The following is a 57,671-nucleotide window of genomic DNA, read 5'->3' as shown; positions in this document are numbered from 1 at the left end:
CCTGGCCATCCGGGCGGGGTGGACCCCGGACGGGGTCGAGGGTGAGCTGCCCCGCGTACCGGGCAACGAGTTCGCCGGGGTGGTGGACCAGGTGGGGGCGGGGGTGGGCGAGATCTCCGTGGGGGCCGAGGTCCTGGGCTTCAACCTGCTGAACTCCTACGCCGAGTACGTGGTCGTGCCCGCGGAGAACGTCACGCCCAAGCCCGCGAACATGCCCTGGGAGGTGGCGGGCGGGTTCACCGCCGGGACCCAGACCGCCCACATCGCGCTGCGGCAGCTCGGGGTGGGGGAGGGCGACACGGTCCTGGTCCACGCCGCCGCGGGCGGGGTCGGCACCGCGGCGGTCCAGCTCGCCCGGCTCTGGGGGGCGGCTACGGTGATCGGCACCGCCCGAGAGGAGAACCACGACTACCTGCGCGAGCTCGGCGCGATCCCCGTCACGTACGGCGAGGGCCTGCTGGAGCGGGTACGCGCGCTCGCGCCCGGCGGGGTGGACCTGGTCCTGGACGGCGCGGGCGGCGAGGCGCTGGAGGTCTCCCTGGAGCTGGTGAAGGGCGAGCGCGTCGTCACGCTCGTCGAGCACGGCAGGGCCGCCGAGCTGGGGGTGCAGGTGACCAGGGGGGTGCGGCTGGCGTCCCGTCTCGCCGAGCTCGCCGCCCTGTACGCCGAGGGCAGGCTCGTCTTCCCGGTGCGCCGGACCTACCCCCTGGAGCGGGCCGCGGACGCCCACCGGGAGGTCGCCACCGGGCACGGGCGGGGCAAGGTCGTGCTGGTCACGGACTGATATCGCGGTTTCGCTGGCCTTATGGCGAAGACTCTTAGTAAGGTTTCTTGTTAATAACGTGCTATCCGTCGGCTCGTTGGACAGTCCTGCCTCCCATTTATCGCTCCAGGAGGAGTCCACGTGCATCTGCGACACAAGCTGGCCGCCGGTACCGCCGCCGCGATCAGCGTAGGATCCCTGCTCGCCCTGCTGCCGTCCACCGCGGCGGTGGCCCACGGGTCCATGTCGAACCCGCCCAGCCGTGCCTACGTCTGCAAGAACGAAGGCCCGGAGACCCCCAAGTCGGAAGCGTGCAAGGCGGCCGTCGCGGCCGGGGGCACCCAGGCGTTCTACGACTGGCACGAGGTGTCCCGGCTCGAGGCCGGCGGCAACCACCGCCAGATCATCCCCGACGGCCAGCTGTGCGGCGCCGGGCGGGACAAGTACCGCGGCCTCAACCTGACCAGGAACGACTGGCCCGCCACCTCGGTCTCCCCGGGGCCGCTCACGGTCACCTACCACGCGACCGCGCCGCACGCGAACAGCAACTTCGAGTTCTACATCACCAAGCAGAGCTGGAACCCCGGCCAGCCGCTGCGCTGGTCGGATCTGGAGCACATCAGGACCTTCAACAACCAGAACCCCACCCAGTTCACCAACTGGACGATCAACCTCCCGCAGCGGAGCGGCCGCCAGCTCATCTTCTCGATCTGGCAGCGCATCGTGGGCAGCACCGAGGCCTTCTACACCTGCTCGGACGTGAACTTCGGCGGCGGCAACCCCAACCCCCAGCCGACCCCGACCCCGACGGTGACTCCCACGCGGACCCCCACCCCGACCCCGACGCCCACTCCGACGAGCCAGCCGGGCGGCACCTGGAAGGCGGGCACCGCCTACGCGGTGGGCGCCACGGTGACGTACGGCGGCGCGACCTACCAGTGCCTGCAGGCGCACACCGCGCTGGCCGGCTGGGAGCCGCCGAACGTCGCGGCCCTGTGGCGACGCGTCTGACCCGGTGAGATCCGGCCGGGGTGGCCACCGCCACCCCGGCCGGGCTCGTCGCTCTCCCGAGAGTCTCCCGAACATCGAGGAGTTCGTCATGAAGCGTGCGGTTTCGGTGGTCCCGATGGTCGCTCTGGGGATCATGCTGCTCTCCGGCTGCGGTGCCGACAGCATCCAGGAACTCCGCGGGGGCCCGGCCGGGCACGGGGCGCACGGTGCCGCCGGTGCCGCCGGCGCCGCCGGGGTCTCCGGTGTTCCCGCCCAGCCGACGCCCTCCGCCCAGGGCGATGATCACGGCGCGCACACTGGCTCGGAACAGGGCTCGGGTCAGGGCGGCCACGGGTCCGACCACCCGGCGCACGGTGCCGGGGCGGGACTGCCCAGCCCCTCGCCCGCCCCGCCGATGGGGACCGCGGCGGGAGTCGCCTTCAATTCCCCCGACGTGATGTTCCTGCAGATGATGGTGCCCCACAACACCCAGGGGGTACGGCTGGTGCGGCTGGTACGCGAGCGGCCGGTCCGCCCCGAGGTCAAGGAGCTCGCCGAGGCGATCGGCGTCACCCAGGAACGCGAGTCCGCCTCGATGTCCGGCCTGCTGAGAGCCTGGGGGCAGCCCGCGACCGCGAAGGACGACGAGCACGCCGCCCACGGCGGGATGCCGGGGGTGAGCGAGGAGGAGATGGCGGCGCTGGTCGCCGCCCCGCCGGCCGAGTTCGAGCGGAGGTTCCTCGACATGCTGATCGCCCAGCAGGACGACGCGACCCAGATGGCCAAGGTGGCGGTCGCGACCGGGCTGCACTCCGAGGTGACGGAGATGGCCAAGCGCGTCGACGTCTCGCGTACGGCGCAGATCGCGCAGATGCTGGCCCTGCGAGGCCAGTAAGCAGATGCTCGCCCTGCGGGCCAGTAAGAGGAGATCAGATACGGATTTGTCCAGACACTCCCTTTTGTGAGATATATTTCCTACTTACTATAAGGGGAATTAAGGGAGAGTCATGCGCAAGATCTTTGGGGTCGTGGCCGGATTGATCCTGGCCGGGACCCTGGCCGCGTGCGGGGGGACGTCCACCGACACGGCCCAGCCCGCCGCCGGCGAGACGCCGAAGGCCGACGCCCCGCTCAGGGTCGGGGTCAACCCCGTGCCCCACGGCGAGGTGCTCAAGTACGTCAAGGACAACCTCGCCGCCAAGGCCGGGCTGAACCTGGAGATCGTCGAGTTCACCGACTACGTCCAGCCCAACACCCAGCTCGACGAGGGCAACCTGGACGCGAACTACTTTCAGCACATCCCGTACCTGGAGGAGTTCTCCAAGGGCAAGGACATCAAGCTGAGCTGGGTCGCGCCGGTGCACATCGAGCCGCTCGGCCTGTACTCCAAGAAGATCAAGAACGTCTCCGAGCTCGCCCAGGGCGCCCAGGTGGCCCTCCCCAACGACGCGAGCAACCTCGGCCGCTCGCTCAAGCTCCTGGCCGACAACGGCGTGATCACCCTCAAGGAGGGCGTCGGCGTCAAGGCCACCGAGCGCGACGTCGCGGACAACCCCAAGGCGCTGGAGTTCAAGCCCCTTGAGGCGGCCCAGCTGCCCCGCTCCCTGGAGGACGTGGACGCCGCGATCGTCAACGGCAACTACGCCCTGGAGGCCGGGCTGCAGCCCGCCACCGACTCCCTGATCCTGGAGAAGGGCGAGGGCAACCCGTACGCCAACGGCCTGGTCACCGTCCCGGCCAAGGTGGAGGACCCCCGCGTGAAGAAGCTCGCCGAGATCCTTCGCGGCCCCGAGGTCAAGAAGTTCATCGAGGACAAGTACAAGGGCGCGGTCCTGCCCGCCGAGTAGACCGTCCGGTGAACCACTCCGGGAAAGGATCACCGCTTTCCGCGCGACGCCCACGGCCGCGTCCCACCCGTCTCACGGGGGGCGCGGCCGTCGGTTTTTCCGGGGCCGGCAGGCCTGTGACGACGAACGGGAGGCCGCGGCCCGCATCTACGTCCGCCGGGTGACGTTTGAGATCCGCAGGGGGGATAGATGGTGATGCGTTGGCTCGAAGGAGGAGATCCCATGACCATCGCAGGCGGCATCGTTCTCATTATGCTCGGCGCCATTCTCACGTGGGCGGTCGAATTCGACATCGCCGGATTCGACATCAACATCGTCGGTGTCATCCTGATGATCGGCGGTCTCGCGTGGCTCCTGTTCGCCGTGTACCGGCTGAGCCTCGCCCGCCGGGCCGTGGCGCCGGACTCCACGGCCACCACGGTGATCGAGGACCCGGTCGTCACCCAGCGCCGCACCTACCAGGAGCGCCACTACAACGACCCCCCGGTGGTGTGACCCGCGGATCTCTCCTTCAGGGGAGCCGCGACCTCAGGAGGGTCACCGCCCGCCTCCCGGGGACCGTTAGGAACCGGTCCCCGCGGGTAGGCGTGCCGGTTCAGTGAACGCGAACGGAGGACATGACGTGAGCAGAGTCGTATCCCGCGGCGCGAGCGCCGTGAGCGGAATGCTCGGTGGCGCGATCGCCGGGGTCATCTTCAAGCAGGTCTGGAAGCTCGCGTCGGGCAAGGACGACGCCCCCCAGGCGACGTCGGACGAGTACGGCTGGGGAGAGATCCTCGTGGCGTCGGCCATCCAGGGCGCCATCTTCGGCGTGGTCAAGGCCGCGATCGACCGTTCGGCGTCCCGGAGCATCCACAGAGCCACCGGCAAGTGAACCGATAGGGCCGCCAGCGGCCCGTCACCGGCCTGCCGGTGGTCCGTCACCGGCGACGGACCTCGTGCGGAGGCCCCCGATCCCGTCCGCGGGACCCGGGGGCCTCCGCGCGTCCGGGGCCGGGGCCGTTTCCAAGGCCCTCCCGTCCCGGCCGGTGGCCGGGACGGGAGGGCCGGTCCGTCAGGCGGCTCCGGGGCAGGCATGGGCTTCGAGGGCTCCGTCAGCCCGTCGCGCCGGGACGCGGGAGGAGAGCACCTCCGCGTACACGGCGGACGTCTGGGCGGCGATCCGGTGCCAGTCGTAGCGTGAGCGCGCCCGGGCGGCGGCCGCGGCCCCGTAGGCCGCCAGCAGGGACGGTGCCGCGAGCAGCCGGCGCAGCGCGCCGCCCAGCGCGTGCGGCTCACGCGGCGGGACCAGCAGGCCGGTGACCTCGGGGACGACGGTGTCCAGGTGCCCGCCCACCGCGGACGCGACCACCGGCACCCCGCAGGCCATGGCCTCCAGGGGCACGATGCCGAACGGTTCGTACCAGGGCATGCTGACCACGACGTCCGCCGAGCGCATCAGGGTGGGGACGCTCTCCCTGCCCACCTTGCCGAGGAACCTGACGCGGTCCGCCACGCCGCACTCGGCGGCCACGAGCGAGAGCCGCTCGACCTCCGGGTCGTCCAGGTCGCCTCCCGCGACGACCAGGGTGGCACCGGGGATGCGGGCGAGGGCGCGGATCGTGGTGTCCACGCCCTTGCGGGGGACGGGACGGCCGAGGGCGAGCAGGACCGGGCCCGGACCGAGGTCCCTCCTCGGGCCGGAAGGGGTGAAGGAGCCCACGTCGACGCCGCAGGGCACGACCCTCGTCAGGTGCCGGGGAATCCGCATCCTGCGCAACTCCAGCACCTCGTCGGCGCAGGTCGCGACGACCGCGTCCACCTGGGAGGCGACCATCGCCTCGATCTTGAGGCGCTCGCGCGGGCTGGAGTCGGCCGGGCCCTGGTGGCGGCGCTTGACCGTACCGAGGGCGTGGAAGGTGTGCACGATGGGGACCGCGGCGTCCCTCGCGGCGGCCAGGGCGGCCAGGCCGCTCATCCAGAAGTGGCTGTGGACCATGTCGGGTGGCGCGGCGCTCCACCGCCTGGCGAGCCACCGGCCGAAGTCCGGGATCCAGGGGAGCAGATCGTCCTTGGCCAGGGTCATCGCGGGTCCGGCGGGGACGTGGACCACGGTGACCCCGGGGGTGAGGGAGATCTCCTCAGGCTGGGAGGGGCACTCCCTGCGGGTGTAGACGGTCACCTCGTGCCCGCGCGCGGCGAGCGCGCGGGAGAGGGCGGCGACGTGGACGTTCTGTCCCCCCGCGTCGGCTCCGCCGACGGTCGCGAGGGGGCTCGCATGCTCTGACACCATCGCGATCTTCATGGACACGTCTCCACCGGGTGTACGGGGCAGGCGTGCCTGCGTCCTGGGCATACCGTTCTGCCCTGCCCTGGCGGGGGACTTTAAACGTGTTTGACCTTGGGATTCACGGGAAGGCGAGCAGTTTTGGGACGGAAAGGAGTTCGACGATGGAGGCTCCCCAGTACGTCGCGGCGCGCGTGCAACGCGCGCTCGCCGAGGACGAGAGAACCACGGAACTCGGCATCCGGGTGGACATACGGGGTGATCAGCTTTACCTGCGCGGCCAGGTCGTCAGCGCCGACCGCAGCGAGCTGATCGCCGAAGTGGCCGGTGAGGCGGCCCCCGGGCTGGACGTCCGCAACGAGATAGACGTCGTGGACATGCGGGACCCGGTGGGGGAGGAGAGACTGTGAGAGACGTGCGGATCGCGGCGGTCGGGGACGTACACCTGGACGAGAGCCGCAGGGGAAGCTACCGCGAGCACCTCCACGACATCGGGGAGAAGGCCGACGTCCTGCTGCTCGCCGGGGACCTGACCCGGCACGGCACCATGGAGGAGGCGCGGGTGGTGGCGGACGAGTTCCGCGACCTGCCGATCCCGGTGGTGGCGGTGCTCGGCAACCACGATCACCACTCCGACCGGCCCGCCGAGATCGCCGCCCTGCTGCGCGACACCGGGATCGAGGTCCTGCACGACGACGCGACGGTGCTCGACGTCGACGGGATGCGGCTCGGGGTGGTCGGCGGCAAGGGCTTCGGCGGTGGGTACGCGGGCAAGTGCGCCAGCGACTTCGGCGAGCCCGAGATCAAGGCGTTCGTCGGGCACACCAAGCGGATCGCCGAACGCTGGCGGGTGGCCCTGAAGGAGCTGCAGGCCGACCGCAGGGTCGTGCTGTCCCACTACTCGCCGGTCAAGGACACCCTGGCCGGGGAGCCGCTGGAGATCTACCCCTTTCTCGGCAGCTATCTGCTGGCCGAGGCGGTCGACGCCGAGGGCGCCGACCTGATCGTCCACGGTCACGCCCACGCCGGTACGGAGAAGGGCGTGACGCCCGGAGGCATCAGGGTGCGCAACGTGGCGCTGCCGGTGCTGGGCCGGGCGTACGGCGTCTATCTCCTCTGAGGGCGTGTATCTCCTCTGAGGTCGGGGTCGCCCGAGGCCCCGAGGCGCCGAGGCCGCCGAGAGGCCGAGGCGCCGGGCGACGCGCCGGCGAACAGGCCCCGGACATGAAGAAGCGGGCCGGGGGATACCCGGCCCGCGAGGCTTCTGTGGGAGTTCGGGGCGCTTACGTGCTTCTTACAGGATTACGAGATGCTCCCGACGTTCTCGCGAGCGTGGGGCTCGCGTCGAGAGGTGTGCCGGCCTCGGGCCCGCACCGGACGGCGTACGGTCATCGGGCCGTACGGAACGACGTGCGGGTCGGACGGCCCGCACCTGGGCGGTGTGCGAGCGCTGGGCTCGCACCGGTCGTGTGCTGTCGCGAGCGCCGGGCCCGCGTCAGACATTGAAGATGCTCACGCCCCCGGGGCCGACGAGGAAGCCGAGGACGATCAGGACGATCCCCCAGAGGAGGTCGCGACGGGCCAGGATGACGTAGATCCCGGAGATGACGAGAACAACTGCGATGATCCAAAGCAAGGTAGCCATAACCGGCCTCTGCCCTCACAATTCACGACTTAACATCTTCATCATCCTTGGTTCTGTACAGATCAACGATGGGCTGGATGAACCACAACCAGGCGCTCAGCAGGGCCACGACCCCGGCGAACAACGCCGCCGGCCAGGCGTTGAGCACCGTCTCCGCGACGAGCGCGATCGAACTCGTCATCGCGACCGCGAGCCCGGCGGCCCCCGCGATCCCGAGGGCGTTGGCGCGGTGCAGCATCCTCTCCTTCAGCCCGGTCCTGAACAGCAGGCGGTGCTGGGCGGCGGGGGTGATGAAGCAGACGGACGCGACGGCCGCGCTCAGCAGGGCGATGAAGAACAGCCAGTGCCCCAGGGCGTCCACTTTGTTGAAGCCCGCCGCGAACGGCAGCGTCAACAGGAAGGCGAACAGCACCTGCACGCCGGTGACGGCGACGCGCAGGCCCTGTAACAACTCGCCGAGTTCGCGGTCAACGCGTTCCTTGCGTGTCTCTCCGGGTTCGGGATGCTCTCTTTGCACATCTTCGGGAAGAATCATGCGCTCCGTTTACCCAAGGAAAGGTTTGGCATGCCTACCTGGGGAGCTACGGGGTACGCGTGGGCTATGGGAAGCCACAGTCACGAGGTCACCGATGCGATTCTGGAAACGCTGAAGCGAGCGAGCAGCGGTCTGAAGGACGCGGACGTCAGGTTCGCACTCGCCGGGGGCTGTGCGGCCTACGCGCGCGGAGCCGCCCCCTCACTCCACGACGTCGACTTCGTCCTCCCCCAGGAGGACGTGCCGCTCGCGCTCGAGGCGCTGGGCAAGCTGGGGTTCGAGACGTCCAGGCAGCCGCCGGAGGACTGGCTGGTCAAGGCCTTCGACGAGGGCAGGCTGGTGGATCTGATCTTCTCGATCTGCGACCACCCGGTCACCCCCGAGCTGCTGAAGCGGGCCGAGCCGATGAAGGCCTCGGCGGTGATCCTGCCCGTCCTGGAGGCCACCGACCTGGTCATCTCGTGGCTGCTGCCGCTCTCCGAGCACAGCTGCGACTACGGCTCCCTGCTGCCCCAGATCCGCGCCCTGCGCGAGCAGGTCGACTGGGACCGCGTCGCCGCCGTCGTCCAGGACTCGCCCTACGCCTCGACCTTTCTCATCCTCCTCCAGCGCCTGGACGTCATCCACGGCCCCATCGACGCCTCGGGTGACCCGACCTGGCCCTGAGGCACGACCGCCCCGCGCACGCGAAGGGCCCCGCCGTTCCCGGCGGGGCCTTTCCGTCGCTCGTCTCTCCTTGCCGCGTACAGGGGCCGAAGCTCGCGGGTCAGAGGGTCCCGGGGCCGCCGAAGGGGAAGCGGCCGTAGTACTCGCCGACCCGGTCGCGGTACGCGGGCTCCCTGAAGCTCGACTCGTCGAACTCGGGGGCGTCCTTGATCTCCTGCTTGGTGCGCGCGACGTAGACCTTCTTCTCCTGCGGGTCGATGTGCGTCACCGTGCTCGCGGGCAGCAGGACCTTCTTGCCGAAGATCCACGGGCCCGTGTCGACGACGAGGTAGCTCTCGCCGACCTCGTACGTCGCCTCGTCGATGGAGCCGATCTTCCCGTCGGTGGCCTCGACGTGGTAGCCGGCGACGTCGAGCGTCCTGTCCTGGCCGTACACGTCGTCCCGATAGTTCCAGAGCTCAGGTTGCATGATCGAACATCTCCCTTGACTTGATACTCCGGGCTCCGGCCATCTACCCGAGCGAGGAGCCCTAAACGGCATTTCCCCAAGTCAGCGGGTACGGAACACCGTTCGTACGCCTGCGTTTCCCCCCGGATTCCCAGGTCGTCGCGGAGTCTCGCCCACCGCCCGATGCTCTTTGGCGGCATATATCCGCTCATGTACGGACCACCGTGCCGGGTCCGGTAAGCTTGTCGAAGTCAAGCGCCGCTAGCTCAGTTGGTTAGAGCAGCTGACTCTTAATCAGCGGGTCCGGGGTTCGAGTCCCTGGCGGCGCACCAGAACCGCAGGTCGACGACCTGCGGTTTTTTGGTTTCCACCCGCCTTCGGCGCATCACCGGCGGGCCGCGCCGCCGTTCGCCGCGGTGTCATCCCCTCGCGAGCCTCCGGTCGACGCGGGCGAGCAGGTCGTCGATCGGCTCGCACGCGGTGCAGCGCCACAGGCGCACGGTGCCGTCCCCGTGCGCGGTGGCCAGCAGCCTCCCGTCATGGGAGAACTCGACGCTCTCCGCGGTGGCGGCGAAGCCGCCCACCGTCATGGGGGGCGCGGCCACGTCGGTGCGCCAGATCCGGACCGTCCCGTCGTGTCCCGTACCCGCCACCCACCGCCCGTCGGGGCTGAAGGCGACGGACCACACCATGCTCTGGTGGCCGCGTAACACCAGGGGAGCCCCCCTGCCGGAGGCGGGCCAGATCCTGACGGTGCCGTCGGTGCCCGCGCTGGCCAGGAGCCGCCCGTCGGCACTGTGGGCGACCGCCCAGACGAGACCCCGGTGACCGCGCAGGACCAGCGGGGGAAGGTCGCGGTGGGGGTCCCATATCCGTACGGTGCCGTCCGCTCCTCCGGTCACCACACGACGCCCGTCGGGGCTGAAGTCGACGTAGCGGATCTGGACGGTGTCCGCCCGCCGTACCAGCGGCGCTCTCGCGCCGGTCAGGTCCCAGACCCGCAGCGTGGCGTCATGGCCGGCGCTGGCCAGCCACCGGCCGTCCGGGCTGAACGCGGCCTTCCACGCCGCGCTCGTGTGGCCGCGCAGCACCACGGGCCTCGCGTCGCCGTCCGCGTCCGTGACCCGTATCGTGCCGTCCGTTCCGGCGCCGGCCACGCGCCGCCCGTCGCGGCTCAGGGTCACGCCCGCCACCTCGCCGTCGTGCCGGTCGAGCACCCGGTGCGTGCCGGTCCGCAGGTCCCAGCTGCGCACGGTGCCGTCCACGCCGCCGCTGAACACCCGCCGGTCGCCGGGGCCGAACGCCACCTCCCACGCCTCCTTCTCGTGGCCGCGCAGCACCGAGACGAGACCCATGCCCCTGGGGTCCCAGACGCGTACCGTCCCGTCGTCGCCCGCGGAGACCAGCCTGGTCCCGTCGGCGCTGAACGCCGCGCCCCACACGACCCTGTCGTGGCCGCGCAGCACGAGCGGATCCCCGTCGCCGCTCGGGGACCACAGGCGGATCGTGGCGTCGTCGCTGGTGGTGGCGAGGCGGTGCCCGTCACGGCTGAAGGCCAATCCCTCCACCGCGCCCTCGTGCCCGTGCAGCACGACGGGCGGCAGGTCGCCCTCGGCCTGCCAGACGCGCGCCGTGCCGTCGATGCTCACGCTGGCGAGCAGACGCCCGTCCGGGCTGAACGCCACGGTCTTTATCGCCGCCGTGTGCCCTCGCAGCACCCGGGGCTCGCCGCGCCCCCTCAGGTCCCACAGGCGTACGGTCGCGTCGTGGCCGGCGCTGGCCAGCACGCGCCCGTCCGGGCTGAACGCCACCGTCGTGCTCTGCCCCTCGTGCCCGCGGAGGACCCGCGAGGCGCCCGCGCCGCCGGAGTCCCAGAGGCGGATCGTGCCGTCCTCCCCGGCGCTGGCCACGCGCCGCCCGTCGGGGCTGAACGCGGCGTTCCACACCGGCCCGTCGTGCCCGGAGAGCACGACGGGCGCCGCGCCGCCGGACAGGTCCCAGATCCGGATCGTCTCATCGGTCCCCGGGACCGCGAGCCGTCGCCCGTCCGGGCTGAACTTCGGGCTCAACGCCTCGCCGCGATGCCCGCGAAGCACGGCCGGCGGCCCGGCGGACAGGCCGCCCGCGACCCACGGCCACACCCGTACCAGACCGTCGGCCGAACTGGCGGCCAGGCGGTCGCCGTCCGGGCTGAACGCCACGCCCATCGCCCGCCCCAGCCCGGGTGACGTCGCCAGGAGGTGGTCCTCGACGACGCCCTGCCGCAGGACCGACTCCGCCTCGGCCGTCGGCCACAGCCCGTACGCCCGTCGCGCGAGACCCAGCCCGCGCTCGGGGTTCAGCTCCAGCTCGGCGCGCGCCTCGGCCGCGAGCTGGCGGGAGAGTGCCACGTCCCGTTGCTCCCGGGCCTGGCGACCCTGGAACACGGCGACACCGGCCAGCACGCTGACCACGGCGGTCGTCGCGGCGAGCACGGTCAGGGCCAGGCGCGCGCGCCGCCGCCGGCCGGCCGACTCGGCCGCCTCCCGGCGCGTGCCCGCGTCGAGGAAATCGCGTTCGAGGGTGCTGAGCGCGTCCACCGGGTGCTCGTGCCGGTTCGCCAGGCGCGTCCCGCGATACAGGAACGCCTCGTCCCGGCCGTTCCGGTCCCATTCGGCGGCGGCCTCGGCCAGCCGCCGGTGGGCGTGCAGCCGCTCGCGGTCCTCCTCCAGCCAGGCCCGTAACCGGGGCCAGCCCCTGATCAACGCCTCGTGCGCGATGGTCACGCCGTTCTCCTCGGCGGTGACCAGCCGCGCGGTGATCAACGTGTCGAGCACCCTGGCCGCCCGCCCTCCCCGGTGGCTCGCCTCCAGTTCGGCGCGGGGCGCGCGCCTGCGGGTGTCCTCGGTCCCGTCCCCCGGCATGGTCAGCCGCAGGAACACGCCTTTGGCCACGTCCCGCTCGTCCGGGTCGAGCTCGCCGTAGACGCGCTCGGCGGTCTGTGAGATCGCGCCGCGCAGGCCGCCCGTCGCCCGGAACGCGGCCACGGTGAGCGACTCGCCCGTACGGCGGCGCCAGGTCTCCAGGAGGGCGTGCGAGACCAGCGACAGCGCGCCCACCTGTCCGCTCGCCCCGTCCACGACCAGGCCCACCAGCTCCGGGTCGACCTTCACCCCCGCGTGCCTGGCGGGGCCGGTGACGACGGCACGCAGCTCGTCGTCGTCCATCGGCCCGATCAGCACCTGGTTGTCCTGCAGCGCGGACACGAGCGCGGGGTAGTGGCTGCAGTGTCCGTAGAAGTCGGCGCGCACCCCGAGCACGACATGCACCCGGGGTTCGCGGGCGGCGGCCAGGAGCGCCGCGACGAAGCCGCGGCGCTCACGCTCGTCGTGGCAGAGGGTGAACGTCTCCTCGAACTGGTCGACGACGATCGCCAGGCGGGTTCCGTCCGCCCGGCCGCTCAGGGTCTGGGCGCACAGCGTGCGGACGGCGTCGGGTGAGGCGGCGAGCGCCTCGTGGACCGGCCCGGCCACGAGGCCCCGCGCGTCGGCCAGGCGGATGGACAGGTGCCGGAGCGGCCGCTCGCCGGGGGTGAACGGGACGACCAGCCATTCGCCGCCGTCCTCCTCCGCCCCGGCTCCCGTGAGGGCCGGTGTCAGGCCCGCCCGCAGGACCGACGACTTCCCGGCTCCCGAGGGGCCGAACAACGCCAGGAAGGAGGAGCCGGCCAGCCGTTCGCGCAGTTGGCGCACCAGACGTTCGCGTCCGAAGAACAGGGGCGCGTCCTCCGGCCCGAACGGCGCCAGCCCCAGATAGGGAGCCGTGCCCTCCTCGGGGGCGGGATCGGCCGGGGCGAGCGCGTCCATCAGCGCGTGCCAACGGCTCTCCCACTCGTCGCGATCGCCGTCGCACGCCTCGACATACGCGAGCGTGACCGCGAGGCTCGGGACGACCATTCCACCGGCCGCCTCCGACAGGGCCGTCACGGAGAAATGCGCACGCTTGGAAAGCTGCCGATAACTGGGTCTACCCGCCTTCGTTCTCAGTTTCCTGAGCTCTGACGCGAACCGGTGAAGCGGATCGTTCTCCGGGTCCAGCGCACGCTCGGGACGTCCCATCGCCTCATCCTCAATGACAGTCGAGGTCGACCGTCGTCACAAAGCGTCATCGGCAGATCATGTGTCGCGAGACAAGCTTGACCCGCAATGTTGACGCCTGTCTTCCTGCTGGTCAATCGGGCCGGTCGCGAGATTCCGGACAACGCTTCAAAGGTGTTCCCGCCGCAGGTCATCCGCCTTGCCGAACCGCGCGTTGTTTGTCCGGTCGATTCATCTCCCCTGGACAACCAATGGGGCCACTACAACTGGGGAGGTCGCCGGCCGTGACGCGGACGGCGGCGTCCGAACCGGGAATCGGTTCCCCGTCTCTCAGAAAGGAAGCGCCAATGTCCCTGACCGTCGACGCGAAACACCGGAGGCCGCGAATGTTGTTGAAGGGCTTCGCGGCCGCGGCCGCCCTCGCCACCGTGACCGCCAGTGCCGTGACGACTCCCGTGTCGGCCGATTCCACCTCGGCCCTCGGCTGCCAGAGCACCTACGCGGTTCTGCACACCTACGGGGGCGATCTGAAGTGGAACTGCCACGGGCAGAAACTCGTCCCCTCCGTCATATCCAACTCGTTCTCGGCGGGTGGCTGGTCCGGCGCCGTCTACAGCATCGAATACGCGCCTCGCTACTTCTGTGACGGGGACTCCTTCGGGCTGGGGAACCGCCGCGTGTACGAGGTCTATCTCAACGAGAAGAGGCCCGCGCGGTGTAACAAGCGGTAGGACCTGTGCCTCCACCCGGGCGTGTCAGGCACGCCGGCCCATGGCCGTCCTGGCGCCGCGGCGGCGCAGCAGCAGTCCGGAGGCGGCGCCGAGGGTGACCAGGGAGCCGGTGAGCACGAGCACCCGCCCGTCGGGGCCGCTCTCGCCGCCGCCCCCGGTGTCGGCCGCCCCGGCCGGGGTCTCGTCGATCGCGCCGTCCGCGTCGTCCGGGTCCGGGGCGGTCTCGTCAGTCCCGGTGTCATCGGCTGCCGGGGGCGGGCTGACGGGATCCGTGGCGGTGTCCGTCGGATCGGGGTCGGTCTCCTGGCCGCCCCCGGAGACGGTGAGGGAGTAGGTCATCAGGGCGTCCCTGTTCAGGGACTCGCACTCGATCAGCGGGTTGGTGGGCAGGGTCCCGAAGTTGATGGCGGCCGGCCGTATCGTCGCGGTGCCCGGACTGGACGAGGTCGCCGCGAGGGAGACGGCGGTCGTCGGCAGCGTGATGGGCTGACCCGCGTCGACCGCGGCGAGGGTGCCCGTCCCGGTGGCGGAGGTGAGCCCGGGAAGGTCGCTGATGGAGGCGTACGCGTACAGCTTGGTGCCCTCGGGCAGTCCCGCGGCGGGCGCCGTCAGCCCGGTGCCGGAGTAGGTGCCGCGCCAGCCGATCGTGAACTGCTGTCCCGTGGTGGCGGTGGCCGGCATCGTCATCTCGACGTTGATCTCGATGGTCTGCTTCTCGGTGACGCCGTCGGTGGTGCACTCGTACTCCACGATGTCGGCCGCGGCCACCACGTCCCGCTCCGCCGAGGAGGGGAGGGGGTGCCAGAGGAGCACCAGGCCCCCGGCCAGGGCGGCGACTGAGAGAACCGAACGGACGCGCACGTCGCCTCCTGCTTACGACAGATGGGGCACAAGGGGGACGGTGGGGGAGGTGGTTTGGTTGACAGTAAAAGCCCGATCTGTGCGTCGGTTCCGTCTTGTGAGAGTGGCGGTTGTTTGTCAGCTGAGACGAGAAAGGCACCGGATGGAGGGTGTTTGCCCCATCCGGTGCCCGAGTCGTCTACGAGCCTACGAGGCGTAGACCTCGAACTCGGAGAGCTGGCCGGCGGGCCAGCCGCTGTTGGCGGTTAAGGTCAGGCGCAGGTGGCGCCTGCTGGTGGCCGGGAAGGTGATGGTGGCCGTGTTCCCGGTGGCGGGGTTGAAGGTGTAGGTCGCGGAGCCGACGACGTTGGTGAAGTTCGTCCCGTCGGTGCTGCCCAGGACGGCGACCGCCTGGGTGCGGGTGGCCCAGGCCGTGGCCGGGGGCAGCTTGAGGACGACGCGGCCGACACTCTGCGTGGAGCCGAGGTCGACCGTGACCGACTGCGGGAAGGCGTTGCTGTTCGACTCCCAGTAGCTGTTCGCGTTGCCGTCCACGACGTTGCCCGAGCCGTACACGTCGGCGTGGCTGGTCTCCGTGGTCGGCCTGCCCTGCGCCAGGTTGGTGACGGGCGCCGAGCCGCCGGTCCCGGTCAGGGCCACGGTCAGCGGCCCGTTCGGGTCGTTGCTCGCCACGCTCAGGGTGCCCGTACGGGTGCCCGTCGCGGTGGGGGTGAAGGTGACGTTGACGGTGCAGGAGGCTCCGGCGGCGAGGGTGGTGCCGCAGGTCCTGGTCTGGGCGTAGTCGCCGGTGGTGGCGACCGTGCCGAGCGTCGCCGACCCGGTGCCGGTGTTGGTGACCGTCACCGCCTGCGCCGGGCTGGTGCTGCCGACCGTCCTGGCGGCGAACGTCAGGCTGACCGGGGAGGCGGCCAGCGACACGGTCGGCGTGGGGTTGCCGCCACCCGGGAAGATCTGGAACTCCGAGATCTGGGCCGCGGGCCAGCCGGTGTTGGCGGTGACGTTGATCCGGACGTAGCGCACGGACGAGCTGGTCAGCGGGATCGTGACGCTGTTGCCGGTGCCCGGGTTGAAGGTGTATCCGGCGGAGGGCTTCAGCGTGGTCCAGGTGGTGCCGTTGGTGCTGCCCTGGACCGAGAGGGTCTGCGTCCTGGTCGCCCACGCGGCCGGCGGCGGCAGCTTCAGGGTGACGGAGCCGACGTTCTGCGCGCTGCCGAGGTCGGCCTGCAGCCACTGCGGGAAGGCGTTGCTGTTCGACTCCCAGTAGGTGGAGGCGTTGTCGTCGTTGGCGCTGCCCGGCGGGAAGCCGCCGTTGGAGCTGCTCGCCGTCAGCGTCGCGCCGAGCGCGAGGTTGGTGGTCGAGCCGATGCCGCTGCCGCTCAGGCCGACCGTGAGCGGGCTGTTCGGGTCGTTGCTCGCGACGGTCAGGGTGCCCGTACGGGTGCCCGAGGCGGTGGGGACGAAGGTGACGTTGATCGTGCAGGAGGCTCCGGCGGCGAGGGTGGTGCCGCAGGTCCTGGTCTGGGCGTAGTCGCCGGTGGTGGCGACCGTGCCGAGCGTCGCGGCGGCGGTGCCGGTGTTGGTGACCGTGACGGCCTGCGCCGGGCCGGTGGCGCCGACCTGGCGTGCCCCGAAGGAAAGGCTGCCCGGGGAGGCGGTCAGGGCGACGCCGTTGGTGCCGCTGCCGGACAGGCTCACGGTCACCGGGCCGCCCTGGGCGCTGCTGGCGACGGTGAGCGTGCCGGTACGGGTGCCCGTCGCGGTCGGCCTGAAGGTGACGTTCACCGTGCAGGTCGCGCCCGCGGCCAGGGAGCTGCCGCAGTTGTTGGTCTGGGCGTAGTCGCCGGTGGCGGTCACCGAGCCGATCGGGGCCGCGGTGGCGGCTCCGTTCGTGATGGTGACGGCCTGCGCGGGGCTGGTGGTGTTGACCTGGCGCGCGGCGAAGGACAGGCTGCCCGGGGAGCCGGACAGGCCGCCGGTGTTGCCGCCGCCACCGGGGTAGATGTAGTTCGGCGTGGGCCAGGTGCCGGTGCAGGTCGTGCTGCTGGGGCTCCAACCGGTGTTGCCGGTGCCGAAGACGGGCGTGAAGGCCGCGCCGACACAGTTGTGGATGGCCACGCCCGCGCCGATGTGGTCGGCACTGACGTTGTTGAACGTCATGTTCGCGCCCGACTGCGCCTGGATCATGTACGTGCCGGTGCCGTCGATGTTGACGTTGTTGAAGTTCACCGTGCTCGTGGTGCCCTCGATCATGTGGATCGCGGCGTACGAGCTGTCCAGGATGTCGGTGTCGGTGACGTTGATGGTGGCGTTGACCGGCTCGTTGAGGCCGCTGAACCAGAGGGCTCCGACGCCGAAGTGCCAGTTGAAGTCGTTGTTGCCCGCCCGGAGCAGGGTGTTGCGGGCGACGGTGTGGGTTCCGGCGACCGCGGTGCCCTGGCCGGAGTTGACGCCCGGGTAGCGGTTGGCGATGTGGATGCCGCCGCCGTTGCTGACCGTGTCGGCCACCACGTTGTCGGTGATCTGGATGTCCCTGCCGCCGTACGTCACGATGTTGTTGGCCAGCAGCGTGACGCCCACGGTGTTGAACGTGAACTTGTTGCCGACGTTCGGGATCCGCTCCGGCCACATGGCCAGCGCGTCGTCACCGGTGTTGCGCAGGAACGTGTTGGTGACCGTCGAGTTGGTGACGCCGGTGTGGAAGTTCACGCCGTCGGCGGTCTGGTCGAGGATGCGGCTGTTCTTGATGGTGAAGTTGTTCATCGGGCCGTCCATCCAGGCGCCGACCTTGGTGTGCTGCATCCACACGTTGTCCACGACAGAGTCGGTCATCGCGCCGCCCATGGCGTTTACCTGGTCGTTGTCCTCGCGCTCCATGATCTCGCCGATGATGGCGAAGTCCTTGAGCGTGACGTTGCGGCTCGGGCCGCCCGCCTCGTGGGCGCGGATCTCACCGCCGTAGCCGCCGCCCTGGACGTACTTGCCGTAGACGCCGACGGCCCGGTTGCGCTGCGTGGGGTGGCGCCCGCCGAGCACGCTGTACCAGGGGCCCGCTCCGCGCAGGGTGACCCCGTCGACGACCACGTGGTCGTAGAGGTTGTACGTCCCCTCGGGGATGTAGACCTCCTTGCCCTGGGCCTTGCCCGCGTTGACCGCGGCCTGGAAGGCGGCCGTGTTGTCGACGCCCGTGTTGTTCTTGATCGCGCCGAAGTCGTCGACCGACAGCGAACCGGACGGGCGCCCGATCGGGGCGCCGACGACCTCGAAGTCGGCGAGGTCCACGGTGACCGGGATGCCGCCGGTGTGCTGGACGCGGACCTTGGCGCCCGCGGCGAGCGTGGACCCGAACATGGTCCGCGTCTCGTCGTAGAAGTGGTGCGGGTTGGTGTCACCCGGGTTGTTGTTGAACGGGTAGCCGCCGTAGTACCAGCCGTACTTGGAGGTGAGGGTCAGGTCCTTCAGGTGCGTGCCGTTGATCCGCAGGCTGGAGGTGGTGTTCTGGCCGGTTCCCGAGGCGTTGTCCGGAACGCTGTAGCGCAGCGACATCGCGTTGGCCGGGCGGGTGAGCGTGAACTCCACGTACTCACCCGAGGAGTCGAGCGTCACCGCCCTGCGGCCAGAGGCCTCCGAGGGGAGGCGGCCGTAGATCCGGTCGGGGCCGATCACCTGGCCCGAGTGGGCGGTGTCCTCGGCCTCTATCTCGAAGAAGGGCACGGTGGCGCCCCGCCCCGGGAAGTCGAACGGTGAGTCGGCCCTCACGGCGGCCGTGGCGGGGGTGACGGGTAAGGAGACCAGCCCTCCCGCCGTCAGCGCCGCGATCGTGGCGATGGTCCAGGCCTTTAGCCTGCCGGACTTCTTCATCGGCTGACCCTTCACTTTCGAAGAGCCGGACGCTTCGCGGCCGGAACGTCGGGGACGCCGGCCGGTGGTGCCCGGGGGGTACCCACACCTTAAAATGACGAACAGATTGCTGCAAGATTTCAGCGAATACATGAAACGTAACGACCGTGTTGCGCTGGTTCTTGTACGGAAAGTTTCACGCAAGTGCTTGCGCGGAAGCGGAAGCCGCTTGCGCGCCGCTGGAAGCGGCCCTCGGCGGCGGGCCGGTTCCCCGGGGTGGCCCGGCGGGTCCGGGCGGCCCGGCTTCCAGGAGCGTCCGTCCTGATCACAGGTGAAATATCCCGGATGTGAAACAGGAGGCGTTTGGCCGGTTTTTCGGCAAAGGTCGATGTGCTGCCCTACGATGCCTTGTCGTGGTGGACCGGCACGGAACGGCGCCGCGGGACGAGAACGACCCGGAGTACGGCGCCCCGGTGCGGGAGAACGGCGGCGGTTCCATGGGCCTGTTGGGGAACGAACGAAAGACAGCGCTGTCAATGACTGATCTCGGACTGCGGTTCTCGATACTGGGGCCGGTACGCGTCTGGCGGGACGGCGCCGAGGTGGAGATCGGCTCTCCCCAGCAGCGGCTGGTCCTCGCCGTCCTCCTCCTGGCCGAGGGCAGGGCCGTCGGCCACGACCACCTGCTCGACGCCATCTGGGGCGAGGAGCGTCCCCGCACCGCGATGAGCACCCTGCGCACGTACATCTCGCGCCTGCGCTCCGCCCTCGGCGGCGAGACGATCACCTCGATCGGCAGCGGGTACGCCCTCGCCGGGGGGATCTGCGACCTGGTCACGATGGAGGAGCTGTCCCGCGAGGGGCGCTACGGCGAGGCCCTGGAGCTCTGGCGGGGCGAGCCCCTCGCCGGGCTGGAGGGCGGCTACGCCCAAGGGCAGCGGGTCCGGCTCACCGAGCGGCGGCTCGCCGTGCTGGAGCGCAGGATCGCCCGGGAGGTCGAGGAGGGCAGGCACACCGAGGTCATCGCCGAGCTGACCACGCTCTGCGGGGAGCACCCGGCCAGGGAGCGGCTCTGCGGCCTGCTGATGCTCGCGCTGTACCGCTCGGGGCGGCAGGCCGAGGCGATCGGCGTGTTCACCGACACCCGGAAGCTGCTCGCCGAGAGCCTCGGCATCGACCCCTCGCCCGAGCTGGCGGACCTCTACCAGCGGATCATCACGGCGGACCCCGCCCTCGGCCAGGCGAAGGTGGCGGGCCCGGCCGTCAGGCAGGTGCCCCGGCAGCTGCCCGCCGACACCGCGGACTTCACCGGCAGGGAGTCCGAGGTCGACGAGATGGTCGACGCCCTCAGGACGGGGAACGCCTCGGCGCTGGTGATCTCGGCCGTGTCGGGCGCGGGCGGCATGGGCAAGACCACGCTCGCCGTCCACGTGGCGCACCGGCTCGCGCCGGACTACCCCGACGGCCAGCTCTTCGTGAACCTCAGGGGCTCGGGGGCGCAGCCGCTCGCGCCGGAGACCGTGCTCGGCAGGTTCCTGCGCTCCCTCGGGGCGGAGGTCCCCGCCGACTCCGAGGAGCTGGGCGAGCGGGCGGCCATGTACCGCTCCACGCTGGCCGACCGGCGGGTGCTCGTCGTCCTGGACAACGCCGCGAACTCGGCGCAGGTGCGGCCGCTGCTGCCGGGCGCCGCCGGGTGCGCGGTGATGGTGACGAGCCGGGCGAAGATGGTCGGCCTGTCCGGCGTACGCCAGGTCGACCTGGGCGTGCTGCCGCACGACGAGGCGATGACGCTGCTGGCCAAGGTGGTCGGGGAGGCGCGGGTGGCCGTCGAGCCCGAGGCGGCGGCCGACCTGATCGGGGCGTGCGGGTACCTGCCCCTGGCGATCAGGATCGTGGCCTCGCGGCTGGCGGCCCGGCCCGCCTGGAGCGTGGCCAGGATGCGAGACCGGATGGCCGACGAGCGCAGGCGCCTGGCGGAGCTGCGGGTGGACGACCTGGCCGTCGAGGCGACGTTCGCCCTCGGCTACGACCAGCTCGACGCCGCGCACGCCTCGGCGTTCCGGCTGCTCGCCGTCCCCGACGCGGCCGACTTCTCGCTGGGCGCGGCGGCGGCCGTCCTCGGCATGGAGGAGCCGGACGCCGAGGAGGTGTGCGAGGCGCTGGTGGACGTGAGCATGCTGGAGTCGCCCTCTCCCGGCCACTACCGCTACCACGACCTCCTCAAGATCTTCGCGCGGTCGCGGCCGGACGACGAGGACGTCCGGCGAGCCGCGCTGGCCGGGCTGCTCGGCTACTACCTCGCCGGCATGACGGCGGCCCACCACCTGACCTACCCGGGCCACCTGACCTACCCGGGCGCCCCGGTGTCCGGCGCGGGGCCGTCCTTCCCCGGCCTCTCCTTCGCGGACAAGGAGGCCGCGGTGAGCTGGGCGGAGGACGAGGAGCAGGGGGTGATCAGCTGCGTGCACCAGGTCGCCCGGACCCCGGGAAGCGTCCTGTCCGACGCGACACGGCTGCTCGACATGGCGTCCGACGTACTGGAGACCGACGTGACCCCCGAGCGCTACGAGCGGGCGGCCGGGGCCCTCGTCGAGGCGGCGGCGGCGCGCGGGGAGCGCCGCGCCGAGGCACACGCCCGGTGCGTGCGCGGCGCGTTCTGGACGAGCCGCTGGTTCCTCGACGCGGCGACCGAGGACGGCCTCGCCGCGCGGGACCTCAGCCTCGCCGAGGACGACCTGGCGCGGTACGCGGAGAGCCTCAACCTGCTGGCCATGGCCGCCTCCAACCGCGGCTCCAAGAGCGAGGCGATCGCACTGTACGCCGAGGCGGTCGAGGTCTGGCGCGGGCTCGGCGACCGCAGCAGCGAGACCGTCGGCCTGGGCAACATGGCGCTCGCGCTCGCGTCGGCCGACAGGACCGCCGAGGCGGTGGAGGCCGTGGAACTGGCCGACCGCACCATCCGCGAGCTGGGCGGCGGGGCCGATCCCGACATCATGTACCAGTCGGCCGTCGTGCTGCGCGACGCCGGGCGCCCCGAGGAGGCGCTCTCCCGGCTCCTGGAGACGCGGAAGGCGTACCGCAGGATCAAGCAGCGCGTCCGGGAGGGGGCGACGCTGCTGCGGATGGCCGAGACCCACCTCGCCCTGGGGCAGCTGGAGCGCGCCGTCGACTGCGCCGAGGACTCGCTGGGCCTGATGGCGGAGGCGGGCGACGAGTGGATCCAGGGCAAGGCGCTCGTCGCGCTCGGCCAGGCGTTCTCCTACCTCGGCCAGCCGGGCCGGGCCGGGGCGTGCCTGACCGAGGCGCTTGAGATCTTCGTACGGCGTGACATGCCCGAGGCCGACGAGGTACGGGCCCTGCTGGACCGGCACACCGCCTCACGGTGGACCGCCGAGCCCAAGGTGGACGCCCTGACCGGCTGATCACCCGCTTCCCGGACGCACCCGGGAGGCGGCGCGCCGAACCGTGCCCCCTGACCGGTTGAGCGCCCGCTTTCAGGGCGCCCCCGGCTCGCGGGCGCCGAACCGTGTGTCCTGACCGGCTGAGCGCCCGCCCCGGTGCCTCGCCTGTTGTTTCCGGACCCGGAACTGTCGGTGCCGGCTGGCATCATCAGGAGTGTGGGTCCGCACCACTACGACGCGCCTCCTCGCTCCGGCCGTCATGACGGCCAGGTCGGCGGGGTCGTGGTGTCCTCCTCGAAGGGGAGCTAGGAGGGCGGTGGCGGTGCGGTTCCCCGGTCGCCGCCAACCCGGGGTGGCCTGCCACGAGTCCTACGGGCAGGGATGTCGAGAACGCATCCGTGACTCCGATTCTCCGCGATCGACGGAACGAGACGGACGACGATTTTCGAGGAGGAACGACCATGCAGCCCCCGAAGACGAACACCCTGAAGGTGCCCGGCGCGACCCTCTACCACGAGACGCGTGGTTCGGGGCCGGTCCTGCTGCTGATCTGCGGCGGGATCTACGACGCCGCCAGGTACGCCGAGCTGGCCCAGCGGCTCGCCGACCGCTACACGGTGGTGACCTACGACCGGCGCGGCAACTCGCGCAGCCCGCTGGACGGGCCCCCGGAGTCGCAGAGCATCGAGACGCACGCCGACGACGCGCACCGCGTGCTGGTGGAGGCGGGTGTCACCGCCGACGAGCCCGCGTACGTCTTCGGCAACAGCTCGGGGGCGATCATCGGCCTGGAGCTGGCCGCCCGTCACCCCGAGCAGGTGCGCGTCCTGGTCTCCCACGAGCCGCCGCTCTTCGAGCTGCTGCCCGACCGCGACCGCTGGCGCGACGTCATCCGCGACGTCGAGGAGGCCTTCGCCAAGGAGGGCGCCGGAGCCGCCATGCGGGCGTTCGCCACCGGGTTCGACAGGACCGGCCACGAGCACGAGGAGGCGGCCACCCACGGGGAGCGGGGAGAGCCCACCCCCGAGATGGCGGAGGCGATGGCCCGGATGGAGAAGAACACCGAGTTCTTCATCGGCTACGAGGTGCCGCCGTTCGTCGGCTACCTTCCCGACGTCGACGCGCTCCGGTCCTCCTCGACGCGCGTCGTGATGGTCGCGGGCGAGGAGTCGGAGGGGCAGCCGCCCTACCGGGCCTCCTTCGTCGTCGCCGAACAGATCGGCGGCCGGCACGTGATGTTCCCCGGAGACCACGGGGCCTTCGGCACCCGGCCGGAGGCGTTCGCCGCCAAGCTCGACGAGGTGCTTTCCAGCCCCTGAGGTCGCGCGGTCCGGCGAGGCCGTCTCCCGGCGCCCCGGCCCGGGAGACGGCCGCGACCACACCAACGGGCCGCTTCGACGGGCCGCTTCGATGGACCACACCGACGGGCCGCTTCGGCGAACCGTTTCGGCGAACCGCTTCGCAGGACCACACCGACGGGCCGCTTCGACGGCCTGCGAAGGTGGGGTCGTCTACACCTGGGCGCGAGCTTCCTCGATCTGGCGCGTGATGTTCTTCGCACCGCAGGCCTCGGCGAGGGCGCCCCCCTCCTCGGCCAGCGCGAGCGCGTCGTCGCGGCGGCCCTGCGCGGTAGCGATGTAGATCAGCCCGACCAGGTTCGCGGCGACCCCCGGCAGGAAACCGAGCTCCCGGCGGAGCCGCGTCGACTCCTCCAGCCGTTCCCGCGCCGTCTCCAGCCGCCCGGCGGCGTGCTCGGCGGTGCCCAGGTGCCGGAGCGCGTACGACATCAGCAGCCTGTCACCGGCCCGCGTCGCGAGCTCGTGCGAACGTTCGAGGAACGGGACCGCGGTCTCGTCGTCCCCGCGGACGACCTGATGGAAGAGGCCGACCCAGAGCAGCGCCTCACTCTCGCCGCGCGGGTCGCCGAGCGCCCGGTAGAGCTCCGTCGCCCGCTCGAACAGCGCCGGCTCGCGCGGGTCCTCTTTCCCGTCCTCGAAGAAGCGCGCGTGCACGATCCGGCCGCGGGCCAGCGCCAGCCCGGCCTCGACCGCGTCCAGCTCCCGGTCGGCCATCTCCAGCACCCCGGCCTCACCGTCGAAGACCGAACGCTCGTAGAGCAACCTCGCCCGTTCGAGCCTCTCCTCCGCGCTCATCCGCTCAACCCCGTCCGTCCGGATCCGCCCGCCGCGCCGAACACCGTACGCGCCGGACGAGGTGTGACACCAGCCTTCCGGCCGCCGTGAGAGCTTGGCCGACGGGTTATGGGTGCCTGCCGAGGGAATGGTCGTCGGGCCTTGCGAGATCTGTGTGTGGGCGTCCACGGTGTGCTGGAGGGCGACCAGCTCCCAACCGCTGTAAGCGCACTTGCTCAACCGTGACCAGCTGAACCGGCACCGTGGCGAACACGCGGCCTGGGTGTCCGGGTGAAGCCGGATGCCCAGGCCGTGCGCCTCTACCGGAGTTGCTCCTGGAGAAGGGCCTCGGCGACCTGCCGGGCGTCCTCGACGGCTCGGAGGTCGTTGCACGAGGTCGCGAGCGCCCTGCCGCCCTCGTAGACGACGGCGAGGTGGCGGGCCAGCCGTTCCGGGTCCCGCGCGCCCGCTTCGGACGCCGTCTCGGTGAGCCTGCGCAGGAAGTTCTTCTTGTGCCGCTCCACCACCTCGGCGGCCTGCGGCATCTCTCCCGCGGCCTCGACGGCCGCGTTGTGGAACGGGCAACCGCGTACGACGGACGTCTGGGGGCCGGTGCAGAAGATCGCCAGCAGGCGCTCGGCGGGACCGAGGTCCGTGCGGTCCAGCTGTTGCTCCGGCGGCAGCGCCTCCTCGGTTTCGAAGCGGCGCAGGTACTCCTCGACGAGCGCGTTCTTGCTGGGGAAGTGCTGGTAGAAGGTGCGCGTCGACACGTGGGCGGCCTTGGTGAGCCGCGCGATGCCGGTGGCGTGGATGCCCTCTTCGTAGAAGAGCCTGGCGGCGGTCCTGAGGATCCGCTCGCGCGCTCCCCGGCCTCCGGAGGTCTCGGCGTCTGGTGATGTGACCACACCTAAGTATAGCGATCGTTTTACTTTGCTCCTCGCGTGGGCTACGGTCTGAAAGTAAATCGATCGTTTTACCTCGTGCCGCCGACGGGCACACGCTCGCCGCGTGACCTTCCGTCCCGGCCGTTCCAGACACAGGGGAGTTCACTCGTGCGATATCTGACCTTCGGCCGCAACAACGGCCTGCGGGTGTCGGAGTACGCCCTCGGCACCGGCACCTTCGGCACCCGGTGGGGCTCGGGCAGCGACACGGCCGACATCGCCAAGATCTTCGACCGCTTCGACGAGGCCGGTGGCACCTTCGTCGACACCGCCGACGTCTACCAGTTCGGAGAGTCCGAGGAGCATCTCGGGGGGCTGCTCGCCGGGCGGCGCGATCGCTTCACGCTCGCCACCAAGTTCTCCAACGGTCTCGATCCGGCCGCCGGGGTGATGGGGACGGGCAACAGCCGCAAGAGCATGGTCCAGGCGGTCGAGGGGAGCCTGAGGCGGCTGCGGACCGACCGGATCGACCTGCTGTGGGTCCACTTCCCCGACTCGGTCACCCCCGTCGAGGAGATCGTGCGCGGCCTGGACGACCTGACCCGCGCGGGCAAGATCCTGTACGGGGGCCTCTCCAACTTCCCGGCCTGGCGCACCTCCCGCGCCGTCACCCTCTCCGAGCTCCGCGGACACGCGCCGATCGCGGCCGTGCAGTTCGAGTACAGCCTCGTGGAGCGCACGGCCGACCGGGAGATCCTGCCCATGGCGGAGGCGCTCGGGCTGGGGGCCGCCCTGTGGTCACCGCTCGCCGGTGGGCTGCTCACCGGCAAGTACCGCAGCGGTGAGGCGGGCCGGCTCACCGACTGGCAGCGGCTCGTCCACACCGAGGACACCACGCGCAAGACCCGGGTGGTCGACGAGCTCCAGGCGATCGCGGCCGAGCTGGGCGTCCCGTCGGCCCGGGTGGCGATGGCGTGGCTCCGCGAACTCGGCGCGCGTGCCACCACCGGGTACGTACCGATCATCGGTCCCCGCACTCCCGCGCAGCTGGAGGACTATCTCGGCGCGCTGGACGTGCGCCTCGACGCCGAGCAGTTCCGCCGCCTCGACGAGGCCGGTCGTCCGGAGCTGGGCCAGCCGCACGAGTCGGCCGCCGAGCAGACCCAGCACGTCCTCGGCGGCCCGGACATCGACTTCCGCCGCCCGCAGATCCCCGTGGCCTGACCCACGACGTCGGCGGACGCGGGTCAGGTCTTTCGCGGGCCGGGTCCTTCAGGAGAAACGGCGCAGGGCGAAGCGGGGGTGGGGATCGGTGTGGCCGAGGGCGAGGTCGGCGGTCATCCGGCCGATCAGGGGGGCGAACTTGGCGCCGTGGCCCGAGCAGGGGGAGGCGATGACGAAGGGGCCGACGCGGTCGAGGACGAAGTCCTCGTCGGGGGTGATGGTGTAGAGGCAGCTCGCCTCGGCCACCGGGGCGGGGTCGAGGCCGGGCAGCAACCTCCGGACGTGGTCGGTCACCACGGCGCGGGAGGCCGGGTCGACGACGCCGTCCCGGGTGGTGGCGGTGACGGGTCTGCCCGCGTCGTGCTGGGCGACCTTGACCGCGGGCTCGGAGCCGCCGTCGCCGCCCGAGGGAAGCCCGTAGATCTGCGGGCCGTCCGTGTGGACGAGGATGGGCCAGCGGGCCTCCGGGTCGCGCGAGCGGAAGTGGAAGACCTGCTGCTGGGTCACCCGCAGCGGGGGCAGCCCCACCGGCACGCCGAGCGGTCCGGCGAGTTCCGGCAGCCAGGCGCCGGCGGCGACGACGACGGTGCCGGCGGTCACCTCCGGGCCCTCGGTGCGCAGCCGGACGCGTCCGCCGGGCAGCTGCTCCGCGCCGGTGACCCTCACACCGGTGACCACCCGGGCGCCCAGCTCGGCCGCCCGGTTCACCGCGGCGGCCACCGTCGCGTCGGCGTCGGCCGTACCCGCCTCCGGGTGGTGCAGCACCGGTCCCTCGAAGCGCATGAACGGCCACCGCTCGGTCGCGGCGCCGGGAGTGAGCAGCTCGTGCGGCACGCCCGCCTCCGCCAGCAGGCGGGCGAGTCCCTCGGGGTCGCGCCCCGCGCCGTGGTCGACGCCGCCGGTGACGCGGAGCAGCGTCGTGCCGGTGTCGCTTTCCAGCTCGCGCCAGAGCTCCCCGGACAGGCCGGTGAGGCGCACGTACTCCGGGTCGCCGTAGGCCCGGCGGTAGATCCGTGACGTGCCGTGCGAGCTGCCGCGCCGGTGGCCGACGTCGTACGCCTCGACGAGGGTGACGGCGTGGCCCCGGCGGGCGAGCTCCCACGCCGTGGCGGAGCCCATCAGCCCCGCCCCGATCACCGCGACCTCCGTCTCGATCCGGTCAGGGGTGTTCATCGGCGGCTTTTCCCTTCGGGCGCTGTCGTCGTCCTCGACGGCGGGGTTCCCCACGGGGGCGATCCTAGGTGACCACGCGAGAACGGCTCCGGCCGGACCCTTCCGGGCCCGGCCGGAGCCGGTCTTTCCTTCGGGACGCCGATCAGGGGACGCTGATCGGGCGGTGGTGATCACGGGGGACGGCGATCACCGGGGGGGTGAGGGGGGCCTGGGCGGGACGGTGACGATCACGGGGACGGTGATCATCGGGGGAAGGTGTCACGGGGAAGGAGGAGCGGGGGAAGGCGCCACGGGGAAGGTGTGGCGGAGGTGGTGGTCAGCTGACGTTGGCGCAGATCGCGTAGACGCTGATGCCCACGTCGTTGTAGCCGGGCTGGCGGCCGAGCCCGATCCAGCCGCCGCCGTCGTCGGTGGGGAAGGAGCCCACCAGCACGGCCTGGTTGCCCTGCGCCTCGGCGCCGCCGCCGACGACCTTCTTGCCGGCCGGGCAGCGGACCACGCGGCGCTGGAAGTTGGGTACGTTGGCGTTCGGCAGCTTGACGAGCTGGTAGCCGGTGAAGTCGGCGGTCGCGGGGACAGCGGGGACGCCGGGAACGGCGGTTACGGAGGCCGTGGCGGGAGCGGCGACGGTCATCGCGGTGAGACCCGCGACACCGGCGGCGGCGACGCTCAACGCGACGGTCGTGAGCTTCCTGCTTCGCATGTTGTCTCCTGGGGCAGGGGGTGCATGAGTGGTCACGGAAAGTAAATTAGTCGTCACGCTCCGTGTCCAGCCTTGATTTTGTCACCACCCCGCCAGTTGCGTCCGCGCCGGTGATCGGGCATGCGCGGCCCCGGAGGATGACGGGCGCGGATGCGTGCCCCGAAGGCGTCCGGGGGCAGGGGGCGGGCGCCGCCAGGAGATCGACCGGCCGTCGGCGTCGATCAACAGAGAGAGCGCTCTCAGATCAGGATAGGGCCACTTCTTGATCGTTGGGCAGGAAGTCGACGCGAGGTGCGTGGGTCCGAGGGGGCGATGCTGCATGGTGGAACGCCCTGTTTTCTGCGCTTACGCCCTCCCGCCTGCACGTCTGTACTTTACCTATTCGTTACCAACGTGAAACATTGACTGCCGTGACGCGGCCCGTTACTTTTCGGTGAGAGAGCGCTCTCTCGTATCGGTCAGCTTCAGAGCCCGATTCCTCTCCCCGGAGGCACCCCCCAATGGATCCCTCGATCCGGACCACGGGTCCGGACAGTGCGCACCCCCGTGAAGGACGACTCGCTCAGTCAGCGGCTCGCGTCAGGACTCGCCGTCGCAGCCTCGCCGCCGGTGTGGTCCTCGCGCTGGTGGCCGGACTGCTCGGCCTCGGCGCCGCCCGCTCGGCCGAGGCCGCCACGGTCGGCGCCGGCAGCTACGCCGACACCCTCCCCGCCGGCCGCTCGCTGCCCGCCGGCTGCGGCTCCATCTCCACCAACCCCCGCCAGTGGGTGACGTCCAACGCCCCCGCCGGGGCCGTGCCCACCAACGACTGGTGGTCGTCGATCCTCTACAAGAAGACCGACTGCGCGTACGGCGAGCCGCTCCACGCGCACCCGATCTCGTACGACACCTTCGGCAACGGTCTCGGGTTCTCCTACAACACCACTCCCGCCATCAGCGGCACCGCGACCGGCGTCGGCGAGTACCACTACCCCTACGTCGAGAACATCCGCGTCGGCGTCGCGGGCCTGAACTCGCCGGACGTCAAGGTCGACGGCTGGAGCGACTGGACGGTCACCCCGTACTGGAGCGGCTCGGGCCGGACCATGAAGGCCACCATCGGCCACGGCCTGCCGTTCGCGTACTTCCAGGTCACCGGGGGCGACGCGCAGATCACCACGGCGGGCACCCCCACGGTGTGGTCCAACAGCGGCGCGACCATCGGCTTCACCGCCGGAGGCCGTGACTACGTCGCCTACGCGCCGACCGGCGCGACCTGGTCGGTGAGCGGCACGACGATCAGCTCCGCCCTGGCGGGCAGGGGCTTCTTCTCCGTGGCGGCGCTCCCCGCGGGCGGCGACCGCGCGGCCCTGGCGAGCACCTACGGGCAGTACGCGCACGCGCACGTCACCGGCACCCGGGTCTCCTACGCCTACAACCAGGCCGCGAGCTCGCTCACCACGACGTACGCCTTCACCACCACGGCCAGGCAGGGCAGCCAGACCGGCACGGTCATCGCGCTCTACCCGCACCAGTGGAACTACCTGACCGGCTCCACACCGCTGGCGCAGACGTACGTGTCGGCGCGAGGCCAGATGAAGATCGTCACCGGGACGCAGTTCCGGACGACGATGAAGTACACCGGCGTGCTGCCGGAGGTCCCCGCGGTGGCCGACAGCTCGGGCGCCGACCTCACCACGATCACCAACCAGCTCAACGCCGAGCTCGGCAACCCGATGGACATCCGGGGCGACGACACCTACTGGACGGGCAAGGGCCTGGGCCGGGCGGCCCGCATCGCGGAGATCGCCGACCAGCTCAACCTGACGTCGGTGCGCACCGCCGCGCTGAACGCCATCCGCACCCGTCTCAACGACTGGTTCACCGCCTCGCCGGGCAAGACCAGCCGGGTCTTCTACTACAACCCGAGCTGGGGGACCCTGCTCGGCTACCCGGCCTCCTACGGCTCCGACCTGGAGCTCAACGACCACCATTTCCACTACGGCTACTACATCGCCGCCGCCGCGACGCTGGCCAAGTTCGACCCCAACTGGGCGAGGACGAGCCAGTACGGCGGCATGGTGGACCTGCTGATCCGCGACGCCAACAACTACGACCGCTCCGACACCCGCTTCCCGTACCTGCGTGACTTCGACATCTACGCGGGCCACGACTGGGCGTCCGGGCACGGCGCGTTCGGCTCGGGCAACAACCAGGAGTCGTCGTCGGAGGGCCAGAACTTCGCCAACGCCCTCATCCAGTGGGGACAGGCCACCGGCAACACCGCCGTCCGCGACGCGGGCATCTTCATCTACACGACCCAGGCCGCGGCGATCCAGGAGTACTGGTTCGACTCGCGCGACCAGAACTTCCCCTCCGCCTTCGGCCACAGCACGGTCGGCATGGTCTGGGGCAGCGGCGGCGCGTACGCCACCTGGTTCAGCGCCGAGCCGGAGATGATCCAGGGCATCAACATGCTGCCGGTCACCGGCGGGCACTTCTACATGGGCGACAACCCCGGCTACGTGAACACCAACTACGCCGAGCTGGTACGCAACAACGGCGGGCCGCCCACGGTGTGGCGGGACATCCTCTGGCAGTTCCAGGCGCTGGGCAACGGTGACGCGGCCCTGTCGAACCTGCGCGCGGCCGGCTCCTACACCCCCGAGGAGGGGGAGAGCAGGGCGCACACCTTCCACTGGATCCGCAACCTGGCCGCCCTCGGCACGGTGGACAACTCCGTCACCGCCAACCACCCGCTCGCCAAGGTGTTCAGCAAGAACGGGGCACGCACCTACGTCGCCTCCAACATCACCGGCAGCGCGCTCACGGTGACCTTCTCCAACGGGACCGTGCTCAACGTCCCGGCGGGCAAGACGGTCACCTCCGGCGCCTTCACCTGGAGCGGCGGCAACGCGGGCGGCGGCACCACGAACCCCGACCCGACGCCCACGCCGACTCCCACCCCGACCCCGACTCCCACCCCGGACCCGGGTGGCTTCGCCGCGACGCGCTACCTGCAGAGCGGCGGCGGCCTGCCGGGCACGGCGGGTTCGGCGGGCAGCCTCGCGGTGACCGCCGCGAACGGCAACCACGACGGCGTGCCGACCAACGCCCGGGTCTTCACGGCGACCGGTCTCACCGCCGGCCACAACGGCGGCGCCACCGCGTTCGACCTCTTCCTGGACGCGGGAACCTCGGTCGCCAACGGCACCCAGGTCCGGGTCTCCTACGACCTGACCGGCAACGGGAGCTGGGACAGGGTGGAGACCTACGCCTACTTCGCCACCGACCCGGTGACGGGCTGGGAGCACTACACGCAGGGATCCGGCCCGCAGTCGTCCTCGGGAACGCTCGGCAACCTGTCGAACGGCCAGGTGAGGGTCGAGGTCTGGAACGCGATCGGGAACGGCGCCGTCAACCTCGGCGTCGGCAACCAGTCGATCGTGAGGCTGCCGTTCGGCTGACCCCCCTCAGTCGATCGGTGACGGGACGGCCGGGAGCGTGAGCCCTCGGCCGTCCTCGCCGTCCCCGCCGTCCCCGGAGGGTCTGGGCAGGCCGATCGGGTTCGAGGGCGGGATGACGCCCGACTCCAGGACGGCCATGGTCAGCGGGTGCAGCAGCAGGGCGAGCTCGGAGGTGCGCCCCTCGCCCAGGGCCCGCCAGGGAACGGCGGCGGCCTCGTCGGTCAGTCGCTCGATCCGCTCGCGCTCCCGCGAGCCCTCGGCCGTCAGGACGCCGGAGTCGTCGACCCAGCCGCGCTCGCGCAGCGCGGCGGCACCGGCCTCCCACTCCCCGTCGTCCCAGCGCCGCGCCAGGCGCAGCTGGCCCGGGTCCGTCTCGCCCGCCGCGACCTTGAGCAGGTGGGACTGGACGGGGGAGACGCCGTGGGCGACGAGGGCGGCCACGTGCCCGTCGCCGCGGTGCTCGCGCAGCGTGGTCGCGGCCTGCCAGAGCAGCAGGTGCGGCTCGTCGGGCGCGGGCAGCGCCTGGTTGGCCGCGCCGAGCACCCGGCCGGCGGTGTCGGCGAGCCCGGCGGCCTCCCAGGCGAGCTCCGCCGCCGCGCGCAGGTCGTCGGAGCCGGTCACCTTGTCGGTGAGCAGGGTGCGCAGCGCGGCCCCCGCCCCGTCGAGCCGGGCGCGCAGCACGTCGCCGGGGGTCGCGAACGACCACGCGTCGGGGAGCGCCCTGGCGACCCTGGCCGGGGGGAACCCGTGGAAGGCCGCCGTGACGACACCGGGGCCGACCGGCCCGAGCGGCGCCGCCCTGGCCGCGAAGTAACCCATCCAGAAGCCGCGCATGCCGACCGCGTCGGCCGCGGCCCGAGCCTCGGGGGCGAAGTAGGTGACGGCGTGCAGGGGCTCCAGCAGCTGCCACATGACACGCGGAACGTTCGGTTCGGGTTCCGGCACGGTCTCACACCCCGTCTCGTGGATCCTGGCGGATCGGCTGTGCGTTGTTCATACGGTACTCGTCGGAACGACCGGACGATCTCCGGATGAGAGAGCTGTCATCTGGTCGGACCCCTGACCTGATCTGGGAAGACGAAGTCATCTCACCCGTCAGGTTGGGTCTTCTCAAGGGAGGACGGCCGGGTTATCAAGAGCTCAGGACGAACTGTGATCCCGGACATTCCCACCCACCGGTGACACGGGCCCGTCCGATCGCACACCCCCCGAACCAATGGAGTACGGCATGCGGCAGTTACGAAGAGTCATGTTCCACTTCCTGTGTGTCATCGCGATGCTCGCCGCGAGCGTCGTCGCGACGGCCACGAGCGCGCAGGCATCCGTACCCAACCGGTGGGGTTTCGCGGTGGTCGACGTGACCTCCGGCATCCCCGACCTCAACCACCAGGCGGGCAGCTGGGGGCCGGGCTTCAACGTCAGCGTCACCCCCGGCGGGGTCGGGCAGACGTTCGTGCGGTTCCCGCAGATCGCGATCACCGGCGGCGTGGTCCACGTCACGGCGATCTCCCAGAACGCCTACTGGTGCCAGGCGCAGAACTGGGGACCCTCGGGCACCGACGTGGTGGTGGCGGTGCAGTGCTATCGGTACGGAGGGGCTCCGGTCTTCACCCCGTACAGCATCGTCTTCGAGCAGAGCACCGGTGTCCTGCCCGCGCCGCAGGCGTTCGGCTACGTGCACTACAACGGCGGCGGCATCACCTCCCAGTTCAACTCGGCCGGGGGCGTGAACACCGTCGCCGGGGGCGGGGGAGGCTGGACGGTCACCCTGCCCGGCCTGGGCTCCTCCGGCTTCGCCGGGAACATCCAGGTCACCGCGGTCAACCCCAGCCAGCCCGCCCGCTGCAAGGTCGGCGCCTGGGCTCCCGGGGTGGGCGCGCAGGCGGTCCAGGTGCGCTGCTTCAACGCGACGAACGTGCCGCTCAACACCGGATGGACGCTCACCTACCACCGTGAGCGCGCCATCACCGGCGCGGCGATCCCGCCGAAGAACTTCGCCTACACCTTCGACAACACCCCGGCCAACCCCGGCCCGTACTCGCCGGTGCCCCCGGCCCTGAACTACAACTCGCAGGCGGGCGTGAACACGGTCCAGAACGCGGGACTCGGCCTGCGCCTGGTGCTCTTCCCGAGGGTCGGGGTCCTGCAGGACCAGGTCCAGGCCACCGCGTACGGTCCCGGCCCCGAGTTCTGCAACCTGCAGTCCATCTGGAACACCAGCGGCAGCAACGCGATCGTCCGCAACGTCGCCTGCTACAGCGCCGCCACCCGCGTCGCTCAGCCCTCGCTGGTCACCTACACCTCGGCCTTCTGAGTCACCTCGGTCCTCCGGAGATTTGGCGCGGTACCGTCCCCCGGGCGGTACCGCGCCCTTCGTCCGAATGGACGGCCCTCTCCCGGGTAGCCGGAGGCGATGGCGACTTATGGCTTTCATTCCTCACACGAGCAGATCCATCCGGCAGAGCTGCTGAAGGCGGTCACGCGGGCCGAGCAGGCGGGCTTCGGGGCGGCGATGTCGTCGGACCACTTCTCCCCGTGGAGCGAGCGTCAGGGGCAGTCGGGGTTCGCCTGGTCCTGGCTGGGCGCGGCGCTCCAGGCCACGAACCTGCCGTTCGGCGTGGTCAACGCCCCCGGCCAGCGCTACCACCCGGCGATCATCGCCCAGGCGATCGGCACCCTCGGCGCGATGTACCCCGGGCGCTTCTGGGCCGCCCTCGGCTCGGGCGAGGCGAGCAACGAGCACATCACCGGCGACCGCTGGCCGCGCAAGGAGCTCCGCATGCGGCGGCTGCGGGAGTGCGTCGACATCATCCGGGCGATGCTGGCGGGGGAGGAGGTCAGCCACGACGGCCTGGTGACCGTCGACCGCGCCCGGCTGTGGACCCGCCCCGACACCCCGCCGAAGCTGGTCGGCGCGGCGGTGAGCGCCGAGACGGCCCGCTGGTGCGCGGAGTGGGCCGACGGCATGATCACCGTTGGAGGGGACGTCGACCGGCTGCGCAAGGTCATCGGCGCCTACCGGGACGCCGGAGGTAAGGGCAAGGTGGCGCTCCAGGTCCACCTCAGCTGGGCCGAGAGCGACGAGGAGGCGATGGCCATCGCCCACGACCAGTGGCGGAGCAACGTCTTCGCGGCACCGGTCAGCTGGGACCTGGAGACAGCGGAGGTCTTCGACGTGGTCTCCGCCGACGTCTCACCGGAGAAGGTGGCCGAGGGCGTCAACGTCTCCTCCGACCTGGGCTGGCACGCGGCCAGGATCAACGAGTACGCGGAGCTGGGGTTCGAGGAGATCTACCTGCACCACGTGGGCCAGGAGCAGGCCGCCTACATCGACGCCTTCGGCGCGAAGGTGCTTCCCCAGCTGAGCTGACCCCGTCCCGGCGCCGCTTCGACGTCCTGTCGGCGTCGTGGCGACGTCCTGTCGGCGTCGTGGCGGCGTCGTGGCGGCGTTGTGGCGGCGTTGTGGCGGCGTTGTGGCGGCGCCGGTGCGCGGCCGGAGGGGCGGGTTCCCGGGCCGGGTACGAGGGGGCCGGGTTTCCGGGCGGCGGGGTTCCCGGGCGGCGGGGGCGGGGTCCGGGGACGCGGGGTTCCGGGCGACGGGGGCGGGGCCTGCCCGATGGCCACCGCCTCCGGGTGCCGAACGTCATGACATGCCGCCAAAGATCATGATTTAAAGCCGATCTTCCTCACTTCGCACGACATGTGATGGAAACAATTAGGGAGAAAGCAATTCACAGATGTAGATGAGTGTTCTACATTTGTCATGGGAGCGCTCCCATTCGAAGGAGGCGCGGTGTCTCTCCAATCCGACTCATCCGCGGCGTCACTCGACGTCGCCCCCGAGTACGAAGGCGAGTGCCTGCTGCCCGCCGTTCCCACGAGCGTGCGCGACGCTCGCGCGCTGGTCCGCCGGGAGCTCTCCCTGTGGGGCGCGGGCGACCTCGTGGACGACTGCATGCTGATCGTCAGCGAACTGGTCACCAACGCCGTCAGGTACGGCGGCGCCGCGTGCGCGCTGCGGATCCAGGGCTGCGGGAGCTTCGTCCGCGGCGAGCTCTTCGACCCGGGGGAGGGGGCTCCCCGCGTGTGCGCCCGCGACATGGAGGCCACGGGCGGCCGGGGGCTCCAGATCGTCGACTCCCTCGCCGACGACTGGGGGGTCGCCCATCCCCCCTCCGGAGGAAAGATCGTCTGGTTCGTCCTCGGTCTTCCCGCCCCCGCCCGCCCCTGTCCCGCCGTCGCCCCGGTCCTGCAGTTCAAGTAGGCGTGTCCCCCGAGGCGCCCGATCGTTCGGCGCGTTCGGCCCGGTCGTCCGGTATGTCCGGCCTGGTCGGCGGCCCGATCGTCCGGCGCGCCCGGTTTGTCGGGTGGCCCGGTCGTCCGGCGTGTCCGGCTCGGTCGTCCGGCGTGCCCGCTCTACCCGGCGGTCCGGTCGTCTGGCGTGCCCGGTTTGCTCGGTTTGCTCGGTTTGCTCGGTCTGCTCGGTGGCCCGGTCGTCCGGCCTGTCCGGCGCTCCTGGGTGCTTACCGGTACCCGGTGTCGCGGTGAGGTCGTGGTCCCTCCTGCCGGGGGCGGGTGTGCCGCCGCGCCGTCCGGCCCCGTAATGTGCGGGACGGCCAGACCCTCAGGGAGAGAAACGCATCATCCATGACGTATGACCACACCCGCCGCGCCTGCTACACCGGATATGTCACCCAGGCCATCGTCAACAACCTGGCTCCCCTGCTGTTCATCGTGTTCCAGACCCGCTACCAGCTGCCCCTGGAGATGCTCGGCCGCCTGGTGCTGCTCAACTTCGTCACCCAGCTGGTCACCGACATCGTGGCCGTGAGGTTCGTGGACCGGACCGGTTACCGCGTCCCGCTGGTGCTGGCCCACGTCCTGGCGGCGCTGGGGCTGGTGCTGCTGGCGGTGGCCCCGGCGGTGTCGCCCTCCCCGTACCTGGGACTGTGCGTCGCGATCGTCGTCTACGCCGTCGGCGGCGGTCTGCTGGAGGTGCTCGTCAGCCCCGTCGTGGACGCGCTGCCCAGCCCGCAGGAGGGCAAGGCCGCGGCGATGAGCCTGCTGCACTCCTTCTACTGCTGGGGACAGGTCGCGGTGGTGGCGGGCAGCACGCTGCTGCTGGCCTGGATCGGCCAGGACGCCTGGCAGATCCTGCCCGTGGCCTGGGCGCTCGTCCCGCTGGTCAACATGGTGGCGTTCCTGCGGGTGCCGCTGCCCGCGACCGTGCCCGACGAGCACCGTACCTCCCTGCGGGCGCTCTTCGGCGCTCCCGCCTTCGCCGCGGCCGTCGTGCTGATGCTCTGCGCGGGCGCGGCCGAGCTGACCATGTCGCAGTGGTCCTCCCTCTTCGCGGAGGAGGGGCTGGGCGTCTCCAAGGTGTGGGGCGACCTGGCGGGCCCGTGCCTGTTCGCGGTCCTGATGGGGATCGGCCGCATCGTCTACGGCCTGTGGGGCGAGCGGATCCCGCTGGTACCCGCGATGGCCTTCTGCGGCGCGCTGGCGACCGTCTGCTACCTCGTCGTCTGCCTGTCCTCCAACCCGGTGATCAGCCTCGTCGGCTGCGCGGTGTGCGGCCTGGCCGTCAGCCTCCTGTGGCCGGGGACCTTCAGCCTCGCCGCGGCCCGCTTCCCCCTCGGCGGCGCGGCCATGTTCGGGGTGCTGGCCGTCTTCGGCGACGCCGGGGGCGCGGCCGGTCCCTGGATCGCCGGGGCCGCCGCGGACGCCTCCTCCGCCGCCGGAGGGTTCCTCACCACCCTGTCGGCCGCGCTCCCCGACGACGGCGGCTCCGGTCTGCGCACCGGCCTCCTCGTCGCCACCGTCTTCCCGCTCGCCGTCGTCGCCCTCACCCTCGCGTACGGCATCCGGGGGCGGGGCGCGGCGGGCGTGACAGGGACAGCGGAGACGGCGACGGGCGGGACGGCCGGTGAGGCGGCGGGTGAGGTGGAGCGTCCGATCGGCGGGTGAGCCGGACGGGAGATCGGGACATGACATCGGGGCATGACATTCCCTTTTCATGGGCACCTCGTATCCCAGCGGCACCGCACACCTGAGGAGAGTTCCACCATGATCCCGGCACCCACGGACTCTCCGGCGCGTGCCGGGTTCTCCGGGACGGCAGGGGCTGGAACCCCGGGGCGTGTGGCTCGCGAGGGCGCGGCCGGGAGGGCCGGGGAGGCCCTGGGGCGTGCGATCGAGGCGATACCGCTGGTGGACCACCATGTCCACGGTGCCCTCGACGGCGACCTGTCACGGAGGCGGTTCGAGGAGCTGATCACCGAGTCCGACCGGCCGGTGCCCGCCTGGATGACCCAGTTCGACTCGCAGCTCGGTTTCGCCGTGCTGCGGCACTGCGCGCCCGTCCTCGGTCTCGGCCCGCACCCGGACCCGGAGACCTACCTCGCCCGCCGCGCCGAGCTCGGGGCCGCCGAGGCGAACCGGCGCCTGCTGGCCGCCGCCGGGGTCGGCCACTTCCTCCTGGAGACCGGCTACGGGAGCACCGGCCACGAGGGCGGGGAGATCCTCGGCCCGGCGCCGATGGCGGCCCTCACGGGGCGGCCCGTCGAGGAGGTCGTCCGGCTGGAGTCGGTCGCCGAGGGGGTCGCCGCGGAGGGGACCGGCGCCGCCGGGTTCGCCGCCCGCTTCGAGGAGGCCCTGTGGGAGCGCAGCCGTACGGCGCGCGGCCTCAAGAGCGTCGCCGCCTACCGGTACGGGCTCGACCTCGACCCCGCCCCGCCCACCCCCGCCGAGGCGGAGGCGGCGGCCGGGCGCTGGCTGCGCGAGGCCGAGCGGACCGGGACGATCCGCCTCGACGACCCGGTGCTGCTGCGCCACCTCATCTGGACGGGCATCGGGCGCGGGCTGCCGCTCCAGTTCCACATCGGGTACGGCGACCCCGACCTCGACCTGCGCCGGTCCGACCCCCTGCTGCTGCGCGGCCTCATCGAGCTCGCCGAGCCCAGGGGCGTCCCCCTGCTCCTGCTGCACTGCTACCCGTATCACCGCAACGCCGGTTACCTCGCCCAGGTCTACCCGCACGTCCATTTCGACGTCGGGCTGGGAGTGAACCACACGGGGGCGCGCAGCGCGGCCGTGGTGGCCGAGAGCCTGGAGCTGGCGCCGTTCTCCAAGATCCTCTTCTCCTCGGACGCCTGGGGCCCGGCGGAGCTCCATCACCTGGGAGCCCTGCTCTGGCGCCGCGCGATGACCCGCGTCCTCGGGGAATTCGTCGCGGACGGCGAGTGGAGCGAGCCGCAGGCGGTCCGGGTCGCCACCATGATCGGCGCGGGGAACGCCCGCCGCGTCTACGGCCTCGGAGAGACCGGGTGACCGGGTGACCGGCCCCGGGGCCGGTGACGAGAACGACCATCACGCACCATGAGAACGGCGCCCATGCACCCATGCCACCCAGTACCACCGGAACGGCACCAAGCACAGCAAGAGGGAGATTCATGACCGGCACTCACGTCCGCGTACTCGCCGCGCTCGCCGCATCCGCCGAGGAGGACGCGTGAAGGTCGACCAGAACGCCCAGCGCTTCGGGGAGAGGCGATGAAAGAGATCCACGAGCGGCTCCGCGCCGCTCTCCACGCCGAGCTGCCCGCGGCCTTCCAGCTGCGGCGCGAACTGCACGCCGAGCCGTGCGTGTCGGGCAAGGAGGAGCCGACGCTCAAGCGCGTGCTGGACGCGCTGCCCGAGGGCGAGGCGTTCGAGCGGGTGGCCGGGACCGGCGCGCTCCTCCGCGTCGGCGGCGAGGGCCTGGCCGTCGGGGTGCGCGGGGAGCTGGACGCCCTGCCGATCCCGGAGGAGACGGACGTGCCCTGGGCCTCGCGCAACGGCGCCATGCACGCCTGCGGCCACGACGTGCACCTCGCTGCCCTGGTCGCGCTGACCAGGGCGGTCGACCGGGTACGGGCACCGGCGCCGATGGTCGCGGTGCTGCAGCCGCGCGAGGAGACCCACCCCTCCGGCGCCCGCGACATCGTCGGCTCCGGCGCGCTCCACAGGAACCGGGTCGGCGCGATGATCGCGGCACACGTCCAGCCGGTGCTCGGCGCCGGTGAGACGGCCTGCACCCCCGGCGCGGTCAACGCCTCCTCCGACGAGTTCACCGTCACCGTACGGGGGCAGGGCGGGCACGCGGCCTACCCCCACCTGTCCCGCGACTCGGTCCTGGCGCTCGCCCAGATCATCGTGGCCGCGCAGCAGCTCGTCAGCCGCGACGCCGACCCGATGACGCCGACCGTGGTCACCTTCGGGACCGTGGCGGCGGGCAGCGCCCCCAACGCGATCCCGGGGCAGGCCTCCGCGCGCGGCACCCTCCGTACGATGTCGGAGCCGTGGCGCCAGCAGCTGCACCACCGCTTCCGCGAGATCGCCGAGGGGGTCGCCCGCGTCCACGGCTGCGAGGCGGAGGTGCGGATCACGAACGGGGAGCCGGTGCTCGTCAACGACGCCCGCCTCGCCGAGGAGACCGGCTGCATCCTCGTCGACGTCGCCCACCACATGCCCGCCACGCTGCGCTCCTGCGGTGCCGACGACTTCGCCCACTTCGCGTCGGTCGTCCCATCGCTGATGATGTTCGTGGGCACCGACACGGCCTCGGGGCTGCACAGCCCGCACTTCCTGCCCGGGGACGAGACCGTGACGGCGGTCGCCGAGAGCCTGCTCGCCGCCTACCTCGCCGCCGCGCGGGTGATCGGCGCGGACGGCTGAACGGGCGTTTCGCGTCACCGGCTGTGCGGGGTACGCCGGAACGTCCGGCGCGTGCGCCGGGGGTGTGGCGATCGCCGATGTGGGTGAGACCGGTCACCGGGGGGTGGCCGGGGCCCGCGCGGGGGTGAGGTGCGGACGATCACGACTTTCCGCTCCCCGGACGAAGGCGTCCGGTCACGCTTCCCGGCCGGTGGCGTCCGGCCACGTTCACCGGCTGGGGACGTCCGGCTACGTTCCCCGGACGGTGGCGTCCGGCCACGTTCGCCAGCCGGGGGCGTTCGGCTACCTTCCCCGGACGAAGGCGTCCGGCTACGCTCCCCGGACGGGGACGTCCGGCTCCCGGGCGGCGGTCGTTCGGGGCGGCGGGCTCAGTCGAGCCGGAAGGTGTCCTTGAACGTCTCGACGTGCCTGCCGGCCTCGGCCCACTGCCCGGCGGGGGTGAAGAACCAGAACATCCCGGCGCCGCCGGAGTCACGGATGACGCACCGGGCGTAGAGGCGGTGGGGCAGGTTCGACGCGCTCCTGTGCGCGAAGCCGAACTCCAGCTCGGCGCCCCTGCCCCCGGCGACGGGGACCGCGCGCCGGGCGAGCTCCCGGTAGGAGCCGGGCGCGAACATCTCGTCCTGGAGCGCGTCGCGCAGCTGGTCGAGGATGTCCTCCGGTTTCCTGGTCTCCTTCCTCTTCGGATCCGCGAAGACGCCCAGGTACCAGGAGGAGGGGGAGAGGACGGAGTCTCGGGGGCGCTGCCAGTCGACCTGGTCCGGGTCCTTGTCCTCCCCCTTCGTCCAGCCGTCGGGTACGGCGATGGAGAATCCGCGCCGATCCGTGTGCAGGGTGAAGCCCGGCGGCAGCGGGTCCCGGCCGGGGGAGGCCGTCAGGTCGCGAGAGGGTTCGCCGGAGGCCGTCGATCTTTCACCGGGGTCGGCGGAGGCCGTCGCGCTGCCGCCGGGAGTGGTCGTCGGGGGGCTCCCCAGCCCCAGGGTGTCCGGCGACCAGATCACCACGGCGGCCACGGCGGCCGCCAGCAGCACGCAGCCCGCGGCGACGGCCATGGGCACGCGGGGCGACGGTCGCCGGGGGTCGCCGGTCCGGACCCGGTCCATCGGAGGCATCGGGTCGCTCACGCCGGAGGAGGCCCTGCGGACCCGGTTCACCGGGAGCGGCCGGTCGCTCACACCGGAGGAGGCCCCCCGGGCCCGGTCCACCGGGGGTGGCAGGTCGCTCACGCCCGAGAGGGCACCCCGCCCGCGTCCAGCGTCGCCCGCCGTGCCCGGGTCCCCGGCGGGACGCGGGTGCTCCTCCGGGGCTCCGGTGGCCACCGGCGTGAGCAGCGACGCGGCGCGCTCGGCGGTCAGCCGCTCGGCGGGGTCCTTCTCGAGCAGGCCCTCGATCACGGGAAGGAGCCGGTTCGCGTACCGGGTGGGAAGGGGAGGCTGGTTGAGGATCGCCGCGATCGTGGCCACCGGGCTGTCCCGGTCGAACGGCCTGCGCCCCTCCACCGCCTCGTACAGCGTCACGCCCACCGACCACAGGTCGCAGGCGGCCGAGGCGCGCGCGCTGTCGAGCTGCTCGGGCGCGAGGTAGGGGATCGTGCCCAGCAGTTGTCCGGTGTCGGTCAGGTCGGTGGTGTCGTGGACGGCCGCCGCGATCCCGAAGTCGGTCAGCATGACCCGGTCGCCCGCGAGCAGGATGTTGGCGGGCTTGACGTCCCTGTGCACGATGCCCGCGGCCTCCGCCGAGACCAGCGCGGAGATCACCCGCAGTCCGATCCACGCCGCCCTGGCCTCGGCCAGCCGCCCCTCGTCCTTGATCACCTTCGCCAGGGACGGTCCCTCCACCAGCTCCATGACGATCCACGGGCGGTCGTCCTCCTCGACCACGTCGTAGACGGTGACGATGCCGGGATGGCCTCGCAACGTGGCCGCCGTGCGCGCCTCGCGGAGCGTCCGGCGCAGCCGCCGCTCGCGATCCTCGGGGGTCAGCCGGACGGGCAGCGTCACCTCCTTGACCGCCACGGTCTGGTGGAGCAGCTCGTCCCGGGCTCGCCAGACGACGCCCATGCCGCCCGCCCCGAGGGGGGTCAGCAACCGGTACCGGCCCGCCAGCACCCGCGACGGGTCTTCCGGAACGTACGAGGGATCTTCCGGCATGCGAGCGAACCTACCGTTCGGAGGGGGCGGGCGGCGGTGTTCGGGGAGGGGACGCTGTTCGGGCGGGCGGTGGCGTTCCGACGGGTGGCGCGGTGTCCGGCGGAAGGGCGGACGGGCGGCGGTCGGTGTCCCGTGGCGGGGCCGGTATCCCATCGCAGGGCCGGTGTCCCGTGGCGGGGTCAGTAACCCGTGGCGGGGTCGATCACTCCCTCCAGCGGGCGGCCCGCGCGCAGGTTGCGCACGTTGCGCTCGACCCGCTCGCAGAACATCCGCGCGACGTACTCGGCCGAGTCGGCGCAGTGCGAGGTGATGAGCACCCTGGGATCGGCCCACAGGGGATGCCCGTCGGGGAGCGGCTCGGGGTCCGTCACGTCCAGACCGGCGGCGGAGATCGTTCCCGCGTCGAGGGCCTCGACGAGCGCGCCGGTCTCGATGTGCGCGCCGCGCGCGACGTTGACGACGATGGCCTGCGGTGGCAGCAGCGCCAGCTGGGCGGCGCCGACGACGTGCCTCGTCTCCGGCGTCAGGGCGAGGGCCAGGACCAGGACGTCGGTCTCGGGAAGCACGGCGTGCAGAGCCTGGGGCGGCAGCGTCTCGTCGGCGCCCTCGACCTTCTCCGGGCGGCGGCGGATCACCCGGACCCGGCACCCGAACGGCGCCAGGAGGCGGACGAGCTCGGTGGCTATGCCGCCGCCGCCGAGGATCGTGACCCTCCGGCCGTGCAGCGACCGGGGATCCACCGGGCACCAACCGGGCGTCCGCGCCTGCAGCGAGAGGTTGCGCAGGCAGGCCAGCGCCAGCGTCAGCGCGTGCTCGGCGACCTGCCCGGCGAACGACCCCTTGGCGCAGCTGAAGACCACGGGACGGCCGAACACCCCCGAGGCCGTGAACTTCTCCACCCCCGCCCAGGGGAACTGCACCCACCTGATCCGGGGATGGGCGTCCAGCGTCGCCCCGAGCAGCTCCGGCTCGCCGGGGATCATCCACACCAGGCCGTCGGCGTCGGCGAGCGGGACGTTGGTGCCGCCGCCGCGGGACACGGCCTCCTCGATCCCGGGCCGCCGCCGGTCGAGGTCGATGTCGGAGGAGCCGAGACGGCCGTGGGACGTCCCCACCTCCGCGGAGGGGGCTATCGCGATGCGGGCTTCCATGGACGACATTGTGTCGTAGACCCCCTGCCGCGTATCACCGGCCCGAGGGGAGATCCCACCTCGTGGATCACTTCCCTGAAGTCCGGGAGTGGCGCGGGAATTGCCCGATATCACGTGGGCACATGAAAAGCCGGGGCATGGACGCGCGACGCATTCGACGGCCAACTCCGACGCGAACCGACCCGATCGCGGGGCCGTGACCTGGAGGAACTCTCGCCCACGACGACGGGACTCCGAGAGCGCTACATTTTCCTGGGGAAGACGGGGCGTTTCTGGAGGGCGAATCGTTTTGGGCAGAGGAACGATCATCGGTGGCCGTTACGAGTTGGATCCCATGTCACGTCGTTCCGGAGGAATGGGAGAGGTCTGGTTCGGCTACGACAACCGCCTGGATCGGCAGATCGCCATCAAATTCATCAAAGCCGAAAGGTTTCCCGACGGTCGCCGGGACGAGGAACTGGCCAGGCGTTTCGTACGCGAGTCGCGGATCACCGCCCGGCTGGAACACCCCGGGGTGCCGACCATCTACGACTGCGGGCCGCACGGTGACGACCTCTACATGGTCATGCAACTCGTCAGGGGGTGTTCCGTCGCGACGCTGCTCGACGAGACGGAGGTGCCCGTGGCGTGGGCCGTGGCGATCGCCGCCCAGGTGTGCTCGGTCCTGGCCGTGGCCCACGCCAGCTCGCTCGTCCACCGCGACCTCAAACCGGGCAACCTGATGCTCTGTCCCGACGGCACGGTCAAGGTCCTCGACTTCGGCATCGCCGCCGCGCTCGCCTCCACCGACACGGCGAACCTCACCAGGACGGGCGAGGTGCTCGGCACACCGGCCTACATGGCGCCGGAGCAGGCCATGGCCGGGACCGCGGGACCGCGGAGCGACCTCTACTCCCTCGGCGTGATCCTGGACGAGATGCTCGCCGGGAGCAACCAGTTCGCCGCCCCCACCCCGCTGGCCGCGATGCGCAACCACACCGACGTCACGCCCCGGCCGCTGCGCGCCAGGAGGCAGGACGTCCCCGAGGGGCTGGAACGGCTCGTCCTGCGGCTGCTCGCGAAGGCGCCCGAGGACCGGCCGGCGAGCGCGGACGTCGTCTATGAGCGGCTGCTCGACTTCTGCCGCGAGCTGCCGCCCTTTCCCGGCTACGTCGACCTGGACGCGTCCCATCCGGTGCGCATGTACGCCACCGTCCTGGGAGGGATCTCCTCCCGGCGGGCCGACAACCGGCGGCCCTCCCATCCGGTGCGGCCGGCGCGGATCAGGCGGGCCGCGGGACTGGCGCAGATCGAGCGGGCCGACATCGAGCGCGCCCGCAAGGACGCCGACCTCCTCAAGGCGGAGGCACGGTTCGGCCAGGCGGCGGACCTGCTGGCGGAGGTGGTCGGGCCCGCGGCGGGCTCCTTCGGCTCGACGAGCTCCGCGGTGGTCGACCTGCGGATCGAGCTCGCCGAGGCCCTCTTCCTCGGCGGCGACTACCGCCGGGCGGCGCCCGAGTTCCAGCGGCTCGCGGCCGACGTCGCCAGGGTGGAGGGGCCGGACAACAACCTCGCCCTGCGGTGCCGGTTGATGGAGGCGGGGTGCCACGCGGCGATCGGGGAGACGAACCTCGCCCTGGCCCAGCTCCGGCGGCTGCTGGCCGACGAGAGGCGGTTCGGCGCGGGGGAGGAGCGGATCCTCGAACTCCGGCGCCAGATCGGGATGGTGGAGCTCGACGCGGGCAACAGGGGGCGGGCCAGACGGCTGCTCGGCGAGCTGCTGCCCGACCTCGAACGCAGGTACGGCCCGTACCACCACAACGCGGGAGAGGTCCGCGCGATCCTCCAGGGTCTCAGCGACCGCTGAGGCCCCGAGAACGAGCGGGACTCACCGGCCGCCGATCAGCTCGTACGGGGGCCGGAAACGGTGAGGCGGCCAAAGAGCCGTGGAATTTTCTCGCTTTTTTGTGGAGAGAGCCGTTGTGGTGCGAGCTTTCACGAATGGTATTCCGTCACGGTCCGCCGGCCGTTTTCGAGCCGCGTCGCGGCGGGGCCGGCGGCCTCACCGGCCGGAGTGTCGTCACCGGGTCGCGGCGGCGCGTCGAAAAGGTTCACGAATCGAGTGGCACGGGCTTTCCTTGATTCGGGCCGCGCGGACCTTCGGCCGGCAACGCATAATGTCCGTACGGGAATCGGGGGATTCTTTTACGGGGAGTGATATTGAGTATGTTCGGAAGGGGTCTCGCCGCGTGCGCGGGACTGCTGCTCGGCGCGACACTGCTGACGGCTCCCTCGGCGGCCCTCGCCGCGGACGAGCCCGTTCCGGTGCTCGCCTACGGCATGGACGAGGGCGCCGGCACCGTCGTCGCCGACGCGTCGGGTCACGGCAACACCGGCACCGCCACCCGCACCACCACCTGGAGGGACGGGAAGTACGGCAAGGCCGTCGACGTGACCGCGGGAGGGAGCAGGGTGGTCGCGAACGACGCCCCGTCCCTGCGCCTCACCTCGGCGGTGACGCTGGAGGCCTGGGTCAACCCCCTGGCCGGGGGAAACGGGAACACGATCGTCGGCAAGGGCCCCTCCTACCGCCTCGCGGCCTCCCTGGGGGCCGTCCAGACCACGGACATCCACCAGATCGCCAGGGGAGTGCTGCCCCCGTACACCTGGAGCCATCTCGCCACCACCTATGACGGCCAGGTCCTGCGCCTGTACGTCAACGGCGCGATGGTGGCCTCCAAGCCGGTTCAGGGTGCCGTCACGGTGACCACCGCCCCGTTCGTCGTCTCCCAGTGGGGAGGCCTCGTGGACGAGGTGAGGGTCTACGACACGGCGCTCAGCGAGGCCCAGATCAACGCCGACATGACCACACCGGTGACCGGCGGGGCTCCGAACAGCCCGCCGACCGCGCTGGAGGGCCTGACCGCCGTCCCCGGACACGGCAGGGCCGCGCTCTCCTGGCAGGCGAGCACCGACGACGTCGGGATCACCGGCTATCAGGTGCACAGATCCACGTACGCGGACTTCACGCCCTCGGCCTCGACCCTCCGGGGCACCGTGACCTCCACCTCCTACGCGGACGTCCTCCAGTCCCAGGGCACGTACCACTACCGCGTGGCCGCGATCGACACCTCGGGCCAGCTCGGACCGCTGTCCGAGGCGGTGTCCGCCCAGGTGATGGCGCCCGACAACCCTCCCACCCCGCCCTCGTCGGTCTGGGCCCTCGGCCATGGCGGGTCGGCGGCCGTGTGGTGGAGCAACCCCTCCGACGACCGTGGGCTCAGCGCCTCGGAGGTCCACCGGTCGACGGTCCCCGGCTTCACCCCGTCGGCCGCGACCCTGGTCGCCACGATTCCCGAACCCTCGACGTGGGAGCATCTGGACCCGGTGCCGGCGGTCGGCACGTACTACTACCGGATCGTCATGGTGGACCGGATCGGTCAGCGCAGCGCGCCGTCGCGGGAGGCGGTGGTGACGACCCGTCCCGAGGCCGACCTGTCACGGACCCTGGCCCTCGCCTACGGGATGAACGAGGGCACCGGCACGACCGTGCGGGACAGCTCGGGGAAGGGCAACAACGGCACGGCCTTCGACGCCGCCTGGGCGGACGGCAGGTTCGGCACGTCCATGCGGTTCTCCGGTGATGTCAACAGCTCGATCGAGACACGGCCGTCCACGTCACTGGGGATGACCGAGGGTATGACCGTCTCCGCCTGGGTCAACCCCTCCCAGGAGGTCGAGACGGGGCAGGCACTGCTCACGTGGAGGAACGCGGAAACCGAATTCAGGGTGTACGCGTCCTCCCGGGACCCACGGGGTCCTTCTGTCGTGGCTCTTGACAACGTGTCGAGCCACGGGACCGTGGTGGCGAGCCACCGCACCTTGCCCATCGGGGTCTGGAGCCATCTGGCGGTCACCTACGAGGAGAGCACCTTCGCCCTTTACATCAACGGGGAACCGGCGGCGGTACGGAGGCTTTCCTTCCACCCGACCGACCACACGGCATCCTTCTGGGTCGCGGGCTCGACCGCCGACCCCTTCGACGGCAAGATCGACGAGGTCAGGGCACACACCGCCGCCCTCAGCCCGGCTCAGATCAGGACCCTCATGGAGACCCCGGTCCCCTGACGAGAGGCGAGGTACGGTCCGCGCCCGCGCGGGCCGTACCGTCACGGCCGGTACGGAGACGGCGCCGGAAACGGTCGACGCCAGGGAAGTCGTCGTCCACAGGACATGATTCCGCCGTCACCGGTCAGTTCGTACGGGTGTTGGGGAGGTGCTCGCCCAGGTAACCGATCCAGATCTTGCCGGTGGCGCCGCCGGAGTCGTCGTGGAAGTACATCCTGGGCGCGGGGTAGCCGACGGGCCGGAGCTTGACGTGCGACTCCATCAGGACCTGCCCGCCCGGACTCACCTCGGGCGGTACGGCGAAGGTCCGGCGGTCGCTGAACTTGGAACGGGTGACCACTGTCCTCGACTCGCGCATGGACAGCATCCCGGTGGGGATGGTGAGGCGGCCGGAGGAGCCCTGGGAGCACCACTCGTAGAAGCCGCCGGAGAACCTCCCGGCCGACCGGGCCGCCGCGAAGTCCTCCAGGGCGCGCAGGGAGTCCCAGGCCTTCGCCGCCCACGTACGCGACTGGGCGGGGTGGTCCAGGTCGAGCCGGGCGGCCGCGGCGTCGGTGTCGCCGACGACGATGTGGCGCAGGCTCTCGCGGGCCTCGGCCAGGACATCGACCAGGCTGGCGGGCTCGAAGACGGGGCTCTCCCCGGGCACGCCGAACACCGGCCGGCCCGCCTCGGCGAGCCTGCCCTCCAGCCAGCGGACCCGCTCGGTGAGCTTCCTCGCGTTCGTGACGGCCTCGGCGTACTCCTCGGTGAGCAACCGGTGCTCCTCGCGGAGGTTCCCGGTCCCGGCGGCCGGAGGGTCGCTCTCCTGGCCGGTGAGGGAGCCGTTGGTGAGGGGGTCGTCCGTGGGAGGGACGCCCGTGAGGGAGGCGCTCGTGAAAGGGCCGCGGTGCTGTTCCGCGACGATGTCGCGCAGGCCGGAGAGGTGTGCGCCGAGTGTGCGGAGCTCGCGGAGAACTCTGGCGAGGTCGCCGGCGGAGGTCTGTGACGACGTGGCGAGCCCCAGCGCCGTGTCCAGGTCGCCGCGCAGCTCCTTGACCACCATGTCCGCCACCACCTGGGCGATCTCCTCCACCCCGGAGACGCTCTTCCCGGTCTCCCCGGTGTTCCCGGTCTCCCCGGTCTCCCCGGTCTCTTCGGTGTTCCCGGCGGAGACCTCGGTGGAGACCTCGGCGGGAACCTCGGCGGCCCTGCCGGTTCCGCCGGGTGGGGCGGGCACCGGGCGCCGGGTCATGGCCATCATCCGCCGCCGTAGCTCCTCGCGGGCGGAGTCGGTCCTCGCGGGCCGGGCCGCGGCCTCGGCGATCTCGCTCAGGTCGGCACGTCCGGCGAGCACCCGGTAGACGACGTGGAGCGTCCGCTGGACGTCCGGGGGAAGCTCGCGATGGACGGTGTCGCCGACGGCCCCGGTGACGATCCGGTCGAGGGCGGCGTCGCCCTGGTCCCTGATCATGGCGGCGCCCATGGGCGGGTGCCTGCGGGGGTGACGTTCCCCGGCGGGGTCGAAGGGGGCGAGGTAGGTGCGTATCCCGCCGCCGAACACGCCCAGTTCCTTGCCCATCGCCTTGTTGAACCGGTTCTGGGCGCGCAGGTCGGCCAGCCGTACCACCAGGCTCGCGCCGGTCACCGCGCCGGCCAGGTAGTCGGCGTGGGAGCGCGCGGCCTCGGGGTTCTGCGGGTCCACGGACAGGACGAGGATCGGCACCCTCCGGCGGGGCTCGGCCAGCACGGGGACGAACCGGTCCATGCCCTCCTCGTCGAGGACCACCGGGCCGTCCTCCACGTGGACGCCGCCGTCGCTGATGCGCGCGGTGCGCAGGTACGCCGGGAGGAAACCGGGCACGCTCACCACCACCGGTTCGCGCCGCTCCCGCCGTTCCGGCTCGCGTCTCCCGCGCCGGTAGGGCTCCCGCCTCTCGCGGCGCTCCGGCTCGCGCCCCTCGTGCCGGTCCACGGTGACGATGACCCACCCCGTCATGCCCGGCACCGACTCCGCGTAGGTCACCCGCGTCCGCAGGTGCCCCTCCCCGTACGGCTCGTCCAGCGTGTAGCGACCGCAGTCACCGCGGCGTTCCATCGTGAGCCGCGCCCGGCCGGCCTCGGCCTCGACCATCGCTCGCGCCGCGCCCGGAGACGGGAACCCCTTGCGCTCGACCCACTCCGAGAAGGTACGGCGCAGCCGGATCGAGATGGGGGCGGCCGGGTCGCGCAGCACCGCCTGATATAACCGCGTCACTTTCGACGCCATAGTCACGACACCTCATTGTCACAACCTGGGGGATGTACGGCTCATGTCCGATAAATGGACGCCAGCCGTACGGGGTTGGATGTCAGCCAGGCTCCGCCGGTTCCAGCGGGTGCGCTTTTTGCACCATAAATGGTGTTCAGTGCTGAATTAAGCGTGCATAAGACGTAAATCGGTGCAGCGGGCGGGGGTGTTGCCGCGATCGGCCGACTTTGTCGCCCCCAGTGTGACGACCTGCCGGGCCGGTGTCGCGGTCTTTCCATCAGATCGCCGCTCAGCGGGCACCCGGGTGCCCGACTCCCGGTGTCGCGGGAATCCGTTCGCCGGCTTCCACGGGACCGGCCGACGGGAACGTGCCGGTGGACCAGATGAAGTTCATCAATATGATGTTTTATGCATTATGTTCGTTATTTAGCGGGCTGAAGGACTGCCTGTTCGACCCGTGACACCCCGTGACACGCGCGGGGAGTCAGCTTTCCCGAGGGGCGTCAGGTCTCCACGCCGATGCGTACGGGACCGCCCGCGGGGTCGATCCCGGCCAGCAGGCTCGCCGGGACGCGGAACACCCGGCCGGGGGCCGCGGGCCACCACAGCCGCCTGCGGGCGACGACCTTTCCCGCCTGCCGCAGGACGACGCGGGGGAACGGGATATAGCGGTCGCTCCACAGCAGGAGCCGGTGGCGGGCCGGGGCGGGGTCCCCGGGGCGGAAGATCTCCGGCGACACCCAGCGGAAGGGCGTGTCGGCGAGGAGCCGCATCTGTTCGGCCGGCGGCGTCCTGCCGTCCAGCCAGGCGACGACGGAGCCGGCCACGTGGGCGCCGTCGAGCGCCGCGATGTCGGCCGTGTCGACCGGGTGGAGCAGGTTGCCCACGGCGAACACGCCGGGCTGGTCGGTCCGCAGCGCGCCGTCGACCAGGGGGCCGTTCGTGCCGGGGTCGAGGGCGATCCCCGCGGCGCGCGCCAGCTCGTGGTCGGGGATCCAGTCACCGGTCAGGACGAGCGTGTCGCACGGGACGACCCGCCTTTCGCCGGTGTCGATGTTCTCGACCTCGACCGCTTCGAGCTCCGGCCGGCCGATGATCCTCGTCACGCGGGTGCGGGTGGCGACCCGGGTACGGAAGAGGAGCCGGCCCGGGACGCTGAAGAGGGCGTAGGAGTCCGCCCGCTCGTACTCGGTGGTCATCAGGACGGTCCGGCAACCGGCCGCGCGCAGGGTGAGCGCGGCCGACCAGCTGACGAGCTCCGCGCCGGAGATGACGGCCCTCCTGCCGATCCTGCCGTTCCGCAGATGGACGATGTTCTGCAGGTGGCCGGTGGTGTAGACGCCGTGGGCGCGGTCCCCGGGGATGAGGCGGGCCGGGCGCGGGCGCTCGCGGGCACCGGTGGCCAGGACGACGGCCCGTGCCTCGACCCGGATGCGGCCCGTCGGGGTGGTGGCCTCGATCGCGTGGTCGCCCGCCCAGTTCGTCACGGTGGCGTCCGTCCGGATCGTCGCCCCGGCGGCCTCGGCCAGCCGCACGAGCCTCCTGGCGTAGGCGGGCCCGCTCAGGAAGCGTCTCATGTCCCTGATCCCGTAGCCGGGATGATCGCTGTGCCGGGGGATGCCCCCGGCCGTACCCTCCCTGTCCAGGACGAGCACCTCGCCGTCGACCCTCGGCGCGAGCTCGCGGGCGGCGCTCAGCCCGGCCGGCCCGCCGCCGACGATGACGACGGCCGGGGTGAGGGTGGTGAGGCCGGTGACCGTCATCGGCGGGCCTCCAGGGATGCGTGCGGGTGCCCGCTGGTGCTGTCACCCTTGCGGGCCAGCAGTTCCCCGACCTCGGCGCCGCAGAGGAACCCCTGGCAGCGCCCGTTCAGCGCCCGGGTGCGGCGGCGGAGCCCGTCCAGGCCGGCCGGCGGGATCGGCGAGCGGAAGGCGTCGCGGATCTCACCGGCGGTCACCCGCTCGCAGAAGCAGACCACCTTGCCGTACGCGGGGTCGGCGGCGATCCGGGCGGCGTCCTGGTACGGGCGCGGGTACGCCTCACCGAGGTTGGGCATGCGGGGCGGTTCCGGCAGGTTCTCGCGCGGCACGAGCGCCAGGCCGGCGTCGCGGGCCAGCTCGGCGACGTACCCGGCGATGGCGATACCGGCGGTGAGGCCGGTCGAGCGGATCCCGCCGACCAGCACGTAGCGCCGCTCCGGGTCGGCCTCGACGAGATAGTCCGGGTGGTCGCTCGCCGCGCGCAGACCGGCGTAGGTCGCGGTCACCTCCTCGCGCACCAGGCCGGGCATCAGCCTCTCGCCCCTGCTCAGGAGGAATCCCAGCCCCTCCTCGGAGGTCCCGGTGTCGGTACGGTCGGTGAGGTCCTCGGCGGTGGGGCCGAGCAGCACGTTGCCGTAGACGGTCGGGCAGATCAGCACGCCCTTGCCCCAGGGGCCGGGCACCGGCAGAACGATCTTGTCGACCAGCGGGCGGGCGAGCTTGTCGTAGACCAGCAGCTCGCCGCGCCGCGGCGTGACGGTGAAACGGTCGTGGCCGAACAGCCGGTCGACGACGTCGGCGCCGAGCCCGGCCGCGTTGACGACCCAGCGGGCGCGCACGTCCCCGCCCGAGGTGCGCAGCACGGTCACGTCGCCAAGCTGTTCGACCGCCCGGACCGCCCGGTTCAGCAGCAGCGTCACCCCGCGGCCGACGGCGTCGGTGGCCAGGGCGAGGTTGGTGGTCCAGGTGCAGACGATGGACTCGTCCGGGACGGTGAGGCCCCCCAGGGCTCCCGCGCCCAGGCAGGGCAGTTGCCGGTACACCTCGCCGGGGCCGACGATCTCCGTCTCCCCGTACCCGTTGCGCTCCGCCCTCTCCCGCAGGCCCGGCAGCGCGGCGAGCTCCTCGGCGTTCCAGGCCACCAGCAGGGCCCCGGTGCGCTCGACGGGGATCCCGGTCCGCGCCGCGTAGTCGGAGAGCAGGCGGTAACCCTCGCGGACCAGCCGGGCTTCGAGCGTGCCGGGCTTCGCGTCGAACCCGGTGTGCAGGATCGCGGTGTTCGCCTTGCTCGTACCGTCACCGACGTCGTCCCGCGCGTCCAGCAACGCGACGCTCAGCTCGTACGCCGCCAGCTCCCTGGCGACGGCCGACCCGACGATCCCGGCACCGATCACCGCCACGTCGAACACGGCCGGCGCGGCGGAGGACATCATGGTGTTCACAGCGCTCCCTCCCGGGGCAGGGCGGCGGCGACGGCGTCCCTCCAGCGGGATCGGAAGCCGGCCGCCCGGTCCGCGGACCACCGGGGCTCGTACGTCGTGCCGGGTTCCCACGCGTGCACCGCGTCCTCAAGGGAGAGCGAGGGGTCGAGCGAGGCGCGGGCCAGCGCCACCGCGCCCATCGGGGTGGCGTGCGGGGAGGGGTAGACGTCGATCGGGATCCGCGTCAGGTCGGCGACCGCCTGCATGAGGACCCGGCTGCGGGTGAGCCCGCCGTCCACCCGCAGCCGGGTGAGCGGCCGCCCGAGGTCGGCGGCGACGAGTTCGCACAGCTCGGCGACCTGCGCCGCGATCCCCTGGAGGACGGCGAGCACGAGGTGCCCGGGACCGGTGGAGAGGGTCATCCCGCAGAACGAGGCCCTGGCGTCGGGACGCCACCAGGGGGCGGCCAGGCCCGCCAGCGCCGGGACGCACAGCACCCCCTCGGAGTCGGCCGCCGCGACCGCGTCGAGGTCCGCGGCGCTGCCGACGAACCCGAGGTCCCGCATCCACCGTACGGCGGAGGCGGCCGTGTAGACCTGGCCGTCGAAGCAGTACGAGGTCTCCCCCCTGACCCGCCAGGCGACCGAGGCGGCGAGCCCGGCGGTGGAGCGCACGGCGGAGGTGCCGGTGTTGGCGAGCAGGAACGCGCCGGTGCCGAAGGTGCACTTCGCCTCACCGGCCCGCAGGCAGTTCTCGGCGAGCAGCGCCGCCTGCTGGTCGACCACGAGCCCGGCGACGGGGACCCGCCCGCCGAACGCGGAGGTGTGCCCGACCACCTCGTCGCACGGGACGACGCGCGGCAGGCACTCCCCGCCGAGCCCGAACAGCTCCAGCAGCTCCGGGTCCCACCCGGCGTCGTCGAGCCGGGTGACCAGCGACCGTCCGGCCGTGGTGACGTCGGTGACGAACTCCCCGGTCAGGTGGTGGACGATCCAGGAGTCCGAGGTGGTGACCACCCCTTCCCCGGTCACGTTCCGGCGCAGCCACGCCATCTTCGGCGCGGAGAAGTACGGGTCGAGGACGAGCCCGGTGACGCCGGCGATCCGCTCCCCGTATCCGGCCAGCTCCGCGCAGATGCCCTCCGACCTGCGGTCCTGCCAGACGACGGCGGGGGAGAGGGGAGCGCCCGTCACCGGGTTCCAGGCCAGCACCGTCTCGCCCTGGTTCGCCAGCGCGACGGCGTCGACCGGCACCCCGGCCCGCGCGACGGCCCGGCGGCCCGCGTCGAGGACCGAGTCGAGGAGCTCCGCGGGGTCCTGCTCGACCCCGCCCCCCGGCAGGTAGGCGGGGCGGACCGGCAGCTCGGCGAGGCCGAGTACCTCGCCGCCCGCGTCGACGACGATCGCCTTGGTGGCGGACGTGCCCTGGTCTATCGCCAGCACGGTGCTCACCTCTGCGTACCCTTTCCGCGCTCGACCTCGGGGGCGTTCGTGACAGGTTCGATCTTTGGGGTGTTCATGGCAGGTTCGATCTTGGGGGCGTTCATGACGGGTTCGGCCTTGGGGACGTGCATGGCAGGTTCGACTTTGAGGGCGTTCATGACAGGACGACCGTTCCGCCCCCGCGGGTGAAGGCCTCCCGGATGGCGGGCGGCGGCTCCGCCTCGGTGATCAGCCCGGCGAGCTCCCCCAGATCGGCGACCCGGTGCCGGGCGACCAGCCCGAACTTGCTCGAATCGGCCAGCACGTACGAGCACGCCGCGTTCCCGAGGATGATCCTCCGCGTCGCGATCTCGTCCAGGTAGTAGTCGGTGAGCCCGGCCGACGCGTCGACGCCCCCGGAGCCGAGGAACGCGATGTCGGGGTTCAGGTCCGCGAAGAACGCCTGGGCGACCGAGTTCGAGACCGCGAGATCCCCGGCCCTGAGCCTGCCCCCGCAGACGAGGACCTCGACACCGGGCCGTTCGGCCAGCTCCGCCGCGACCAGCAGGGAGCACGTGGCGACGATCCCGGAGAAGTCCGGCGGGAGCGCCCGCGCCACCTGCACGGCGGTGGTCCCCACGTCGATCACGACCGTCTGGCCGGGACGCGCCAGGCCCGCAGCGGCCCGCCCGATGCGCCGCTTCGCGTCCGTGGCGGTCCCGGCGCGCTCGGCGAACGGGGCCTCCTCGCCCGCGGCCTTCCCGAGCGCGATCGTCGCGCCCCCGTGGACGCGCGCCAGCGTCCCCCTGAGTTCGAGCAGTACGAGGTCACGGCGGATCGTCTCCGCCGACACGCCGAGCTCGCGCGCGAACTCGTCGGTGCTGACGACCCTGCGGGCCCGAAGCGCCGCCCCGATCCGCGAGTGCCGCTCGGCGGGCAGCACTACTTGACCACTTTTGTGGGTATTTGTGGACCCATAGGGGAAAGCATGCGCCGACGTCAGGGCCCGGTCAATGCACCCCTGTCACATTCGGATTCTTTACCCTGCCTCGAGGAAACGGTCGTAAGCCGTCAGGGGGACGGAGGGGCTTCCTGGCTAACGGGCACTGTGCGCGTGGTGATACGCCTCCACCACGTCTTCGGGAAGACGGCCACGGTCGCCGACGGCATACCCCTGAGTGCGAGCCCAGGTGCGGATCCGCGGCGTGGTCGTGCCCGCCGGGGAAGAGCCGCCGCGGGGTGATTCGTTCAGGGTTCCGATCGGCGATTCGTTCATGTCACTGGAGTCGCCGTCTTCGAGCCCGTCCCAGCCATCGTTTCCCGACAGGGACAGGGCACTCCACGATGAGGATGTACCGGTCTCATCTCCAGGGCTCTCCCCTGGTGAGATGCCTCGTCGGCCGAGTTCGGCCCAGAGAGACTCCATGGCCGTCTGAGGATCGAAGTAGAACTCGCTCTCCCGGATACGCCAGAATCGCCACCCCGCGCGTTTGAGTTCGCGCTCCCGGTCGAGGTCCGCTTCTCGTTGTTGCGGGGTGCCGTGCCAGAAGTCACCGTCACATTCGACCGCGAGGCGCCCCTTGGCGCCGCTCACCACAAGGTCGATCCGGCGACCGTTGACCTCCACCTGGGGAACGACGTTGTATCCGCGTTCACGGATACGGAGGAACACCCGCTGCTCGAAGAGCGAGTCGAACTCCGGATGAGGATCGCTGGGGGTCACATCGCTCAACGATGCCGTGAGCAGTGTCGCGGGCGGGTTCAGCATGTAGCCGAGAAACGATCTGCGAAGGCACGCCGGTGAAAGGAGATCTGGGCTGACGGAGTGAAAAAGCCACATCTGATCCTTGGCCCGTGAGGCAGCCACGTTGAACCTGCGTTGCCATTCGGTGCTCGTCACCGCGGAACGCCTCTCGGCGATCACCATGGAAAGGAATATCACGTCGCGTTCGTCACCTTGGAAGTCGGGAGGTGTACCGACTCGCAGGCGCAGCCTCTCCCAATCCCTGGTATCCAGCCGATCGAGCAGCATGTTGTGAATCAGCAGTGTCTGCCCGGTGCCCTGCAGCACGACGACACCGAATGTCTTGTCCTTATAGGCCGGATCCTCCACGCAGGTGAGGATCCGGTCCACGATTGCTTCGGCCTCCACCACGTTGCGCAGCCGGGTCGCCGATCCCTCGCTCCGTGCGCCGGTGACGCGCACAACACGCAGTGGCGGCAGCCGGTCGGCACCGAACTGCCGGAGTGGTACCAGCGGTTCGTCCGCGTAGAACTGGCCGGAGGAGAAGTTAATGATCTCCGGCATACATCGGAAATGCTCCTTGAGCCGCAAGACCGTGCCGAATCTCGTCGCGAGCAGGTCGAAGAGACTCGACTTGGGAGTGAAGGCGTCTCGGAGGTAGGCGGGCAGGTCCGGGAGGTACGTCGACAACTTCGCGAAAATTGGCTCAAGCTCACCGTGGGTCACGGTTGAGGGGGCACACTGCTTGTCGTCGCCGACAACGATGACACGAGGTGCGAGCCAGAGCAGGAAGAGCGCTTCGATACCCGCCTGGCTGGCCTCGTCAACGATGACGACGTCGAAGGAGTCGCGGATCGGCGGGATCGTCTCCAGTACCTGCTGGATCGGCATGATCCAGGCGGGAACCGCGTCACGGGCGTGGTGCATGGCCTCGCGCGCGAGGGACTGAAACTTGCCGGCGTATCGTCCGGTGCCCTTTCCCAGTTTGCCAATGTGATCCTGGTAGGCCCGCAGCGCCGTTGTCTGGTGGGGGTTCATTCGGCTCAACGCCGCCTGTCAGGCCTGTTCGGCGGCGAGTTCCGCGGTCAGGCGCATCTCCCGCGCGGTCGCGGCTTCAAGCTCGGCCTCCAAGCGTTGCTCGAGACCTGGTCGGCGCTGCTCGGCGAAGAACGTTCGCGCTTTGGCCCATGCCCAGGCGCGGTCCCATGTGGAGAAGTGCGGCTGCCACGTTCGTGCCTCCACCAGCAGGCCTAGGGCCTGTACGGGCTTTGAATCTTTAGATGGGTTGAAGGCTTCGGAGCCACACGATGGCTCCGCGTAGATGAAGGCCCGCGAGGTAGCTTT

General features: G+C 71.5%; 43 protein-coding genes and 1 tRNA gene (1 of these 44 running past the window's edge). 23 read left to right on the top strand and 21 right to left on the bottom strand.

Annotated elements, in window-relative coordinates; all coding sequences use genetic code 11:
• The 6 genes from ACFYWM_RS39945 to ACFYWM_RS39920 form a co-directional block, all read left to right on the top strand.
• A protein-coding gene (locus ACFYWM_RS39945; RefSeq protein ID WP_389925535.1) for an NADP-dependent oxidoreductase crosses the window boundary here: on the top strand, positions 1 to 784 show its 3' portion. 128 nt of this gene lie to the left of the window's left edge; 784 of the gene's 912 nt are visible here — the last part of the coding sequence; its start codon lies off the left edge, out of view; the stop codon is at positions 782 to 784.
• 120 nt (positions 785 to 904) lie between these two features.
• Positions 905 to 1,774: a lytic polysaccharide monooxygenase gene (locus ACFYWM_RS39940; protein WP_389925533.1), complete on the top strand. Its 870-nt coding sequence runs from the start codon at positions 905 to 907 to the stop codon at positions 1,772 to 1,774.
• Positions 1,775 to 1,862: 88 nt separating this feature from the next.
• Positions 1,863 to 2,648 (top strand): DUF305 domain-containing protein, encoded by a 786-nt coding sequence (locus tag ACFYWM_RS39935; RefSeq protein WP_389925531.1) that lies wholly within the window; start codon positions 1,863 to 1,865, stop codon positions 2,646 to 2,648.
• Positions 2,649 to 2,760: 112 nt separating this feature from the next.
• Entirely contained in the window at positions 2,761 to 3,600 is an 840-nt protein-coding gene (locus ACFYWM_RS39930; RefSeq protein ID WP_389925528.1) for a MetQ/NlpA family ABC transporter substrate-binding protein, read from the top strand.
• Positions 3,601 to 3,822: 222 nt separating this feature from the next.
• The gene (locus ACFYWM_RS39925; RefSeq protein ID WP_389925525.1) at positions 3,823 to 4,095 is read left to right on the top strand and encodes a DUF6458 family protein; all 273 of its coding nucleotides are present in this window, start codon (positions 3,823 to 3,825) and stop codon (positions 4,093 to 4,095) included.
• A gap of 127 nt (positions 4,096 to 4,222) precedes the next feature.
• Entirely contained in the window at positions 4,223 to 4,474 is a 252-nt protein-coding gene (locus tag ACFYWM_RS39920; RefSeq protein WP_329084950.1) for a DUF4235 domain-containing protein, read from the top strand.
• A 180-nt stretch (positions 4,475 to 4,654) separates the two neighbouring features.
• On the opposite strand, the gene ACFYWM_RS39915 is transcribed toward ACFYWM_RS39920, so the two are convergent.
• Complete coding sequence (locus ACFYWM_RS39915; protein WP_389925522.1) at positions 4,655 to 5,872, bottom strand: glycosyltransferase; 1,218 nt, start codon at positions 5,870 to 5,872, stop codon at positions 4,655 to 4,657.
• 158 nt (positions 5,873 to 6,030) lie between these two features.
• Between ACFYWM_RS39915 and ACFYWM_RS39910 the strand changes: the two genes are divergently transcribed.
• A complete protein-coding gene (locus ACFYWM_RS39910) occupies positions 6,031 to 6,276 on the top strand; it encodes a BON domain-containing protein (RefSeq protein ID WP_389925519.1) in 246 nt (81 codons plus the stop codon).
• Positions 6,273 to 6,986 carry a metallophosphoesterase gene (locus tag ACFYWM_RS39905; protein ID WP_389925516.1) on the top strand — a complete coding sequence of 238 codons (714 nt, stop codon included), beginning with the start codon at positions 6,273 to 6,275 and terminating at the stop codon, positions 6,984 to 6,986. The genes ACFYWM_RS39910 and ACFYWM_RS39905 overlap by 4 nt, the downstream gene beginning before the upstream one ends.
• Before the next feature lie 375 nt (positions 6,987 to 7,361).
• Here the strand turns inward: ACFYWM_RS39905 and ACFYWM_RS39900 are convergent, their stop codons facing one another.
• Complete coding sequence (locus ACFYWM_RS39900) at positions 7,362 to 7,511, bottom strand: GPGG-motif small membrane protein (RefSeq protein ID WP_184719841.1); 150 nt, start codon at positions 7,509 to 7,511, stop codon at positions 7,362 to 7,364.
• A 22-nt stretch (positions 7,512 to 7,533) separates the two neighbouring features.
• Entirely contained in the window at positions 7,534 to 8,046 is a 513-nt protein-coding gene (locus tag ACFYWM_RS39895; protein WP_389925513.1) for a DUF6328 family protein, read from the bottom strand.
• A 66-nt stretch (positions 8,047 to 8,112) separates the two neighbouring features.
• Between ACFYWM_RS39895 and ACFYWM_RS39890 the strand changes: the two genes are divergently transcribed.
• Positions 8,113 to 8,712 carry a hypothetical protein gene (locus tag ACFYWM_RS39890; protein WP_389925511.1) on the top strand — a complete coding sequence of 200 codons (600 nt, stop codon included), beginning with the start codon at positions 8,113 to 8,115 and terminating at the stop codon, positions 8,710 to 8,712.
• A gap of 100 nt (positions 8,713 to 8,812) precedes the next feature.
• On the opposite strand, the gene ACFYWM_RS39885 is transcribed toward ACFYWM_RS39890, so the two are convergent.
• Complete coding sequence (locus ACFYWM_RS39885) at positions 8,813 to 9,181, bottom strand: PRC-barrel domain containing protein (RefSeq protein ID WP_389925508.1); 369 nt, start codon at positions 9,179 to 9,181, stop codon at positions 8,813 to 8,815.
• 234 nt (positions 9,182 to 9,415) lie between these two features.
• Between ACFYWM_RS39885 and ACFYWM_RS39880 the strand changes: the two genes are divergently transcribed.
• Positions 9,416 to 9,492: transfer RNA gene (locus ACFYWM_RS39880), tRNA-Lys, on the top strand.
• 87 nt (positions 9,493 to 9,579) lie between these two features.
• On the opposite strand, the gene ACFYWM_RS39875 is transcribed toward ACFYWM_RS39880, so the two are convergent.
• Positions 9,580 to 13,125: a hypothetical protein gene (locus ACFYWM_RS39875; protein ID WP_389925505.1), complete on the bottom strand. Its 3,546-nt coding sequence runs from the start codon at positions 13,123 to 13,125 to the stop codon at positions 9,580 to 9,582.
• A gap of 458 nt (positions 13,126 to 13,583) precedes the next feature.
• Here ACFYWM_RS39875 and ACFYWM_RS39870 point away from each other — a divergent pair, with 458 nt between their 5' ends.
• Positions 13,584 to 13,967, top strand: a complete 384-nt coding sequence (locus tag ACFYWM_RS39870; RefSeq protein WP_389925503.1) for a hypothetical protein — start codon at positions 13,584 to 13,586, stop codon at positions 13,965 to 13,967.
• Between the two features lie 24 nt (positions 13,968 to 13,991).
• Here the strand turns inward: ACFYWM_RS39870 and ACFYWM_RS39865 are convergent, their stop codons facing one another.
• A complete protein-coding gene (locus tag ACFYWM_RS39865; protein WP_389925501.1) occupies positions 13,992 to 14,828 on the bottom strand; it encodes a hypothetical protein in 837 nt (278 codons plus the stop codon).
• 186 nt (positions 14,829 to 15,014) lie between these two features.
• Positions 15,015 to 18,686, bottom strand: coding sequence for a choice-of-anchor D domain-containing protein (locus ACFYWM_RS39860; protein ID WP_389925498.1), 3,672 nt, complete (start codon positions 18,684 to 18,686; stop codon positions 15,015 to 15,017).
• 515 nt (positions 18,687 to 19,201) lie between these two features.
• Between ACFYWM_RS39860 and ACFYWM_RS39855 the strand changes: the two genes are divergently transcribed.
• Both ACFYWM_RS39855 and ACFYWM_RS39850 read left to right on the top strand, forming a co-directional pair.
• Positions 19,202 to 22,087, top strand: a complete 2,886-nt coding sequence (locus ACFYWM_RS39855) for a BTAD domain-containing putative transcriptional regulator (RefSeq protein WP_389925495.1) — start codon at positions 19,202 to 19,204, stop codon at positions 22,085 to 22,087.
• Positions 22,088 to 22,527: 440 nt separating this feature from the next.
• Positions 22,528 to 23,385, top strand: coding sequence for an alpha/beta fold hydrolase (locus ACFYWM_RS39850; RefSeq protein WP_389925493.1), 858 nt, complete (start codon positions 22,528 to 22,530; stop codon positions 23,383 to 23,385).
• A 192-nt stretch (positions 23,386 to 23,577) separates the two neighbouring features.
• Here ACFYWM_RS39850 and ACFYWM_RS39845 read toward each other — a convergent pair whose 3' ends face one another.
• Both ACFYWM_RS39845 and ACFYWM_RS39840 read right to left on the bottom strand, forming a co-directional pair.
• Positions 23,578 to 24,219 carry a tetratricopeptide repeat protein gene (locus tag ACFYWM_RS39845; protein WP_389925490.1) on the bottom strand — a complete coding sequence of 214 codons (642 nt, stop codon included), beginning with the start codon at positions 24,217 to 24,219 and terminating at the stop codon, positions 23,578 to 23,580.
• Between the two features lie 299 nt (positions 24,220 to 24,518).
• On the bottom strand, positions 24,519 to 25,103 hold the full coding sequence (locus tag ACFYWM_RS39840; RefSeq protein ID WP_389925487.1) for a TetR/AcrR family transcriptional regulator: 585 nt from the start codon (positions 25,101 to 25,103) through the stop codon (positions 24,519 to 24,521).
• Between the two features lie 147 nt (positions 25,104 to 25,250).
• On the opposite strand from ACFYWM_RS39840, the gene ACFYWM_RS39835 reads away from it, so the two are divergent.
• Complete coding sequence (locus ACFYWM_RS39835) at positions 25,251 to 26,306, top strand: aldo/keto reductase (RefSeq protein ID WP_389925485.1); 1,056 nt, start codon at positions 25,251 to 25,253, stop codon at positions 26,304 to 26,306.
• A gap of 48 nt (positions 26,307 to 26,354) precedes the next feature.
• Here ACFYWM_RS39835 and ACFYWM_RS39830 read toward each other — a convergent pair whose 3' ends face one another.
• Together ACFYWM_RS39830 and ACFYWM_RS39825 are read right to left on the bottom strand one after the other, a co-directional pair.
• The gene (locus ACFYWM_RS39830; RefSeq protein ID WP_389925484.1) at positions 26,355 to 27,533 is read right to left on the bottom strand and encodes an FAD-dependent oxidoreductase; all 1,179 of its coding nucleotides are present in this window, start codon (positions 27,531 to 27,533) and stop codon (positions 26,355 to 26,357) included.
• Between the two features lie 262 nt (positions 27,534 to 27,795).
• On the bottom strand, positions 27,796 to 28,182 hold the full coding sequence (locus tag ACFYWM_RS39825; protein ID WP_389925482.1) for a hypothetical protein: 387 nt from the start codon (positions 28,180 to 28,182) through the stop codon (positions 27,796 to 27,798).
• 611 nt (positions 28,183 to 28,793) lie between these two features.
• On the opposite strand from ACFYWM_RS39825, the gene ACFYWM_RS39820 reads away from it, so the two are divergent.
• On the top strand, positions 28,794 to 31,628 hold the full coding sequence (locus tag ACFYWM_RS39820) for a glycosyl hydrolase (protein ID WP_389925480.1): 2,835 nt from the start codon (positions 28,794 to 28,796) through the stop codon (positions 31,626 to 31,628).
• A gap of 6 nt (positions 31,629 to 31,634) precedes the next feature.
• Here ACFYWM_RS39820 and ACFYWM_RS39815 read toward each other — a convergent pair whose 3' ends face one another.
• Positions 31,635 to 32,540 carry a hypothetical protein gene (locus tag ACFYWM_RS39815; protein ID WP_389925478.1) on the bottom strand — a complete coding sequence of 302 codons (906 nt, stop codon included), beginning with the start codon at positions 32,538 to 32,540 and terminating at the stop codon, positions 31,635 to 31,637.
• Between the two features lie 316 nt (positions 32,541 to 32,856).
• Here ACFYWM_RS39815 and ACFYWM_RS39810 point away from each other — a divergent pair, with 316 nt between their 5' ends.
• The 6 genes from ACFYWM_RS39810 (at position 32,857) to ACFYWM_RS39785 (ending at position 40,343) form a co-directional block, all read left to right on the top strand.
• A complete protein-coding gene (locus ACFYWM_RS39810; protein ID WP_389925475.1) occupies positions 32,857 to 33,942 on the top strand; it encodes a hypothetical protein in 1,086 nt (361 codons plus the stop codon).
• Between the two features lie 99 nt (positions 33,943 to 34,041).
• Entirely contained in the window at positions 34,042 to 34,998 is a 957-nt protein-coding gene (locus tag ACFYWM_RS39805; protein ID WP_389925472.1) for a TIGR03885 family FMN-dependent LLM class oxidoreductase, read from the top strand.
• 423 nt (positions 34,999 to 35,421) lie between these two features.
• Complete coding sequence (locus tag ACFYWM_RS39800; protein WP_389925469.1) at positions 35,422 to 35,892, top strand: ATP-binding protein; 471 nt, start codon at positions 35,422 to 35,424, stop codon at positions 35,890 to 35,892.
• 383 nt (positions 35,893 to 36,275) lie between these two features.
• Positions 36,276 to 37,595, top strand: a complete 1,320-nt coding sequence (locus tag ACFYWM_RS39795) for an MFS transporter (RefSeq protein ID WP_389925466.1) — start codon at positions 36,276 to 36,278, stop codon at positions 37,593 to 37,595.
• 174 nt (positions 37,596 to 37,769) lie between these two features.
• Positions 37,770 to 38,957, top strand: a complete 1,188-nt coding sequence (locus ACFYWM_RS39790) for an amidohydrolase family protein (RefSeq protein WP_389925463.1) — start codon at positions 37,770 to 37,772, stop codon at positions 38,955 to 38,957.
• A gap of 222 nt (positions 38,958 to 39,179) precedes the next feature.
• Complete coding sequence (locus ACFYWM_RS39785) at positions 39,180 to 40,343, top strand: M20 family metallopeptidase (protein ID WP_389925460.1); 1,164 nt, start codon at positions 39,180 to 39,182, stop codon at positions 40,341 to 40,343.
• A gap of 368 nt (positions 40,344 to 40,711) precedes the next feature.
• Here the strand turns inward: ACFYWM_RS39785 and ACFYWM_RS39780 are convergent, their stop codons facing one another.
• Positions 40,712 to 42,493, bottom strand: a complete 1,782-nt coding sequence (locus ACFYWM_RS39780) for a protein kinase (RefSeq protein WP_389925457.1) — start codon at positions 42,491 to 42,493, stop codon at positions 40,712 to 40,714.
• 179 nt (positions 42,494 to 42,672) lie between these two features.
• On the bottom strand, positions 42,673 to 43,644 hold the full coding sequence (locus ACFYWM_RS39775) for a D-isomer specific 2-hydroxyacid dehydrogenase family protein (RefSeq protein WP_389925454.1): 972 nt from the start codon (positions 43,642 to 43,644) through the stop codon (positions 42,673 to 42,675).
• Positions 43,645 to 43,999: 355 nt separating this feature from the next.
• On the opposite strand from ACFYWM_RS39775, the gene ACFYWM_RS39770 reads away from it, so the two are divergent.
• Together ACFYWM_RS39770 and ACFYWM_RS39765 are read left to right on the top strand one after the other, a co-directional pair.
• On the top strand, positions 44,000 to 45,490 hold the full coding sequence (locus ACFYWM_RS39770) for a serine/threonine-protein kinase (RefSeq protein WP_389925452.1): 1,491 nt from the start codon (positions 44,000 to 44,002) through the stop codon (positions 45,488 to 45,490).
• A 359-nt stretch (positions 45,491 to 45,849) separates the two neighbouring features.
• Positions 45,850 to 47,751 (top strand): LamG domain-containing protein, encoded by a 1,902-nt coding sequence (locus ACFYWM_RS39765; RefSeq protein WP_389925450.1) that lies wholly within the window; start codon positions 45,850 to 45,852, stop codon positions 47,749 to 47,751.
• A 124-nt stretch (positions 47,752 to 47,875) separates the two neighbouring features.
• Here ACFYWM_RS39765 and ACFYWM_RS39760 read toward each other — a convergent pair whose 3' ends face one another.
• The 7 genes from ACFYWM_RS39760 to ACFYWM_RS39730 form a co-directional block, all read right to left on the bottom strand.
• The gene (locus ACFYWM_RS39760) at positions 47,876 to 49,999 is read right to left on the bottom strand and encodes a hypothetical protein (RefSeq protein ID WP_389925448.1); all 2,124 of its coding nucleotides are present in this window, start codon (positions 49,997 to 49,999) and stop codon (positions 47,876 to 47,878) included.
• Positions 50,000 to 50,484: 485 nt separating this feature from the next.
• Positions 50,485 to 51,744 carry an NAD(P)/FAD-dependent oxidoreductase gene (locus tag ACFYWM_RS39755; protein ID WP_389925445.1) on the bottom strand — a complete coding sequence of 420 codons (1,260 nt, stop codon included), beginning with the start codon at positions 51,742 to 51,744 and terminating at the stop codon, positions 50,485 to 50,487.
• On the bottom strand, positions 51,741 to 53,174 hold the full coding sequence (locus tag ACFYWM_RS39750) for an NAD(P)/FAD-dependent oxidoreductase (protein ID WP_389925584.1): 1,434 nt from the start codon (positions 53,172 to 53,174) through the stop codon (positions 51,741 to 51,743). Before ACFYWM_RS39750 ends, ACFYWM_RS39755 begins: the two co-directional genes overlap by 4 nt.
• A gap of 5 nt (positions 53,175 to 53,179) precedes the next feature.
• Positions 53,180 to 54,613: an FGGY family carbohydrate kinase gene (locus ACFYWM_RS39745; protein ID WP_389925442.1), complete on the bottom strand. Its 1,434-nt coding sequence runs from the start codon at positions 54,611 to 54,613 to the stop codon at positions 53,180 to 53,182.
• A gap of 145 nt (positions 54,614 to 54,758) precedes the next feature.
• On the bottom strand, positions 54,759 to 55,526 hold the full coding sequence (locus ACFYWM_RS39740; RefSeq protein WP_389925441.1) for a DeoR/GlpR family DNA-binding transcription regulator: 768 nt from the start codon (positions 55,524 to 55,526) through the stop codon (positions 54,759 to 54,761).
• Positions 55,527 to 55,679: 153 nt separating this feature from the next.
• Positions 55,680 to 57,365 (bottom strand): histone-like nucleoid-structuring protein Lsr2, encoded by a 1,686-nt coding sequence (locus tag ACFYWM_RS39735; protein WP_389925439.1) that lies wholly within the window; start codon positions 57,363 to 57,365, stop codon positions 55,680 to 55,682.
• An 18-nt stretch (positions 57,366 to 57,383) separates the two neighbouring features.
• Positions 57,384 to 57,671 (bottom strand): hypothetical protein (locus ACFYWM_RS39730; RefSeq protein ID WP_389925436.1); only part of this gene is annotated, 288 nt, incomplete at its 5' end.

Origin of the sequence: Streptosporangium sp. NPDC002721, from assembly GCF_042888905.1 — a bacterium.
Lineage (GTDB): Bacteria > Actinomycetota > Actinomycetes > Streptosporangiales > Streptosporangiaceae > Streptosporangium.
Note: the sequence above shows the minus strand (reverse complement) of the source record. Positions and strands in the feature narration are given on the sequence as shown.

Coding starts and splice junctions, on each gene's coding strand:
- ACFYWM_RS39760 (WP_389925448.1), bottom strand. CDS start 49,999: ATGGCGTCGAAAGTGACGCGGTTATATCAGGCGGTGCTGCGCGACCCG.
- ACFYWM_RS39785 (WP_389925460.1), top strand. CDS start 39,180: ATGAAAGAGATCCACGAGCGGCTCCGCGCCGCTCTCCACGCCGAGCTG.
- ACFYWM_RS39735 (WP_389925439.1), bottom strand. CDS start 57,365: ATGAACCCCCACCAGACAACGGCGCTGCGGGCCTACCAGGATCACATT.
- ACFYWM_RS39885 (WP_389925508.1), bottom strand. CDS start 9,181: ATGCAACCTGAGCTCTGGAACTATCGGGACGACGTGTACGGCCAGGAC.
- ACFYWM_RS39850 (WP_389925493.1), top strand. CDS start 22,528: ATGCAGCCCCCGAAGACGAACACCCTGAAGGTGCCCGGCGCGACCCTC.
- ACFYWM_RS39780 (WP_389925457.1), bottom strand. CDS start 42,493: ATGCCGGAAGATCCCTCGTACGTTCCGGAAGACCCGTCGCGGGTGCTG.
- ACFYWM_RS39930 (WP_389925528.1), top strand. CDS start 2,761: ATGCGCAAGATCTTTGGGGTCGTGGCCGGATTGATCCTGGCCGGGACC.
- ACFYWM_RS39750 (WP_389925584.1), bottom strand. CDS start 53,174: ATGATGTCCTCCGCCGCGCCGGCCGTGTTCGACGTGGCGGTGATCGGT.
- ACFYWM_RS39845 (WP_389925490.1), bottom strand. CDS start 24,219: ATGAGCGCGGAGGAGAGGCTCGAACGGGCGAGGTTGCTCTACGAGCGT.
- ACFYWM_RS39935 (WP_389925531.1), top strand. CDS start 1,863: ATGAAGCGTGCGGTTTCGGTGGTCCCGATGGTCGCTCTGGGGATCATG.
- ACFYWM_RS39860 (WP_389925498.1), bottom strand. CDS start 18,686: ATGAAGAAGTCCGGCAGGCTAAAGGCCTGGACCATCGCCACGATCGCG.
- ACFYWM_RS39895 (WP_389925513.1), bottom strand. CDS start 8,046: ATGATTCTTCCCGAAGATGTGCAAAGAGAGCATCCCGAACCCGGAGAG.
- ACFYWM_RS39870 (WP_389925503.1), top strand. CDS start 13,584: ATGTCCCTGACCGTCGACGCGAAACACCGGAGGCCGCGAATGTTGTTG.
- ACFYWM_RS39855 (WP_389925495.1), top strand. CDS start 19,202: ATGACTGATCTCGGACTGCGGTTCTCGATACTGGGGCCGGTACGCGTC.
- ACFYWM_RS39755 (WP_389925445.1), bottom strand. CDS start 51,744: ATGACGGTCACCGGCCTCACCACCCTCACCCCGGCCGTCGTCATCGTC.
- ACFYWM_RS39910 (WP_389925519.1), top strand. CDS start 6,031: ATGGAGGCTCCCCAGTACGTCGCGGCGCGCGTGCAACGCGCGCTCGCC.
- ACFYWM_RS39815 (WP_389925478.1), bottom strand. CDS start 32,540: ATGTGGCAGCTGCTGGAGCCCCTGCACGCCGTCACCTACTTCGCCCCC.
- ACFYWM_RS39795 (WP_389925466.1), top strand. CDS start 36,276: ATGACGTATGACCACACCCGCCGCGCCTGCTACACCGGATATGTCACC.
- ACFYWM_RS39805 (WP_389925472.1), top strand. CDS start 34,042: ATGGCGACTTATGGCTTTCATTCCTCACACGAGCAGATCCATCCGGCA.
- ACFYWM_RS39770 (WP_389925452.1), top strand. CDS start 44,000: ATGGGAGAGGTCTGGTTCGGCTACGACAACCGCCTGGATCGGCAGATC.
- ACFYWM_RS39765 (WP_389925450.1), top strand. CDS start 45,850: ATGTTCGGAAGGGGTCTCGCCGCGTGCGCGGGACTGCTGCTCGGCGCG.
- ACFYWM_RS39890 (WP_389925511.1), top strand. CDS start 8,113: ATGGGAAGCCACAGTCACGAGGTCACCGATGCGATTCTGGAAACGCTG.
- ACFYWM_RS39775 (WP_389925454.1), bottom strand. CDS start 43,644: ATGGAAGCCCGCATCGCGATAGCCCCCTCCGCGGAGGTGGGGACGTCC.
- ACFYWM_RS39915 (WP_389925522.1), bottom strand. CDS start 5,872: ATGGTGTCAGAGCATGCGAGCCCCCTCGCGACCGTCGGCGGAGCCGAC.
- ACFYWM_RS39825 (WP_389925482.1), bottom strand. CDS start 28,182: ATGCGAAGCAGGAAGCTCACGACCGTCGCGTTGAGCGTCGCCGCCGCC.
- ACFYWM_RS39810 (WP_389925475.1), top strand. CDS start 32,857: ATGCGGCAGTTACGAAGAGTCATGTTCCACTTCCTGTGTGTCATCGCG.
- ACFYWM_RS39925 (WP_389925525.1), top strand. CDS start 3,823: ATGACCATCGCAGGCGGCATCGTTCTCATTATGCTCGGCGCCATTCTC.
- ACFYWM_RS39900 (WP_184719841.1), bottom strand. CDS start 7,511: ATGGCTACCTTGCTTTGGATCATCGCAGTTGTTCTCGTCATCTCCGGG.